Origin of the sequence: Rhodoferax sp. GW822-FHT02A01, from assembly GCF_038784515.1 — a bacterium.
Taxonomy (GTDB): Bacteria; Pseudomonadota; Gammaproteobacteria; order Burkholderiales; family Burkholderiaceae_C; genus Allorhodoferax.
This window is the reverse complement of sequence record NZ_CP152376.1, coordinates 3,535,757-3,592,918: the sequence shown is the minus strand read 5'-3', so window position 1 is coordinate 3,592,918 and position 57,162 is coordinate 3,535,757. Positions and strand designations below refer to the sequence as shown.

The window sequence follows — 57,162 nt, the reverse complement described above, 5'->3', positions numbered from 1 at the left end:
CGCCGCTGCTTTGGCTATACGAACCTGAACGCGGTCCAACAAGTTGTTTCGGGCAGCATCATACGCGCGGTTCAACGCATTCACGAAGGCCAATTGGTCTGCCGACCCGTGGCTTTTGAAAACCAGTCCGCGCAATCCCAGCAGCGCAGCGCCGTTGTAACGGCGGTGATCCACACGTCTTTTCAGCGCACTCAGCACCGAATAAGCAGCAACTGCTGCCAATTTGGTAAAAATATTCTTGGAAAATTCGGCCTTCAGAAACCCCGAAATCATTGAAGCCAGACCTTCGCTGGTCTTGAGCGCCACGTTTCCAACAAAGCCGTCGCAAACCACGATGTCCACCACACCCTTGAAGATGTCGTTGCCTTCAACGTTGCCGTAAAAATTGAGATCGCCAGAATTGCCGGCAGACCGCAGCAATTCGCCTGCGCGCTTGATCACTTCATTGCCCTTGATTGCCTCTTCGCCGATGTTGAGCAAACCAACAGAGGGCGACTCTACGTCGTTCAAGACCGACACCAAGGCCGACCCCATCACGGCGAACTGCAGCAGGTGCTCGGCGCTGCAGTCCACGTTGGCCCCCAGGTCCAGCACCGTGGTCGCACCACCGGTGGCATTGGGAATCTGGCCCGCAATCGCGGGGCGCTCGATGCCGTCCAGCGTTTTCAGCACGTAGCGCGATATGGCCATCAATGCGCCCGTGTTGCCTGCCGAAACGGCAGCCTGGGCGGCGCCATCCTTGACTTGCTGGACCGCAATGCGCATGGAAGAGTCCTTCTTGCGGCGCAAGGCAATTTCCAGCGGGTCATCCATGGTGACCACTTCACTGGCAGCGACAACAGTAGCGCGTGGATGCGAAAACCCCGAGAGTGCCTCGGGCAAACCGACCATCACCAAGCGGGCTTGCGGATGCGCATCCAGAAACTGGGTGCAGGCCGGCAGCGTCACCTTGGGGCCATGGTCGCCACCCATGCAGTCAACAGCTATGGTTATCACGGAGATGTCTCAAATAGGTCTCATTAGCCGGCGAAATTCGCCATAAAAAAAGCCCGTCGCTACAGGTGTGTAGCTTCGGGCTTCGCTGGAAGCGCTGGGATCAGGCTTCGGATTTGGTCTTCAGCACCTTGCGACCACGGTAGAAACCGGTGGGGCTGATGTGGTGACGCAGGTGAGTTTCGCCAGTGGTCGGCTCAACGGCGATTCCGGGCACAACCAGAGCGTTGTGCGAACGGTGCATGCCGCGCTTGGAAGGAGATTTCTTGTTTTGTTGAACGGCCATTTTCGGCTCCTGGGCAATGGGTGCTGCACAGGTTGCAACACTTTGAGGTTGGTAAAAACGCGGCTGGTTCCGCACGCGAAGCCTCAAATTATAGCCTATTCCTGTGCTTTCAGCCAGCATCCTTTTTCTTGAGTTGCTGCAGCACGGCAAATGGACTGGGCTTTTCCTCGGGCGGCTCCTCGAAGTCGGGGTCCGCAGCCTGCAATTTGACGGGTTCCGGACACACTTCATGCATGGGAACCAACGGCGTGGCCAACAGCAACTCGTCTTCAATCAGTTCCAGCAGGTTGAAGGACTTGCTCAGCACCAGCACATCCTCTTCGGACTCCTCATCTTCCACTTCGGCCAGATGTTCGGACGCCACAAAGCGGAAATCCCGCTCGAATTCCACCGGCATATCCACCGGCCCCAGACAGCGCTGGCACACCAAAGCCAGTGAGGCCTGTGCCGACAAATGCACCCAAGGCTCATCCAGACCTGCTGCGTCCGTACGCACTTCCCCGCGCGCTGAGTAGGTGACAAATGTTTCACCTCCCACGCCCTGACTCTGATCCATCAAACGTTCGAAATGGCTCAGTTGTTCTTCACCAGCCAAGGTACCTGCAGCCTTTGCGAAGGCGGCAATGTGCAAGTGCTGTGGTGCAAATTCATGTTTCATGGGGTCAGTGTAAGAGAATCGGGGAATGCAACCTTCCAAGAACAGAAAACTCATTCTGGGCTCCACATCGGCCTATCGACGCGAGCTCCTCGAACGCCTGCACGTTCCATTTACCGTGGAATCGCCCCATGTCGATGAGACACCATTGGCCGGTGAAAACCCGGCCTCACTGGCGCAAAGACTGGCTCTGGCCAAGGCCATGGCGGTTGCCGACCGGTTTGCGCAGGCCATTGTGATCGGCTCCGACCAGGTGGCCGATCTGGACGGATTGCCACTGGGCAAACCGGGTACCCATGAGCGCGCCGTCCTGCAATTGCAACAGATGTCCGGCAAGGTGGTGATATTCCAAACGGCGGTCGCGGTTGTCTGCAAGGAAAGCGGTTTCCAGCAACAGTCGCTTGCAGCGGTGCGGGTGAAGTTCCGGAACCTGAGTGCAGCCGAAATTGAGAACTATCTGCGCGCAGAAGAGCCCTACGACTGTGCGGGCAGCGCCAAGAGTGAGGGGCTGGGCATTGCCCTGCTCGAAAGCATAGAAAACGATGACCCGACTGCCTTGGTCGGCCTGCCCTTGATTCGCACCGCGACCATGTTGCGCTCGGCGGGTCTGGATTTGCTGGCCTGAACGGCACCAACAGCATGAACTCCCCCACTTCGACAACGGGCGCCCAGCAAAATACCGGCACGCTCTATCTGGTTCCAGCACCATTGGATTTTGGCTGCGATGAAACGGTGGCCCTCGATGCCTCCATGCCCGCTGGCACGCTGCGGTTGGCATCCGGTATCAGCCACTGGATTTGCGAGAACGCCAAATCCACGCGCGCCTACCTCAAGCGTATCCACGAAACGCACCCCCTGCGCCTGCCGCTTCAGTCCATGCAACTGCAGGAACTGCCGCGCGAAGTGCACAAGAAGGGGGACCACGGCGGCGGCTTTGATGCCCGCCATATGCTGCAACCGGCTCTGACCGGCAATGCCATGGGGCTGGTCAGCGAGGCTGGCATGCCCGCCATCGCGGACCCGGGCTCATCCGTGGTGCGGGCCGCCCACGACCTGGGGATTCCCGTCGTGCCGCTGGTGGGGCCCGTGTCGCTACTGCTGGCCCTGGCGGCCAGTGGACTCAATGGCCAAAGTTTTGCCTTTGTCGGCTATGTGCCGGCGACACCTGCGGAACGGGCGCAAAAAATCCGGGAACTGGAGTCACTGGCACTCAAGACAGGTCAGACACAGCTCTTCATTGAAACGCCCTACCGCAATACCGCGCTGCTGCAAACCTTGCTGCAAAGCCTGCAACAAAACACCCGCTTGGCTACGGCAAGCGGCCTGACGCTACCCGGCGCGCGCTGCCACAGTGATCTGGTGAAGAACTGGAAGAACAAACCGTGGGCGCTGGACAACAGCATCCCGACGGTATTTGCGATCGGGCGCTGAGCGTCAGCGCAACGACGGCGCCAGTTTCAGGGCGTGTACCGAACCTTCACCAATGGAGGCGCCAAAGCGTTTGACCAAACGCTCTGCCACGTTGTCACGGCGGGTGTAATCGACCAGTTCCTCCGCCTTGACCACCTCACGCGCTACGTAATCCAGGTTGCCCAACTGGTCCACCAGGCCCATCTCAACCGCCTGCTGCCCCGTCCAGAACAGGCCACTGAAGGTTTCCGGCGTTTCCTTCAGGCGATTGCCGCGTCCCGCCTTGACCACGCCGATGAACTGCTGGTGAATCTGGTCCAGCATGGTCTGGGCGTAGGCGCGCTGCTTTTCGGTTTGCGGGCTGAACGGGTCCAGAAAGCCCTTGTTTTCACCGGCGGTCATCAGTCGACGCTCTACGCCTAACTTGTCCATCAAACCGGTAAACCCAAAGCCGTCCATGAGCACGCCGATACTGCCCACGATGCTGGCCTTGTCCACAAAAATCTTGTCGGCTCCTGATGCAATGTAGTAAGCCGCAGAGGCACACATTTCCTCCACCACTGCATACACGGGCTTGTGGTATTTGGCCTTGAGGCGGTGGATTTCGTCGTTGATGATGCCCGCCTGCACCGGGCTTCCACCAGGCGAGTTGATCAACAGCACCACCGCCTGGGTTCCCGAATCTTCAAAGGCGCTGCGCATGGAGGACACCACCTGCTCCGCGCTGGCATCTCCACCTGCCGCAATTTCACCCTTGATCTCAATGACTGCGGTATGGGGTTTAGACACATCCGCAGGTGCTGCACCACGCTCCCAGCCAAACCACGCCACCGCAGCGACAAAGACCAGCCATGCAATGCGAATGCCGTTGCGCCATCTGCGAGCCTGGCGCTGCTCTATCAGCGTCGCCATCGCCAGCCTTTCCAGGGTGGCACGCTCCCAGGCCGCAGCCGTGCCCGGGATTGCGCTGGAGTTGGTGTCTGTATCGTTGCCGCTGGGGAGATTTGGCTCGGTCATGTCAGAAATTCACGGGGTGTAGTTGAGGTGCAGTATGCCAGTGCACCACGCCATCACGCTCGGAGACCTCAATCTTGACCAGTCCACCCCGGCAAGGCCCGCCTTGGCAGGCGCCGGTCCGGGGGCTGTAGGTGGCACCGTGGGTGGCGCAAATGAGCCAGTGGCCGGTCAGATCGAAAAAACGGTTGGGCTGGTAATCCATTTCCATGGGTACGTGGGAACAGCGGTTGAGGTAGGCGTATACCTGCGCGTCATAGCGGATGGCAAACGCCAGGCAGGTCTGCCCGCAATACACCACGTCAAAAGGCACGGCCTCGCCACTGTTGACCAGATCCTGCGAGTTGCATAGCGGGATCACCTGCGGTTCAAAAGTATCAGCCATGGCCTTAGTTACCTCAGGCGTGCGTCAGCAACCATTGCCGCAGTTCTGCCACCGAGTGCGCAACAAAACGTGGCGCAAGTGGCTCAAACGCCGAATGGTCATGGGCACCGTAACTCACGCCCACGCTGGCGCAGCCTGCATTCAAGGCGAGCTGCAGGTCGTGGGTGGTGTCGCCCACCATCAGGGTACGCTCAGGCGCTACATCCAACTCGGCCATCAACTCCTGCAACATCAGCGGATGCGGTTTGCCCGCTGTCTCGTCCGCCGTACGGGAGGCATCAAAGAGGCCTTTTAATTCGTCCCGTGCCAATGCTTCATCCAGACCACGCCGGCTTTTGCCTGTGGCCACCGCCAGAAAATGTTGGCGTTGCTTGAGCGCGTGCAGCATGGGAATCACGCCCTCGAACAGGCTGATGTCATGCTGACGGGCGGTGTAATGGAATTTGTAACGCTCACCCAGCAAAGGGTACTTCTCCGGGGCAACATCGGGGGCAGCATGTGCCAAGGCGGCCATCAGGCCCATGCCGATGACGTAGGACGCGTCCGTGTCGCTGGGCACCGTTCCGCCCACGTCCCGCACCGCGGCCTGAATGCAACGGGTGATGATGGCAGTGGAGTCGAACAAGGTGCCGTCCCAGTCGAAGGCAATCAGGTCGAATTGGCGCCGTCTGGCGGATACAGCTTGGGTCATGGGAATCTGGCGCTAGGCGGTGGGCGGAAGTACCTGCCGCACAAAGGCGGAAAGGTCAGCCGGCAATTCTGCCCGCAATTCCAAGCGCTCGCCGCTGGCGGGGTGATTGCACGCAAAGCGCCAGGCGTGCAGGAACATGCGCTTCAGACTTCCGGGGCCATTTCCACGCGCCAGTTCCTTGTTGACCTCGAAATTGCCGTATTTGTCGTCTCCCAGAATGGGCATGCCCTCGGACGCCAGGTGTACGCGGATCTGGTGCGTACGCCCGGTCTTGATGGTGACCTCCAGCAGGGAATAGGCATGCGCAGCTTGCGGTTCCGTGGTGGCACGCACCTTGACCAAGGACAGCGAAGGCATGCCGTCCGGATCATCCTTGGCCACGACCTTGACACGACGTTCCCCTTCTGCCGCGCCGTCTTTGGCCGCCAGCAGGTATTTGTGTAGCGGCTTGTCCAGCACCTTGAGGCGCTCTGACCAGATGCCCAGCACCATGGCCAGATAGGTCTTGCCGGTTTCGCGGTCACGGAACTGGTCTTGCAGGTTTTTGAGGGCGCTGCGCTTCTTGGCAATCAACAAGATGCCCGAGGTTTCCCGGTCGAGGCGGTGCACCAGCTCCAGAAACCGGGCCTGGGGTCTGGCCATGCGCAACTGCTCGATCACACCAAAGCTTACCCCCGAGCCGCCGTGCACCGCGACCCCGGCAGGCTTGTTGATCGCCAGGAAGTAGTCGTCTTCAAACAGCACCGGAAAGTCCTTGGCCGGCACAAAGCCCCCGCCTTTGCCGGAGGCGGAAGCCATGGCCTGGGCTTTTTCATCCGCACGCTCCGACAGCCGGATCGGCGGAATCCGCACCAGGTCACCGGTCTGGACGCGCGAGTCTGCGGCCACCCGCCCTTTGTTGATACGGACTTCACCACTGCGGATGATGCGGTACACATGGGTCTTGGGTACGCCCTTGAGCTGGCGCATCAGGAAGTTATCCAGGCGTTGACCCGCGGAATCTTCGTCCACGGTCAGTGTTTTAGATTGGGGGGCGGAAGAATCCGGTTTGCCCCCTATAATGTGTTTCACTAGCGACGCGCTGTAAGTGGTTGATTTAGCTGGAGTTTAGTCCAGACCCCATTTTCAGTAGCGCTGGAAGGTCGATGCCGCCGCCTTGGCCAGCCTGTAAATCATCCGCCACCTGCGTGTGATGGCAGTCTGCAAAGCGGTCAATCCGACGAATTGAAACCCTGATACGGAATACCCCAAGTTTGCAAGCCCACGGTTTGCAAACGGATAAAAACGAGATGTTTGTGTTGTGGAGACTGTTGTGCATGTGCCTGCGGTGCGTTTTCGCACCGAGGGAAACCATGCGTCGGATCCCAGCCCCCCTGAAGATGGAGTCATCTGCTTTCCGTCCGAAAGCATATGCACAGACGCACCCCCTCGTTCCCATCCACGCGCCTACGCTTCGACACCTCGTGTAAATCGAAGTTCTCCGGCAATTCCTCCTCACTTCAGTTCGTCTGCCAGGCATCGTTAGCCCATTTTGGGCATGTTGAAACTGAAGAAGGACGCACTCCATGAAACGGATGCTTATCAACGCCACGCAGGCTGAAGAACGCCGCCTGGCCATTGTCGATGGACAAAAACTCCTCGACTACGAAATCGAAATCGAAGGGCGCGAGCAGCGCAAGGGCAATATCTACAAGGCGGTGGTCACCCGCGTCGAGCCTTCCCTGGAAGCCTGCTTTGTGGACTACGGCGAAGACCGCCACGGCTTCCTGCCCTTCAAGGAAATCTCCAAACAATTTTTCCAGCAAGGCGTGTCCGCCGGCAACGCCCGCATCCAGGACGCCATCCGCGAAGGCCAGGAGCTGCTGGTCCAGGTGGAGAAGGAAGAACGTGGCAACAAGGGGGCTGCCCTCACCACCTTCATCAGCCTGGCTGGCCGCTACGTGGTGCTGATGCCCAACAACCCCCGTGGCGGTGGCGTTTCGCGCCGCATCGAGGGTGATGACCGTGCCGAACTCAAGGAAGCACTGGACCAGCTTGAATACCCCAACGGCATGAGCATCATCGCGCGCACTGCCGGCATCGGCCGCAGCGCGCCCGAACTGCAGTGGGACCTGAATTACCTGCTCAAGCTCTGGTCCGCCATCGACGGCGCTGCCAAGGGTGCCAAGGGTGCGTTCCTGATTTACCAGGAATCCAGCCTGGTGATCCGCGCCATCCGCGACTACTTCAACCACGATATAGGCGACATCCTGATCGACACCGACGACGTGTACGAACAGGCCCAGCAGTTCATGGCCCACGTCATGCCCGAACACGCAGCCCGCGTGAAGCGCTACCGTGATGATGCCCCGCTGTTCAGCCGCTTCCAGATCGAACACCAGATCGAATCCGCCTACGCCCGCACGGTGCAACTGCCCTCCGGCGGTGCCATCGTGATCGACCATACCGAGGCTTTGGTTTCGGTGGATGTGAACTCGGCCCGCGCCATCAAGGGCGGCGACATCGAGGAAACCGCAACACGTACCAACCTGGAAGCTGCTGACGAAGTAGCCCGCCAGATGCGCTTGCGTGACTTGGGTGGCCTGATCGTGATCGACTTTATCGACATGGAAGAGTCCCGCAACCGCCGCGAAGTGGAAAACCGCTTGCGCGACGCGCTGCGCCAGGACCGCGCCCGCGTGCAGTTCGGCACCATCAGCAAATTCGGCCTGATGGAAATGAGCCGCCAGCGCCTGCGCCCCGCCCTGTCGGAAGGTGCTTCGATTCCCTGCCCGCGCTGCGGCGGTTCCGGCCATATCCGCGATACCGAATCCAGCGCCCTGCAGATCCTGCGCATCATCCAGGAAGAGTCGCTCAAGGACAACACCGCATCCGTGCTGTGCCAGGTGCCTGTGGACGTGGCTTCCTTCCTGCTCAACGAGAAGCGCACCGAGATCGCCAAAATCGAGCTCAAGCAGCGCATCAACGTGCTGATGGTTCCCAACAAGACGCTGGAAACCCCCAACTACAAGCTCGAGCGCCTCAAGCACGACGACCCCCGTCTGGACAACATCGAAGCCAGCTACAAGATGGCCGACGAGATGGAAGACCCCACGGGCGTCACCCGTCGCTCGCAAGAGCCCACCAACAAGCAGACCCCGGTGATCAAGGGCGTGCTGCCCGACGCTCCGGCGCCTATTGCGCCACCCAAGCCCGAAGTGCCCAAGGCACCGGTGGAAGCCGTCAAACCGGTGGCCCCCGCGGCAGCACCGGCACCTGCCGGTTTCTTCGGCTGGATCAAGTCCCTATTCGGTGGTGACGCACCCGCACCTGCAGCTCCGGTGGCAGCTCCCGTCGCCAAACCGGAAGAAAAGCGCGAGCCACGCAATCCACGTGACGGTGCCCGTGGTGGACGCAATGGCGGACCACGCGGCGAAGGCCGTAGTGATCGCCCGGAAGGTCAACGCAACGAGGGCCGTGGAGAAGGCGGACGCGGTGAAGGCCGCAACCGTGGCGGACGCGGTGGGCGCAATGAGCGTTCCGGCGGCGCACAACGCGAGCGCTTCGATGCCGAAGGCAAACCGGTGGTCGTGGAAGGCGTGGGCCTGGAACAAGCCAGTGCGGCTGCGAACCAGGAAAACGGCAACCGCGAGCCACGCCCCGAACGTACGCCCCGCAACGAGCGTGGCGACCGTGGCAACCGCAACAACCGCCCCGAACGCGCGGAACCTGTAGAAGCCGACGCCCGTAACGGCGAACGTGAAGAGAATCGCGACGGCAACCGCAACGAGGCTGGCGAAGGAGCTGAAGGCGCACGCAACGAAGGCCGAGGCAACCGTGGTGGTCGCGGCGGACGTGGCCGTGGTGGCGACCGCGGCCCCCGTCCTGATGCGGCAAACGCGCCCGTTGAAGGCCAGGTCGAACCAACAGCCGTGGCACCGGTCGAAGGAAATGCCGCTATGGATGCGGAATCCGGTGAGCGCCGTAATAGCGCCGGAGAACCACGCGAAAAGCGCTCACGCGACCGTTATGGCCGTGACCGCGGTCCCCGTGGCGAACGCGCTCCGCGCCAGGAAAATGCCGACCAGCAGCCAGCAAATGAGGTGCAAGGCAGTTACTTTTCCACACCAGAGGCCCCGGCAGCTGTCGTTGCCGCGCCAGCCGCTGTTGCGGAAACTGCGCCCGCAGTCGTAGTCGCGCCGTCGCCGGTTGCTGCGCCTGTAGCACCAGCCGCTGCCGCAGTGCCCGAGGCCAGTAGTGTGGCAGCCGTTGCAACGGAAAGCGCCATGCCCAAGGTGACGGCCTATGCGCTGCCCAAGGACGAGTTGATCCAGGTCGCCCAAAGTTCGGGACTGCAATGGGTGAACTCCGACCCTGAGCGTGTTGCCCAGGTGCAGGCCGCCATTGCGGCAGAGCCCCAGCCTGTGCATGTGCCACGCGAGCGCCCCGCTCCCGTGGTGCTTGACGAGGGTCCATTGATCCTAGTGGAAACCAAACGCGATCTGCGCAACCTGACGTTGCCGTTCGAAGAAACCACGCAGGCATAAGAAGCCGCGCAACGAAAAAAGGGCACGCGAGTGCCCTTTTTTTATGGCCGATACGCACCCGAGCCCGGATGCCTCTGCACGCAACCGCGCTAGAAAATGTCCACTGCTCCTACGTTGACCGTGTCGCCCAGCAAGCCCCTGCGCACCAGATCCCCATAGCTGAAGACCTGATTACCGCCGGAGTGCTGACCGTAGTCAACGCCGCGTTCCGCACGCTCCAGGGCGGTGCTGGGTGAATCGTCCGCCGTGATGCGGGTAAAGCCGCCACAGGCCGTGAGGTGCCCGGCCTGGGGAAAATTGAACTTCTCAATGTTGGCACGGCAACGCTCGAAAGCGGCAAGCACCAGCGGCTCTTCCGGGCAATGCATCAGCACCGCAAACTGCTCGCCGCCCAGGCGATAGATGTGGTCATAGGTGCGGAACGTGTTGTTGAGAATGCGCGCCACCAGCAACAGCACTTCCTCGGCAATCAAGTGGCCATGCTTTTCACCCACGGCATTGAAGTGGTCCACGCTGATAGTGCCCAGCCAGTAATTGGGGGGCACACGATGGCGACGCTCTTGACCCGGCGCAACCTTGGCGTCGCGCTGCGGGCTGATGGCGCCCGCCACTTCGTCCAACTCTTCCAGCACCGCGCTGTAAAACGTGTCATCCAGCGCCTTGCGATTGAGAAGCCCGGTCAGGCCATCGCGGTCACTGAAGGCCAGCAGATGGAACATGTTGCGAAACACGTGCAGCAATATGTCAATCGTCTGCAGCTCGGATTCCGTCAGTGCCTTGGGCGAATGGATTTCGAGCACGCCGTCTTCCTCGGAGCGTGAACTCTCAAAGGTCGGGATATAGGTGATTCGGGGGCCCGCGTCACCGGCCAATGCGACTTCGATGTTTTCATGCGTTTCGATGCAACGCAGGCGCTGGATTTCATCTTCCAACAAGGGGAGTTTTTCAAAATCCACACGCAGAGGGTCTGCCACCATGCCGCCACCCCGGGCGTCCAGCGTAGCGATCTGCATCCATCGCCGGACTCCCTCCTCGCTGATGACTTTTGCCACTACGACCCGTTGCAGAGGCAGCAGGTCAATGAGCGCTTTTGACAGCGTCAATTCCAGCAAATCCCTGTCTCTGTGGTCGGTGAGTTTGATGATGTGTTGGACTAGTGTTCCCATCGGAACATGATAGCCCTGAAAGCTGCGCACGTCACCCTGGCAAATACTGCCGAAACACCCGCCTGGCTCAGTTTCTGGCCGCTTCTTTGAGGGCCTGGCGGTAGGCCTGTGTTGCCGCCTCGGCGTCTTGGCGCTGCTCGGCAATTTCCGCCAGCGCGCTCCACGCATCGCGCTTGAGCGCCGCATCCTGTTGCAGCGCCAGCGACTGTTTGAGCAACTGCTGCGCCTTGCCCCACAGACTCAGACGCATACAAACCATCCCAGCAAGGTACTGCAAGGCGGCATCGCGCGGATTGGCTATCTGGGCGGATTCAATGCGTGACAGCCACTGCGCATCCGGCGACTGCGATTGAGCCGAAAAACCCGACTCAAGCAGACGGACCAAACGGATCTTCTGGCCTTCATTCAAGCTATCGGGCCGCTCCAGCATGGCGTTCCACACGGGCAGCAACCAGTCGCGCGACATAGCCGGTTCGCCACCTTGATCCAGCAGGCGCTGCGCCGCCCGCAAGGCAACATCCGGCAGCACCCGCTCCACCTGCTCCAGGCCATCCCATGCGCGTTGCAATTGCACCGGGTCATGCGCCGTATTCAAATGCTCAATGGCGAGTCCTTGCGAAATGCTGCGTCCAGCCACCTCGGTAAAGGCGCGGTGTTTGGTCAACAACCTGGCCATTTCCAGAGCCTGCAGTGGTCTGCCAGCCATACGGGCTGCCTTGAAGCGCAGGCGCAAGGCCAAGGTACGGCGGGAGGCGCCCTGCGGCATCAGGTCCAGCCACTCCAGCGATTTGACCGCCTCGCGGTCATCCAGCGCCCAGCGCGCTGCACGCAAGTGCACGCCGTCCCGCAGTTCCTGCGCGTTGAGGGCCATGGCGTGATCCAGCGCCTGGTTCAGGTATTTTTCGCGCAAGGTACGGTCATTCAGCGCATGGGCACTCTCGGCAGCCAGCAGGCAGGCCAATGCCCGCAGGCGATCCGCGTACGACAGCGGTTCCCCGGTAAGCGTCACCGATTCCTCCAAGGACACCACCAGCTCTGCTGCCTTGCGTGCCCGGATATAGCGGCCGCTGATCAGATGCGAGAAGGAGTCCAGCAAAGCAGTCTGAATGGCACGTTCCTTTTGTTGCAGACGCCAACGCCGGGCCTGCTGAGGGATGCCGAAAAAAGCAGACAGCGTGCGCAAGGCCAGATGCAATGTCACAAACACCAGTGCCAGCCCCAGAAGGAACAGATTCAGGGAAACATCAACCCGGTAAGGCGGCCAGAACAGGGTGACCGTTCCGGGGTTGTTGCCAGCGAACAGCGCCAGCGCAGCTGCCACCGCAAAGAGTCCCATCAACCACAAGGCACTACGCATGGTCAGCGTCCTGCGGCGGCGGTGGACAGCGCGGCCAAAGTATCGTCAATACGGGGGATCTCCAGGGATCGCATCTGCCCTTGTACCTGTTGCAGCAGCGCCTGGGCTGTCTGCGTCTTGCGGGAGCCTGCGTCGAAGTAGTGCGTCATGGCGGTGGCTGCCGTCGCCAGATCGGCACGCGCAGATTCGGCTTGGCGTGACAGCAACCCCAGACGGGCATTGAGCAAACGCAGTTTAAGGTTTTCCCGCAGAAAGAATGACTGTTCGGGCGACAACAGCGCCGCATCGGGGTCTTCCACACGGCTGACGCGCACCAGATTGCGAAACTCATCCAATGCCACGCTTCCCAGCCGTACCCACCATTGGGGAGGCAGCTCGTCGGCCTTACGCTTGCCACCATCGGCAGCCTTGCTGCCGGAAGTCGGCGCTGAAGCATTGCCCACCGCATTGGCGATGGGAAGGTCGTCCGCCAGCACCACCAGTTCATCAAGCTTGACCAGTAGCGAAGGCGTGTCCGCCAGCGCTGTGGCCTTGATGCGGGCCACGTCGCGCGCGATGGCGCGCTGCAGGGGTGTCAGACGCGGTTGCGCGGCTCGGGTAACGCGCAGATCCGCGCTCTTGAGGGCAGCCAGCAAGGGCTCAATGCTGCCCGTGAGCTGGGACTGCTGCTGTGCCAGACGGATGGCGGAATCAATGTCCACCACCAGATTTTCATCGCGCGAGCGCGACAAGCTCTGCATAAGTTCTTCCAGCTGGGTGCGCTGCAAGGAAACTTCTGCCAACTTGGCCTCGGTCACAGCCATCTTGGCCGCCGTATCCAGTGCCATTTCCTGCGCCTGTTTGGCCGTGGCGCGGGCCTCCATGGCTTGCGAACCGGCATCGGCGCTTTGGCGCGCGAGCTGTTGTTGGATATTGCTCAGCTTCTGCCAAACCAGAATGCTGCCCACTACGCCGGCCACGGCCACCAGGGCAACCGCAAACAGCAGACGACGGGAAGCAGAAGAAGGCGCCTGCACGGACGAAGGTTCGGTTGCCGCTGGCACGGAGACAGGCTCCGCCCGATCAGTCGTTTCAGGGTTGGCGGATGGGGTGCTCATGCCAGCGATTCTATCGAGGCAATCAAATCAGATATTTCTGGACGTGACTCGCACACAACACCAAAACCAGCCTCCCGCGCCGCTGCCGCAATGCGCGGGTGGGTTGCCACGGCACGTGCCGCGCGCCAGTTCACACCGGCGGCCGCGGCACGCAGGTTGGCGATGGCTTCGGAACTGCTGAACAGCCAGATACTGCGGTCCGCAGCGGCCAGTTGAACCAGCGCCACCGCGCCGGGTTTGAGCACTGGTGCGCAGCGTTCATAGGCCACGACAAAATCCACCGTGGCTCCCTTCTCTACCAGTCGCTGTGCCAGCCAGTCGCGCCCCACGCCCTTGCCCATATCCTCTGTGTCGAGCGGTTCGGCTTCGGTGCTGCCGCGCACCACCAGTACCCGCCAACCGGTTTGCACGCGCTGCCGCACCACCTGCCAGAGGGCCTCGGAGTCAAACTGCGAAGCGCCAGCGTCCGGCGCATCAATGCACTGGGGCGCAATACCGGCGGCCCGCAAGGCCGCGACCGTGCCAGGTCCCGTAGCCCAGAAGCGTTGTTCCGGCAGCAGATCCGGTTGGGCCGAGCCTTGCGGCCGGACGGCGAAAAAATGCTCCACCGCATTGGCGCTGACAAACATCAGCGCATTGAAGGTGGTGACCTTCTGCCAAACGGCAACCACGCCTTGGCTGTCCGCAGCCGGACGGATTTCAATCAGGGGTAACGCCAGCGCGTCCAGACCCGCATCGCGCAAGGCCTTCACCCACTTTCCGGCTTGCGGTCCGGGACGGGTGACGATGACGCGCATCAGGTTTTGGCTTGGATGGACTGGACTGCCACCTGCAGCTTGTGCGCGACGGACTCGCCCAGGCGCAGCGCACTGCCAGCATCGGTAACCGTTGCCCGCTCCTGCACGGTCACCAGAGCGTGCTTGCCGTCAGGGTCGCCCCAGGCGGCACGGATATCGAGGACATTGCCTTGAAATACGCCGTGCGCTGCCAAGGGCATGGAACAGCTTCCGCCCATGACACGGCTGACGGCGCGCTCGGCCGTCACCGTTAACCAGGTCCGGTTGTCCATCAGATGTGACAGGGCGCGCACCACGTCGTCGCGCCCGGTACGCACTTCAATGCCCAGCGCCCCTTGGCCCGCGGCAGGCAGCATCTCCTGGGTTTCAAAAATGGTGCGAATGCGCGCACCCAGCTCCAGCCGCTTCAGACCGGCCGCCGCCAGCACAATGCCGTCGTACAGGCCGTCGTCGAGCTTGCGCAAGCGGGTATCGAGGTTGCCGCGCAGCGGCTCTATCTTCAAATCGGGCCTGAGGGCACGCACCAGTGCCATGCGGCGCAGGCTGGAAGTGCCCACCACGGCACCTTGGGGCAAGTCCTGCAGCGTGGCGTAGCGGGAAGATACCCAGGCGTCCCGCGGATCTTCGCGCTCCATCACACAGGCGAGCTCAAATCCGGGGGGAAGCTCCATCGGCACGTCCTTGAGCGAGTGCACAGCCAGATCCGCCTTGCCTTGCTCGAGCGCGGTTTCCAGCTCCTTGACAAACAGGCCTTTGCCGCCGACTTTGCTCAGCGATCGATCCAGAATTTGGTCGCCCTGGGTGGTCATGCCCAACAGCGTGACCTGGTGGCCTTGCTGTTCCAACAGCGCCTTAACGTGGTTTGCTTGCCACAGAGCCAGACGGCTTTCTCGGGTGGCGATGGTGAAATGTTGCACTGCGGTAACCTGTTTGTAACGGGAAGTTCCTAGCCAATGCTAGCATGTTCATCCATGAAGAATCCCTCCCCCCCACCCCCTGCCGCCGCCTCGTCTGTCACTGCAAACAAGCGCAACAAAGACAACGAACGTCCCCTGGTCGAAGACATCCGGTTACTGGGCCGGATTCTGGGGGATGTGATCAGGGAACAGGAGGGCGTGGAGGCCTACGAGCTGATCGAGCAGATCCGCAAACTGTCGGTCGCCTTCCGCCGCGACGCCGACCATGAAGCCGACAAGGCGCTCAAGAAGCTGCTCAAAAGCCTGAGTGGCGACCAGACAGTGAGCGTGATCCGCGCCTTCACCTATTTCAGTCACCTGGCCAATCTGGCCGAAGACCGCCACCACATTCGCCGCCGCGCCGTCCACGAGCGCGCCGGTGAAACGCAGGAAGGCAGCATTGAGGTCGCCATGTCCCGCCTGCGTTGGGCCGGCATCTCGCCACGGGTGATTTCCCAGACGCTGGAACAAAGCTACGTGGCCCCCGTGCTGACCGCCCACCCCACCGAAGTGCAACGCAAGAGCATTCTGGACGCCGAGCGCGATATCGCCCAGTTGCTCACCGCGCGGGACGACATCAAGCAGCGCGCCATTGCCTTTGAGGGCCGCAAGGACGCACTCTCCCCGCGCGAGCTGGATGCCAACGAAGCCCAAATGCGCGCCCGCGTGATGCAGCTCTGGCAAACCCGCTTGCTGCGCTACAGCAAGCTCACCGTAGCCGACGAAATTGAAAACGCGCTGAGCTATTACGAATCCACCTTTCTGCGCGAGATCCCCAAGCTTTATGCCGAGCTGGAGGAGCTTCTCACCACCCAGCCGGTGCACACCTTCTTGCGCATGGGCCAGTGGATTGGTGGCGACCGCGACGGCAACCCCAACGTCAGCGCCCATACCCTGGAATACGCCCTGCGTCGCCAGAGTGAAGTGGCCCTGCGCCACTACCTCACCGAAGTGCATTACCTGGGTGGCGAGCTGTCCATTTCGGCCATCCTGTGCGACACCACGCCCGAGATGCAGGCACTGGCCGAGCGGTCACCCGACACCAACGAACACCGCAAGGACGAGCCCTACCGCCGCGCGCTGACTGGAATGTATGCGCGTCTGGCCGCCACACTGCACAACCTCACCGGCACCAGCGCTGCGCGCCACGCGGTGGCACCGCAAAACGCCTACGTCACGGCGGAAGAGTTTGTAGCCGACCTGCGGGTGATTGAGGCGTCGCTGAATGCCAACCATGGCATGGCCCTGATTGCCCAGCGGTTGCGCCCCCTGATCCGCGCCGTGGAAGTGTTTGGCTTCCACCTGGCAACCGTCGACCTGCGCCAAAGTTCCGACAAGCACGAGGAAGTGGTCTCCGAACTGCTGGCCACCGCCCGCATCGAGTACGCCTATTCGGCGCTGGACGAATACACCAAGCGCACACTGCTGCTCAAGCTGCTCAACGACGCCCGCCCCCTGCGCGTGCTGGGTGCCGAGTATTCGGCCCACACGGTGGCCGAACTGGCCATCTTCTCGATGGCGCGCGAGATGCGCCAGCGCTTTGGCCACGAGGCCATCCGCCACTACATCATCAGCCACACCGAGACCGTGAGCGACCTGCTGGAAGTGTTGCTGCTGCAAAAGGAAGTGGGACTGATGCAAGGAACGCTGGACGCGCAAGGCAAGAACGATCTCATCGTCGTGCCCTTGTTCGAAACCATTGAAGACCTGCGCAATGCCGCACCCATCATGCGCGACTTCTACGCGCTGCCGGGCGTGACCGAACTGATCAAACGCAGCGGCCGCGAGCAGGACATCATGCTGGGCTACTCCGACAGCAACAAGGACGGCGGCATCTTCACCAGCAACTGGGAGCTGTACCGCGCCGAAATCGCCCTGGTGGAACTGTTTGACGAACTTGCCAAGGCCCACCAGATCAAGCTGCGCATGTTCCATGGCCGTGGCGGCACGGTGGGTCGCGGCGGCGGCCCCAGCTACCAGGCCATCCTGGCCCAGCCCCCTGGCACGGTGCGCGGCCAGATCCGCCTGACCGAACAGGGCGAAGTCATTGGCTCCAAATACGCCAACCCCGAAATCGGCCGGCGCAACTTGGAAACCCTAGTCGCCGCGACCCTGGAAGCCACGCTGCTGCAACCCACCAAGTCCGCCACCAAGGCGTTCTTGGATGCCGCCGCCGAGCTCTCGCACAACAGCATGTCGGCCTACCGTGCGCTGGTCTACGAGACACCCGGGTTCACCGAATACTTCTTCAGCTCCACGCCCTTGCGCGAAATTGCCGAACTCAACATCGGCTCGCGCCCGGCATCGCGCAAGGCGTCTCAACGCATTGAAGACCTGCGCGCCATTCCCTGGGGTTTCAGCTGGGGCCAGTGCCGCCTGACGCTGCCCGGCTGGTTCGGCTTTGGTTCTGCGGTGGCGGCTTTCGTGCAAGCCGAAACCCCGGCCAAGTCCAAGGAACGCATGGCTTTGCTGCAACGCATGTACAAGCAGTGGCCCTTCTTCAAAACACTGCTGTCCAACATGGACATGGTGATGGCCAAGAGCGACCTGGCCCTGGCCTCACGCTATGCCGAACTGGTGAACGACGCCAAGCTGCGCAAGAAGATCTTCAGCGCCATCGAATCCGAATGGCACGCCACGGCCCAGGCCCTGGTGCAGATCACCGGCGAGAAGCAACGCCTGGCCAACAACGCAGCCCTGCAGCGTTCCATCAAGCACCGCTTCCCCTACATCGACCCCCTGCACCACCTGCAGGTGGAACTGGTACGCCGTTACCGCGCCGGCATTGCCGACGAACGCGTGCAGCGCGGTATCCATATCTCGATCAACGGGATTGCGGCGGGGTTGCGCAATACGGGGTGATGGCCCCTGCTCTGCTGCGGACGAACTCCAGAAACTCGTTCGGCAACATCGGTTTGGCAAAAAGGTAACCTTGGGCAAAGTCGCAGTCGGCTTCCATCAGAAGGTCTCGCTGCAGTGTGCTTTCTATGCCCTCTGCGATGATTTGTATACCCAACTCATGGCCCATTCGGATGATGGCCTTGCACAAGGTGAGGTTCTTGGAACCCTGACGCAATTCCCGCATGAAGGATTGGTCTATTTTCAAGAAGTCGATGTCGTAGCGGTGCAGGTAGGACAGCGATGAATAACCAGTGCCAAAGTCATCCAACGACAGGCGCAGGCCCGATTGGCGCGTAGTCTGCAACTGCTGCTGCACCCATTCGGAGGCATCCAGCAGCAAGCCTTCGGTAATTTCGACAACGATGGCCTCTGGCGCCACATCGATGGAGTGCAGGTATTCCGACCAGTCAGAACCCTGAGGGCGCTTGCTTTGAAACTGAAGGGGCGATTTGTTGACCGAAATCTGCATCGATGCGTCCACCTCATTGCGCCAATGGCGAACCATGTGCGCAGCTGAGCGAAAAACCCATTCGCCAATTTCCTCAATCAGGCCGATGGATTCAGCCAGAGGGATGAATTCGCTGGGAGGGATCAGCCCTTGCTGCGGGTGATTCCATCGGATCAGCGCCTCTGCCTTCTGAATGGCACCCGATCGAAGGTTTACGATCGGCTGGTACACCAAGTGAAATTGCTGCTCGCGAACCGCAATATGGAGGTCATGGGCCATGCGCAGGCGGTTGCTTGAACGCTCCTGCAGTGCAGGTGTAAAAAAGCAAAAACGGTTTCTGCCTTTCTTTTTTGCCTCGTACATCGCCTGATCCGACAACTTCAGCAATTCGTCAAAAGACTCTCCGTTCTGCGGATACAAGGTCACTCCGACGCTGACCGAGACAAAAACGCACTGATCAAGCAGATCAAAGGCGTCGTCCATGCAACAGACGATCTTATGGACGATGTCACCTACGTAGGTGACTGACATCTGGTCGGTCAGGATGATGGCGAATTCATCGCCTCCCATGCGGGCCAGGGTGTCCGATGTGCGCAGGCAACCGGCAATGCGCTTGGATGCGGCGACCAACAACTGGTCTCCCACGGAGTGTCCCAGGGTGTCATTGACTTCCTTGAAGTGATCTAGGTCCAGTATCAGCAATGCAAGCCCATGGCCACTGCGCTTATGGCTGTTGACCGCTTGCTCCCAGCGGTCACGCAGCATGCGGCGGTTGGGGAGCCCGGTGAGCGCGTCGAAGTTGGCTTGCTGCCAGATGAGAGCTTCCGTTTTCTTATGCTCGGTGATGTCATGGGCAACGCCGTAGGTACCAATAGTCCTCCCCGTGGCATCACGAAGCGGCATTTTCATAGAGACGTTCCAAGCCTCGGTGCCATCACTCCAGACTTCGTGATGGAGCTGATTGAATACCGGCGTGCCAGTGCGCATGATTTCCAACTCTTCGCGACGCGTTTGCGCGGCGTGCTCCGCTGAGTAGAAATCAGCATCCGACTTACCAACAGCTTGCTCAGGGCTATCCAGCCCATATCGCTTAGCCAAGCTGGCATTGATACGAATGAAGCGACTCTCGCGGTCCTTGAAAAATATCTGATCGGGCACGCTGTCCATCATGGAATGCATCAAATCGCGTTCGTATTGGATAGCCATTTCCTGCAGATATTTTCCCGTCACATCCCGCCACTGCGACACGATTCCAGCGCTTGTTCCGAACGGCATGTAGCGATAGGCAATGCGCTCCAGCCAGCGTCCGTCCTTGAGTTTGAAGTAGCGCGGCTTGGGCTCGTCCAGGCCGAGCTTGAGAAGACGCAACGCAAAGGCATCATCCTCCGGGTTGGCAAGCAAACTGGCCTGGTATGCAAACCGCTCACTGGAGGTCATCCCGTAGACACTCTGCTCGGTAAATCCCCACATCTGCAAGTAGTGCTGGTTCACGAATTGCAAAACGTAGGCGTCGTTCATCAGCATGATCCCATCCGGATGGGATCGCAGCAGCTCCTCAGCCCAATGATGTTCTTGCATCCGAATCTCCTCGGGGGCACTGTTTCGGTGCCTGCCACATCCTACCCCAATGGATGCAACTTGAAGAAATACTGCATGCAACGCACTACACCAGCACAACATCAAACAACTGGTGCTGCAATAGCCACATGGCCTGCACCGCATTGGCGATCTGACCCTGGCCTCGCAATGCGCCGAACTACTGAACGACACCAAGCAAGCTGCGCAAGAATATCTACAGCGCCATCAAACCCTTGGCTTGTTCAGCTTAAGAATAAAAGGTCGCCACAATTTCTGGGTCTAGGCGAATCACCCTTTCCTATTTCATCTTACTGATATCGTAGGTATCCGAAACGCGCTTTGCATCGGTGATCCGATACACCTCGCACTTAGGTGTATCGGGCCTATTTACCAAGCGGAAGTTTTCACACTTTGCTATAGCAGCAATATCTGCAGCATCCTGTGATGGCTGGTCCGTCACAAAACCCCACGCCCCTTTGTAATCCCCATATGGCGCATACGCTATGGATTTCATGGAATCAACATGACGCAAATGCTCCACCGCACTCACAAAGCTGATGGATCGCTTTTGTCCAACGAGGTCATCGGGTACCGGCAAGAGGCTCATGAAGGTTGGAATCTTTTCATAAACATCCACGGGCTTACTGAAATCAAATGCCCTTATTGAACTGTCTTGAATTTGTTCCGCCCAAGCTGCCAACTTATCGATTGCGACTTTTTTGTATGGCTTAGCCTTGAGTTCTTCTGGCGTCCAATCACCGGTGCCAGTTCCTCTGATACCGAGTACATCCGCGTTGATGCCCAGAACAATTCGGTAGTATCGCCCCCCACTTCCAGAGTTGGTCAATACAACGTTCAGAAATGTAATTGGAGTAGTTCCCGCATTGACTGTCTGCGCATCAATCGTCATGCAGTTGTCTTGTCGGCCACGCCCCTTGTCACGCATCACTAAATGCCCCGGGGCGCAAGGAGTGCCGGTCCAGGAGGAATTGCTTCCAGGCCCCGTGTTTACCCCAACATACTGTCTGGCAAGAAGATATCCGCCGGAGTAGTAATCCAGTTGCACATATCCCATCTTTATGGGATCGGTGCCACCATTTGATGTATAGGCCTTTCCACTTGTAAATTTCCAGTTTCCATCATTTTGGATTATTGGATATCCACCAACCAAATCGCCGGGTTGGATGTAGTCACCAGCCTTGATCTCCCGAAGATTGCCTTCTGGATACAGCTCTGTTGCATGGGTTCCCGCAACAACAAAAGCCAATAGCAAGAATGAAACAGCTTTATTTAACATTCACGAACTCCCTAAAAATTGATAATGCTACTTAAACCGGTGCCGCCACCCCTTCCACCAGCACCATATTGAAATACACCGTCGCCCCCTGCCGCTTGGCGCGAGCCAGGCGGTAGTTTTCGCCGTTGTACCAGGCCTTGGCTGCCTCGTAGCTTGGGAATTTCAGCATTGCCAGCCGTGCGGGCTGCCAATCGCCCTCCAGTGTCTCAAAGCGGCCTCCGCGAGCCAAGTACTCGCCGCCCGCGGCCTTCACAGTGGTTGGGGCATCGGCCATGTACTGCTTGTATTGCTCCGGGTCGGAAATCTGCATATCCACGATTACGTAGGCGTCAGCCATGGGGTCTCCAGTTGGGGTTAAATCAGGTGTTTTCGATGGGCATGCCTAGGCCAGGTCTGCCTTAGCCCCGCGCCAGCATTTCTTTCACCGCCGCCAGCTGCCGCCGTGACACGAACAGCAGTTCGCTCACTCCATCCATACGCACGGCCCAGCCTTCGCCCTCTTCTGGGTCGTGGTGCTTTTCCAGCGCGCGCGCTGCGTGCTTGGCAATGAGTGCGTTGCGGTGGATGCGCAGGAACTGGTCGCGGTATTTTTCTTCCAGCTCGTTGAGCGAGCCGTCCAGGATGAAGTTGCGCGACCGGGTGCGCACGGTGACGTACTTGAGCTCGGCCTTGAAGTAGACGACCTCACCCAAGGGGACGCGCTCGGTGCGGTTGCGATCCTGGATGATCAGCACGTCCTGGACATTTTGCGCAGGCGGTGATGCTCCGCGGGCCTGGTTGAAGCGCACGGCCTTTTGCAGTGCGGCCTCCAGGCGCTCCAGCCGCACCGGCTTGGTCAGGTAGTCGGTGGCGTCCAGCTCGAAGGCCTGCACGGCGTGCTCGGCATGCGCCGTCACAAAGATCAGTGCGGGTGGTTGCGGCAGCGCCATGATGACCTGCGCCAGTGACAACCCATCGGCACCGGGCATATGGATATCCAGCAGCACCACGTCAAAGGGCTGATGCTGCAGACACTCCATCGCCTGGACCGCATTGGCAGCTTGCGCCTGCATCACTGCGGGCGGATGGCGACAGTCTTCCAGTAAGGTCCTGAGCCGCGCACGCGCCAAGCTCTCATCATCCACCACCAAAACGCGCAACACAGGTTCTGCTGCCTGTGAACCACTCATACCGGAACCTCCATACGAACCTGAAACACGCCGTCGCGCATGCCGCTGCTGAAACGGCCCTGCACATCATGCAGCAGGGCCAGCCGTTCACGCACATTGCGCAAGGCCTCTCCCGCACCCGCACGGCCAGGGCCGGCAGGCACCGTGTTGCTAACCTTGATGACCACCACGGAACCACGGCGCTGCGTGGAGATACGCACCATGGCGCCCGTGTCGCTGGGCTCCACACCGTGGCGTACCGCGTTTTCCACCAGGGGCTGCAGCAAGAGTGGCGGCAGACGCGCGCCATCGGCCTGGGGGTCAAGATTCCACTCCAGTTGCAGCCGGTCACCAAAGCGCACCTGCTCAATGTCCAGGTACCGGCGCGCCAGTGCAATCTCGTCCGCCAATGTCACCGACTCCGTCCGGTCCATCAGGGCATGGCGGAACAGGTCGCTCAGGTCTTCCAGTAGCGCTTCGGCCTTGGCGGGCTCGGCCCGTACCAGCGCGATGGCGCTGTTGAGCGTGTTGAACAGAAAGTGTGGCTGAATTCGCGACTGCAATTCGGCCAGCCGCGCGGCCGTGTGTGCTGGCGTGCGCCCCTTGGCACGCAACACCAGCCCCCCCACCACCACGCCAGACAGGAACACGCCACTGGCAAAGGACGCCAGCCACGGCGGACTGGCGACCAGCCCGGTAAAGGCCAGCAGGCCGCAGCCATACAACGCCACCACACCTCCCAGCAAGGTGGCCAGCGTGTATTGCAAAAACACGGGAATGCGGGCCAGCAAGCGCTTGGACATGCAGGTCAGCAGCAGCCAGGCCAGTACCGCCGGCAAGGCGCCCCCTGTCACCAGCGACAGCTGCGATAGCCAGGCCAGCGCATCCGGGCTGCCGTACAGCGTTACCACGCCGATGGCCGCCTCCACAAACAGCAAGGCGCGCAGCACGACACCAATTTGGCAGGCATCAAAAACCAGCACAGGCGCAGGCGAAGAACGCTCGTTGGCGGGGTCCTGCTCCGGGAGCGTCGATAATATTTGGGTATCTTCCATGTTTCACTGGATTCTGACGCCTTTTAGGCGCCCCACCAAACTGCCTTGCCCATGTCTTCCAAGCCCTCCTCCGCTCCGTCTGATAACCAACTCGACAACAAATCCCAAGCCTGGTCGGCGCTGTTCTCCGAACCCATGAGCGACCTGGTCAAGCGCTACACCTCCAGCGTGTTTTTTGACAAGCGCCTGTGGCTGGCCGACATCACCGGCAGCCTGGCCCATGCGGACATGCTGGCCGCCCAAGGCATCATCAGCGCGGCGGACCATGCATCCATCCAGGACGGCATGGCCACCATACGCGGCGAGATCGAAGCCGGTGAATTTGAATGGAAGCTGGACCTGGAAGACGTGCACCTCAACATCGAGGCCCGCCTGACCCAGCTGGTGGGCGATGCTGGCAAGCGCCTGCACACCGGACGCAGCCGCAACGACCAGGTCGCCACCGACGTGCGCCTGTGGCTGCGCAGCGAGATCGACCTGATTGGTGATTTGCTTGTCGCCTTGCAGAAGTCGCTGCTGGCACTGGCCGAAAAGAACGTGGACGTGATCCTGCCCGGCTTTACCCATCTGCAAGTGGCCCAGCCGGTGAGCTTTGGCCACCACATGCTGGCGTACGTGGAAATGTTCAGCCGCGATGCCGAACGCATGCAGGACGTGCGCCGCCGCGTCAACCGCCTGCCACTGGGCGCCGCCGCCCTGGCCGGCACCAGCTACCCGCTGGACCGCGAGCGCGTGGCCGCCACGCTGGGCATGGAAGGCGTGTGCCAGAACAGCCTGGACGCCGTGAGCGACCGTGACTTCGCCATCGAGTTCACCGCCGCCGCCTCATTGGCCATGGTGCACATCAGCCGCCTGTCGGAAGAGTTGGTGCTGTGGATGAGCCAGAGCTTTGGCTTCATCGACATCGCCGACCGCTTCTGCACCGGCAGCTCCATCATGCCGCAGAAGAAGAACCCCGACGTGCCCGAACTGGCCCGCGGCAAGACCGGCCGCGTGGTCGGCCACCTCATGGGCCTGATCACCCTGATGAAGGGCCAGCCCCTGGCCTACAACAAGGACAACCAGGAAGACAAGGAGCCGCTGTTCGACACGGTGGACACCCTGAAGGACACGCTGCGCATCTTCGCCGAGATGGTGGGCGGCATCACCGTCAAGCCCGAAGCCATGGAGCGCGCCGCACTGCGCGGCTACGCCACGGCTACCGATCTGGCCGACTACATGGTCAAGAAGGGCCTGCCCTTCCGCGACGCACACGAAGTGGTGGCCCACGCGGTCAAGACCGCCATTGGCAAGGGCGTGGATTTGTCGGAACTGTCGCTGGCCGAACTGCAGGCGTTCAATCCCAAGATCGAGGCAGATGTGTTTGAAGTGTTGAGCCTGCGGGGCTCGCTCAATGCGCGCAATATTCTGGGTGGTACAGCACCGGCCCAGGTGCGGGCGCAGATTGCGCGGCACCTGGCGCGGCTGGCTTGAGCAAAAGCCGCCAGCCCTAGCGGGCCACGGGATTACACCTCACCAAGATGTCCACGCTGGATGGCGGCGTCTCGGTCCTGAAAGATGGCCATCGCAGTCAGCAGGCGCAGAAACCCCAGCTTGCGATAGAAACCTTCCTTGCCCGGGACCGAGTAAAGGATGATTTTCTTGTGCTGCCTGGAGTCTTCAACCAGACGGGAGACGACCTCCTTGCCAAGCCCGGTTCCCTGGTACGCAGGAAGCACGGCCACATCGCAGATGTAGGAACAGTCGGCGCCATCAGCCAAAGCCCGGCCAGCTGCAACAAGTCTTCCCTGATCGCGCACCAGCCACTTGAATCGGCTGTTCTCGAACACCGTCTTCAGCATCTCCGCGTTCTTGTTGCCAAGCGGCGTCAGCCGGTACAGCGTCTCAAGCTCGGACCAATCGAGGTCGGATGTATGGTTGGACCAACTACCGAAAATACTCATGGCGTATACCCTGAAGTTGGCGGGCCTTCTGGATACTGAGGCAGGTCGTCTGTGATTTCTAGCCAAGGTTGTTTTGAAGATACCCAAAAATGCATGTCAGGTTTGAACTGTGACGGATCGTCCAGGCTACCGGCTGTCAGGCCCATGACTCCAGCAGAAACACGCCGCGAGAAAACGCTGGTGCCGCAACGCGAACAAGAGCCGCGCTCTAGCGTTTCTGAAGAGTGGAATGTGCTGATGGGGCCAGAGATTTCCACATGTTCGATGCGCATAAGTACGCGAGCATTGAAAGCAGCGCCAATAGCTTTTTGACAAACCCTGCAGTGACATACCCTCTGATTCAAAGGTTCAGAGGTCGTTTCATATCGCACTGCCCCACATAGACAACCACCACGGAATAAAGTCATTCAAAAAAGTCCTTTCTATAACAGCCTAACGAGGCTGTGGAAAACCTGATTCTCACTAGCGCGCACCACGCCTTGCGCGTTGCGTTGTTTGAGAATCAGGTTTTGGTTGTTCATCCCTGCAGTTTGCAGCAAATCGGCCCGATTGCGCAGTTCTTTCCCCTTGTAACCCCCTTCACAGCGCGTACTTGTCCACGTTGTTCAACGAACAGCATGAACACCAACCACGCATAAGCAAGCGCTACGCGAAGCGAGCGTCTTGCAGCGCACATCCAGCAAATAGGCCAGACAGTCCACCCTCAAACAATTAAAACCGTCTCATCAACGATTCACCGGCACAGTCATGCCTCTTTCACTTTTCAGGAGAGTCTTGTGTTTGATATAGACAAAAAGTCGGCGAGCTTGCGGTACGCGCACACCTCGTTCAACTCCCGTTGGAGCGCTTGATATGGCAAGGCGCAACTTGGTCGTCGTTGGCGACCCACTTAGCACCGGAGGCGCTGTACTACCCCACAACCACAATCTGGACGCGCGCAAAGGCGTGTCCTTTGCCTACATCAATGGCAAGGTGCACTGCGACACCTGCAACAGCACGGGCGCTATCGCCAAGGCGGGTGGCCCCAGTCGCCTGAATTACCGTGGCCAAGAAGTTGCACTGGAAGGCGACATCGTGCTGTGCAACTGCCCCGTTCCGCCCACGCTTGTTGCCAAGGCGGTTACGACAAGCAAGCCAAGTGCCTGGGCTGACGATGATGTGGAAACCCACGGAGAAGTTCCTCCTGCGAGGCCTCAAGTCGACGTTGAAGGCATTTCCGCTTCCAGTGAACATGGACAGGTGACAATTACTTATGCTGACGGTCACAAGGAAGTACGCAAGGGTGGCAGCATGGCTTGGCGCAACAACAATCCTGGCAATATGCGTGCTGGAATTGACGGCTATCCCGCCATAGGTAGCAGCGGAGGATTCGCAGTGTTCAAGAGCGAAAAATTCGGCTTTGAAGCGCTACTTGCAAATTTAAAAACAGAGAGATACCAAGCGCTTTCAGTTGCAAAAGCAATTGATGCCTGGGCACCGGCGTCCGACAGCAATGATCCAGTGACCTATTCAAAACGCATCACCGAGTGGACTGGCATTGATTCCAAGACAAACCTGAAGGACCTTACCGCGTCGCAGTTGACCGCTGTAGGCTCGGCCATCAGGCGCCAGGAAGGCTGGATCGTCGGGACGGTAGTTCAGATACCCAAGAAGTAGGAACAACGCGAATGTCACGAATCAATGCGGCAATAGCCTCCATTTTGGTAGCTACAGCCTTAGGCACCAGCGCTGAAGCCACACCGATCGTTGCAGATGGTGTGGCGTCGATCAGCCTGTGTGGCACGCTTCTCAAGGAACGCCATTGGGGCCCACCCAATTTCGGTGAAGACCCTCGCCATGACAGCAAATTTGACGCATGGTTTGTGGTCCTGAAAAAAATTGTGAAGGTCCAATACGGTTCGGAGCAAAGTTCCCTCCGAAAAATCCAGATCATGCCCAGACCCGAGGTCCCCATTGGTACAAACACAAAGCGCCGACTATATGAAGTGACTGGAACGCTGGATACAGCGGTGGCCCCCGCTGAAGTCATGCAAGTGACCTTGTGGTGGAAAACCCTTCGAGAAGTCAAGCACTGCCCATAGATTGACGAACCGATGGCCCAAGTCATAGGCACGCCACGGTCGCTGGTTTATAAATTGGCTTTTACACCGCCCAGCCATGACAACAAAAACCACCCTCCTCAGCTGCGGCCTGGCACTGGCCGCCCTCACCGCCCACGCCTTCCAGATCACCAGCCTCTCGCCGCAAGGCGAAATTGCGCGGGTACGTCAGGTGGTGGCCCAGTTTGACGAAAGCGCCGCAGCCTTTGGAGACCCCAAGGCAGAGGCGCCGCTGACGCTGCGGTGCAGCGACGCGCAGGCCAGCAAGGGCACGGGGCGTTGGGTGACCGACCGGTCCTGGGCTTTTGAATTCGAGAATGACTTGCCGCCCGGCGTGTCCTGCACGGTGCAGGTCAAGTCAGACCTCAAGTCGGCCAAGGGCACAACGCTAACTGGGCCTGCCAGCTACCGCTTCAATACCGGCGGTCCGTTTGTGCAGGCCATGCGCCCGTACGAGGGCGCGCGCATCGATGAGGAACAGTTCTTCGCCTTGCGCCTCTCAGGCGAAGCCACCACTGCCAGCGTGCAGGCGCATGTCAGCTGCAGGGTGGATGGCCTGGGGGAGCGCGTGGCCGTACGGCTGCTGGACGGCAAGGACCGCGACGCCCTGCTCAAGGCGCAGGGTTGGGAGCAGGCGGCCAAGAAGAGCCCGCTGTCCTTTGTGGCCCTGGCCTGCAACCGCCGTTTCAGTTCGGGCGCCTCTGTGCAACTGGTGTATGAGAAAGGCGTGGCCACACCCAGCGGCATTGCCAATAGCGTGGAGAAGCGCTTCACCTTCCAGGTGCGCGAGCCGTTTGACGCCAGCTTCAGTTGCGAGCGCGAAAGCGCCCAGAGTGCCTGCCTGCCGATCCGCCCCATGACGCTGAGCTTCAATGCGCCCGTGCCCAAGAAGCTGCTGGAGGGCATTCGCCTGGTCTCAGCCAAGGAAACGCTCAAGCCGCAGTTCGACAACGACAACGGAGACGAAGGCGACGAGCATGTGGTGAGCAGCATCCGCTTTGGTGGCGTGTTGCCCGAGCTCACGCAGTTCAGCCTGGAGCTGCCCAAAGAGTTCAAGGACGCCAGCGGGCGCAGCCTGCGCAATGCAGCGAACTTTCCGCTGAAGGTGGCCACGGGTGCCATGCCGCCGCTGGCCAAGTTTGCGGCAGCGCCCTTTGGCATCGTGGAGCGCTTTGCCGAACCCGATGGTGTGGCGATGCTGCCGGTGACCCTGCGCAATGTGGAGGCGGCGCTGAAAGTGCAAGGGCTGGATGCGGCGCAGCTGGCACCTTCGCCCAAGGCCGTGCAAGAAAAGAGCAAGGGCAAGGTCAGTGACTACAAGCCTGGCACCGACGCAGAAATCATCGCCTGGTACCAGAAGATCCAACGCTATGACAACGCCATGGTGCCGCGCTCCATGGCCGCTGCCGACTCCAAACTTCCCTTGGCGCCCTCCATCAGTGACACCGACCGCGGCTGGGTGCAGACGCGCATGGTCTCGCTGCTGCAAGGCCACAGCCAGGTGAAGACGCTGGACCTGCCCAAGAGCGCCAGCAACGACCCGCGCCCGTTCGAGGTGGTGGGCATTCCGCTGGACGCGGGCTTCCATGTGGTGGAGATTGCTTCGCAGAAGCTGGGCACGTCGCTGCTGGACGAGCGCTATGGCAATGGCCGCACCATGTATGTCCGCACCTCGGCATTGGTGACCAATCTGGGTGTGCACTTCAAGCTGGGGCGCGAGAACGCGCTGGCCTGGGTCACCACCCTGGACAAGGGCAAGCCCGTGGTCAACGCCACCGTGCGCGTGTCCGACTGCAGAGGGCGCGAAGTCGCCAGCGGCACTACCGACGCACAAGGCGTGGCCCAGCTTGCAGGTGTTCCTTCGGTAGCGCCCGGCTGCCATAGCGATGACAGCTACAGCCAGGCCTATTTCATCAGCGCCCGCGCAGTGCAGCCGTCGGGCGATGGCAAGGGCACGGTGCAAGACCTCGCCTTCACCTGGAGCGACTGGAACCGTGGCATAGAGCCCTGGCGCTTCAACCTGCCCACCAACCGCGATCCGCGCCCGGATGAGCGCGCCCACAGCATCCTGGACCGCAGCCTGCTGCGCGCGGGCGAGACCGTGTCCATGAAGCACATCCTGCGCACCGAAACCGGCAAGGGCTTTGGCCTGCCCGAGCGCCAGCCCAGCACCCTGGTCATCACCCACGAAGGCAGTGGCCAGCAATACACCCAGCCCCTGACCTGGCGCAAGACCGCTACCGGCGGGCTGAGTGCCGAGAGCAGCTTTGCCATTCCGCAGGCGGCCAAGCTGGGCGTGTACAGCGTCGAGCTGCGCGCCACCGGCAACGACCGTAGCTTCTACACCGGCCAGTTCCGCGTGGAGGAGTTCCGCCTGCCGGTGCTGGAGGGGCGCATTAGCCCCAGCAGCAAGGAGCAGCTGGTGCACACCCAGAGCGTGCCAGTGGACGTGCAGGTCAATTACGTGTCCGGTGGCCCGGCTGCCCGCTTGCCGGTGCGCGTGTCGGCCCTGGTGCGCAGCAAGTGGCTGAACTTTCCGGACTTTGACGCCTTCAGCTTCCAGCCGCCGCGCGGCAAGACCGAAGCCGTGTCCGCAGGGGACGAAGAGACCGAGAGCAGCAACACCGACTCGCGCGTGATCGCCGACAAGCTGCCGCTCACCCTGGACACGAACGGCACGGGCAAGACCACCGTGCCCGATGTGCCCTTGAGCAAACAGCCGCAAGACCTGCTGCTGGAAGCCACCTACTCCGACCCCAACGGCGAAGTGCAGACCCTACGCAGCACCCGCACGCTCTGGCCCGCGGCGGAGGTGGCTGGCATCAAGACCGAGGGCTGGGTGTCGAGTGGCAAGACCATCAAGTTCCAGGCCCTGGCGCTGGATCTGGCCGGCAAACCCAAGGAAGGCGTGCCGCTCGATGTGAAGGCCACGGCCCGCATCGTCACCACCACGCGCAAGCGCATGGTGGGCGGCTTCTACACCTACGACAACAAGACCAGCGTGAAGGAACTGGGCACCGTGTGCTCAGGCAAGAGCGACAGCCGTGGCCTGCTGCTGTGCGACACCACACTGAACGAGCCCGGCGAGGTGGAGCTGGTGGTCACCGCCAAGGACAGCAGCGGCAACGGCATCCAGGCCGCCAGCTCGGTGTATGTCACCAAGCAGGGCGAGCTCTGGTTTGGCGGCGAAAACAACGACCGCATCGACCTGTTGCCCGAAAAGAAAAGCTACCAGCCCGGCGAAACCGCCACGTTCCAGGTGCGCATGCCCTTCCGCTTTGCCACCGCGCTGCTGACGGTGGAGCGCGAAGGCGTGCTTGATACGCAGGTGGTGCAGCTCAACGGCCAGGACCCGACGGTACAGCTCAAGGTGCAGGAGGGCTGGGGCCCCAATGTGTACGTGAGCGTGCTGGCCCTACGCGGACGCCTGCGTGAAGTGCCCTGGTACAGCTTCTTCACCTGGGGCTACAAGGCACCGCGCGAGTGGTGGACCTCCTTCTGGTACGAGGGCCGCGAATACGTAGCCCCCACCGCCCTGGTGGACCTGAGCAAACCCGCCTTCCGCCTGGGCGTGTCCGAGATCCGCGTGGGCACCAAAGGGCACCAGCTGGATGTGAGCGTCAAGACCGACAAGGAGAGCTACCCGGTGCGCGGCAAGGCGCAGGTGCAGATCCAAGTCAAGCTGCCCAACGGCCAACCGGCAGCGAATGCCGAAGTGGCGCTGGCCGCCGTGGACCAGGCCCTGCTGGAGCTGTTGCCCAACGACAGCTGGAATCTGCTGGACGCCATGCTGCAGCGCCGCGCCTGGGGCGTGGAGACGTCCACCGCCCAGATGGAAATCATTGGCCGCAGACACTACGGGCGTAAGGCCGTTCCAGCAGGTGGTGGTGGTGGCCACAGCGGTGCGCGTGAACTGCTGGACACACTGCTGCTGTGGAACCCACGCGTGCAGTTGGACGCCAACGGCAGCGCAACGGTCACCGTGCCGCTGAATGACGCGCTCACCAGCTTCAAGATCGTGGCCGTGGCCGATGCATCCACCGGGCTGTTTGGCACCGGCTCCACGTCTATCCGCGCCACGCAGGACCTGCAGATCATCAGCGGCCTGCCGCCCCTGGTGCGCGAGGACGACCAGTACCGCGCCCAGCTCACCCTGCGCAACACCACCAAGCAAGCCATGAAGGTGGTGGTGACGCCGCGTGCCACCCTGCTCACACTCGCACCGCAAACCGTGGACATCCCCGCGGGCGACGCGCGCGAAGTGGCTTGGAACGTAACGGCCCCCGCGCAGCTCGCACTCAGCCGCTTCGAGTCCATCCTGTGGGAGATCGAAGCCAAGGACACGATCAGCGGCGCACGTGACGCACTCAAGGCCAGCCAGCGCATCATCCCCGCCGTGCCGCTGACGGTGCAGCAGGCCACACTGGTGCAGCTCGACGGCCCGCTCAGCCTGGAGGTGAACCCGCCTGCTGACGCCCTGCCCGGTCGCGGTGGCTTGAAGATGGCACTGCAACCCAAGCTGGCCGAAGGCCTGCCCGGCGTGCGCGACTGGTTTGCCAACTACCCCTTCCTGTGCCTGGAGCAGAAGACCAGCAAGGCTATAGGCCTGCGCGACGCCAAGCTGTGGCAGATCGTGGCTGCGCAGATCCCCAGCTACCTCGACAGCGACGGCCTGGCCAGCTACTTCCCACCCCGCGAAGGCGAAAGCAACCACGGTAGTGACACCCTCACCGCCTATGTGCTGGCGGCCACGCACGAAGCCTCCGCCATCAACCCCGCCTTCGGCCTGAGTGACGAACAACGCGCCCCCATGGAGCGCGGCCTGATTGCGTTTGTGGAAGGGCGTATCCAGCGTGACTTCTGGAGCCCGCGCAAGGACCTGGACATCCGCAAGCTCGCCGCCATCGAGGCCCTGTCGCGCTACGGCCGTGCCCAGGGCAAACTGCTGAGCAGCATCACCATCGCGCCCAACCAATGGCCCACCCATGCGGTGATCGACTGGCTCAATATCCTCTCCCGCGTGCAGGACGTGCCCGAGCGCGACAAGCGCATCGCAGAAGCCACGCAGATTCTGCGCAGCCGCATCAGCTACCAGGGCACCAAGATGGTCTTCAGCTCCGAGCGCGACGACTACTGGTGGTGGCTGATGCAAAACGGCGACGTCAACAGCGCCCGCCTGATCCTGGCCGTGATGGACAACCCGGCCTGGAAGGACGACATGGGCCGCCTGGCCAACGGCTTCATCAGCCGCCAGCAAAACGGCGCCTGGCATACCACCACCGCCAACCTGTGGGGTGGCTTGGCTCTGGAAAAGTTCTCGGCCAAGTTTGAAGCCACGCCGGTAGCCGGCACCACCCGCGCCAGCATGGGCGGCAACAGCGCGGCAGTGGACTGGAGCAAGGTGGAGCGCATCAAGACCACTGATGCGACAGGTGCCGCACACCAGAACACGTTCTTTGGTGCGCCAGCAGCCCCTGGCAACCTACGCAACAACAGCATGTTCCTGCCCTGGAGCAAGGCCGGCAAGGACACGTTCTCCGTAACCCACCAAGGTGCCGGCAAACCCTGGCTCACGCTGCAGTCGCTGGCGGCAGTGCAACTCAAGGAACCGTTCAACGCGGGCTACCAGATCAAGAAGACCATCACTCCCATCGAGCAGGCCGATAAGAGCCTGCCACCGGGCAGCTACACGCGCGGCGACGTGCTGCGCATCACACTGGAAGTGAACGCTTCGGCCGACATGACCTGGGTTGCCATCACCGACCCGGTACCGGGCGGCGCCACCATCCTGGGCAGCGGCCTGGGCCGTGATTCCGAGATTGCCACGCAAGGTGAGAAGCGTCAGGGCTACGGCTGGGCCGCCTTCGAGGAGCGCAGCTTCGAGTCCTTCCGCAGTTACTACCAGTACCTGCCCAAGGGCGTGGTGAAGATGGAATACACGGTGCGTCTGAACAATGCAGGCAACTTTGCCCTGCCGCCGTCGCGGGTGGAGGCGATGTATGCGCCGGAGATGTTTGGCGAGTTGCCGAATGCACGGGTTGTGGTGGGGAGCGGCAAGTGACCATCGCCTGCTTGGTTGGTGGGGCGTTACGCCAGATTGCCAGCTTGGTTGGTGGTGGGACGTGGGGTGGGTGGGGGCTGCGGCCTCATCTGTCCTGCGGCCAGAAAATCGGCTGCAACCCCCACCCACCCCGCGTCCTGCCAGCACTGTTGGATTGCCTTATGTCGCGTGCCAGCACTGTTGGCAGGGGCGTGATGGGCAAGGCATTGGGCCGATTTTCTGGCCGCAGGACAGATGAGGCCCGGTGCCTTGCCCATCACGCCCCCACCACGGTTTGGCCCATAGCGTTCGTAGCATGGGTACTACTCACAACAGCAACCCGAGCCCACGCCCTCCCCACCTTCGACGAGGTGAAACAGTCCTACCGCCCCTCCGACACCCTGATCCTGGACCGCCACGGCGAAGTGCTGCAACGCCTGCGCACCGACAACACCGTGCGCAAAGGCCAGTGGACTGCGCTGCAGGACGTCTCCCCTGCCCTGCGCACCGCCCTGGTCCTGAGCGAAGACAAACGCTTCTACGAACACAGCGGCGTGGACTGGAAGGCCGTGTCGGCGGCCGCTTGGGCCAATTTGTGGAACAACAAAACGCGCGGCGCATCCACCATCACCATGCAACTGGCCGGCCTGCTCGACGACGACCTCAAGCGCGGTACGGGTGGGCGCAGCCTGGTGCAGAAGATCGGGCAGACCGTATCCGCCCAGATGCTGGAAACCCGCTGGCGCAAGGACCAGGTGCTGGAGGCCTACCTCAACCTCGTGCCGTTCCGCGGCGAACTCGTAGGCTTGGATGCGCTGAGCCAGACCCTGTTCGGCAAGGCGCCGCACGGCCTGGACTACCGCGAAGCAGCCGTGGCTGCGGCCCTGGTGCGTGCGCCCAATGCCAAGCCGGCCCAGGTGGCGCAGCGTGCCTGCAATGTGCTGCAGCTGATCGATACGTCCGCCAAGAGCGGCGACTGTGAAGGCATGGATATCTATGCCCAAGCTGCACTGCAACGGCGCGACTTTGCCGCCAGCGCGGGCGTGGCACCGCACGCGGCGCAAGTGGCCCTGCGCCAGCTCTCGGGCAATTCAACAGGCACGCCCACACGCATCACCACCACGCTGAGCGCCCCACTGCAGCGCTTTGCCGTGCAGACCTTGCAGCGCCAGTTGCGCGAGCTGCAGGCGCGCCATGTGGAAGACGGCGCCATCGTGGTGCTGGACAACGCCAGTGGCCAGGTGCTGGCCTGGGTCGGCTCCTCGGGCGAACTCAGCAATGCGGCAGAGGTAGACGGCGTGACCGCCCTGCGCCAGCCCGGATCTACCCTCAAACCCTTCCTGTACGCGCAGGCCCTGGCCGAGCAGCGCATCACCGCCGCCTCGCTGCTGGAGGATTCGGGGGCGCAGATCCAGACCTCGGGCGGGCTCTACATTCCGCAGAACTACGACCACCACTTCAAGGGCTGGGTCTCAGTGCGCACTGCGCTGGGTGCGTCGCTCAACGTGCCCGCCGTGCGCACGCTGGTGATGGTGTCGCCCGATGCGTTTCACCAGCAGCTCAAGGCATTGGGCTTTGCGCTCAAGGAAACCGGGGACTACTACGGCTACAGCCTGGCGCTGGGCAGTGCCGAAGTCTCGCTGCTGCAACTGACCAACGCCTACCGCACACTGGCCAATGGCGGGCGCTTCGGCACCACCACGCTCACTGCATCCACCACGCCACCGCCCTCGCGCAATGTGCTGGACGCGCGCGCCGCCTTCATCGTGGGCGACATCCTGTCCGACACTAATGCGCGTGCCCGCACCTTTGGCACCGACAGCGTGCTGGCCACACGCTTCTGGACGGCAGTCAAGACCGGCACCAGCAAGGACATGCGTGACAACTGGGCGGTGGGCTACTCAGAGCGCTACACCGTGGGCGTATGGGTGGGCAATGCCAGTGGCGCGCCGATGTGGGACGTAAGCGGTACCACGGGCGCTGCGCCGGTCTGGGCTGCGGTGATGGCCTATCTGCACCAGACGCAGCCCAGCCACGCGCCGCGCGCGCCTGCGGGTGTGGTGCAGCAGGCGGTGCGCTTTGCACCAGCCACGGCGGCAACGTCCGCCACAGAAGCGCCGCGCAGCGAGTGGTTCCTGCAAGGCACCCAGCAGAGCCTGTTTGCCATGCGCACGTCGCCCGAGCAAGGCAAGGCAACCACGGGCGGGCGCATCACCGCCCCCACCAACGGCACCATCATCGCGCTGGACCCCGACATTCCATCCAACCGGCAGCGGCTCACCTTCAATGCGGAGGGCCAGGCCCTGCGCTGGCGCATGGATGGCAAGGAATTTGCCCAAGGGTCATCGGTGCAGTGGCTGCCCTGGCCGGGGCGCCATGTGGTGCAACTGGTGAACGCCCGCGGAGACCTGTTGGACTCCATTCGGCTCGAAGTGCGGGGCGCCGGAGTGCGTGGCGCCGCTGGCAAGCAAATTAATTTCAGCACCCCAAAGGCGGATTTCAAGGCAATCGCCTCCGCCGCCCCGTAACATCACGCCCAGTTTGAACTTTCAGAGAACCTGACATGACCGTTATCACCACCATTGAAGACCTGCGCGTACTGGCAGAAAAGCGCGTGCCGCGCATGTTCTACGACTACGCAGACTCGGGCTCGTGGACCGAATCGACCTACCGCGCCAACGAGTCCGACTTCCAGCAAATCAAGCTGCGCCAGCGCGTGGCCGTGAACATGGAAAACCGCACTACCGCCACCAAGATGGTGGGCGTGGATGCCAAGATGCCCGTCTGCATCGCGCCCGTGGGCCTGTGCGGCATGCAGAGCGCCGACGGCGAAATCAAGGCGGCCAAGGCCTCCGAGAAGTTCGGCATTCCCTTCACCCTGTCCACCATGAGCATCTGCTCCATCGAAGACATTGCCCAGAACACGTCCAGCCCTTTCTGGTTCCAGCTCTACATGATGCGCGACCGCGAAGCCATGAAGAAGATGATTGGCCGCGCCAAGGCTGCGCGCTGCAGCGCACTGGTGCTCACGCTGGACCTGCAGGTGATTGGCCAGCGCCACAAGGACCTGAAGAACGGCCTGACCGCCCCACCCCGCCCCACCATTGCCAACATCATCAACCTGATGACCAAGCCGCGCTGGTGCTTAGGCATGGCCGGCACGCGCCGCCACACCTTTGGCAACCTGGTGGGGCATGTGAAGGAAGTGACCAACATGAACTCGCTGGCCTCCTGGACCAACGAGCAGTTCGACCCCACCCTGTCCTGGGACGATGTGAAGTGGGTCAAGGAGCAATGGGGCGGCAAGCTCATCCTCAAGGGCATCCAGGATCTGGAAGATGCGCATCTGGCAGTGGCCAGCGGCGCCGACGCCATTGTGGTGAGCAACCACGGTGGCCGCCAGCTCGACGGCGCGCCCAGCAGCATCTCGGCCCTGCCGGAAATTGCGCAGGCGGTGGGCGACAAGACCGAGGTCTGGATGGACGGTGGCATCCGCAGCGGGCAGGACGTGCTCAAGGCCTGGGCCTTGGGTGCGCGCGGCACCATGATTGGCCGTGCCATGGTTTACGGTCTGGGTGCCATGGGTGAAGCAGGCGTGCTCAAGGCACTGCAGATCATCCACAAGGAGCTGGACATCACCATGGCGTTCTGCGGCCACACCAACATCCAGAACGTGAATACCAACATCCTGTTGCCTGGGACTTACGACTTCAAGTAGCCGCCTGTCTGGTGGGCACCGGAGCCTGAGCGGGATTGCGCTTTGCTCCGTGTCCCCCGCCCGCTGAAGCGGGCTCCTCCTTTACCTGCGCAAAACGCAATCCCGCTCAAGCTCCTACAGTACGTCTGCGCCTCTCTCTTGTAGCAACACGCGCAGGAAAGATCTGTGGCAGTGTTGCTCGTCTTCGCAATAGCAGCCTACCGAGAAGTTGCTGGTCTTTGACAGCGCCGCCAGCAGTTCCAGGGCGTGGCTTGCGTCGGGGGTTGCCATTTCGGCGCGGTACTTCTTTCCGAAAGCAGCCCATTTGGCTGGCGTGTCGGCTTCCTGGCCCAGCTTCATGGTTTCGGGCGTGGGTGCCAAGTTGGGGAACCACACGTCGTACCAGTTCTGGCTTGCAAATTCACTCTTGGGAACGCCGCGTGGGGGACGGCGCACGGTTCCGATACGGGTGCCCTCGTCGGGGTGGCGTGCGCTTCCCAGGCGGACGATACGGACTGTCATGGTGAACTCCTCGGATTGGTTGTGCCAGCCAGCGCCTCGCGGGCCAGCTGCAACAGTTGTTGAACCTGTGTTTCTTCCAGCGTGCCGGCAAGCGTCAGGCGGCGCTCGCGCTGCCAGCGCATAGTGTTGCCCCGCAGCGTCAGGGAGGCAATGACCCGGTCCTGGACACGCATGGTGAGCTGCAGATCGGACGCGGAGCTCGGCGTGGCTGGTGGTGATGAAGTCTCGGGCTGCAAGCGTCCTTCCAGACTTTGCACCTGACGCACCAATGCCTGGGCCTGCTGCGCATCCAGCGTCACGCTGCGGCCATCCACCAACACGTCTACCGCCGTCCACGGCCCCAGGCCCGACTCGGGTGCAGCGAACCTGGAGGCTGGCGCTTGCGACAGTGCCGCTGCGGGTGCGGAGGGACGCGCTGCCACAGCCCCCTGGGGAGATTCGTTTGCGGCCGTGCGACCGGCACTATCGGCCATGGCCTCCTTGCGGGCAACATCTACGGGCGCGGTGGCGGGGGCAGGTGCCGCAGCGGGTTCGGGCGCGCGGGACGCCGCCTGCTGTGCCGGGGCATCGTTGGACGTGGGCGCTTGCGACTCGGCGTTGGGTTTCGCCGGGGGCGCCGCCTTGGCAGCACGTGCTGCAGGCTCCACTGCAGCGGGCAGCGCTGGTGTAGTCGCTGCCACCGATGCAGAGTCCGGCGTAGGCGCCGCCATGGGTTCTGCTGCGGGTGCCACTACAGGTGCCGGCGCGGGCGCGGGGGCGACCGGGGGCCGGGCATCAGGCACCGGCTCGTGCACCCACATGGCAGTGATCAGCACGCCCAGCACCACGGTGGCCAGTGCAGCGCTCCAGGGTGAACGCGGGCTGCCCAGTGCAGTCCACAGCTGTCGCCACCAGGCCTCCTGCGCGGGCACAGCGGCTGTGGGTTGCGCCACGGCACTTCGGGCCGCGGCGCGTATGGATTCGGCAATCTGCTCTCCCGGGCGCTCCAGCGCATCCGGGGCAGATTCCAGCGCCTTTTGAAAGCGCGCATCGCGCAGTTCGGTCATGGCGCCTCCCAGGCCTGCAGATAGCCTTGCATGCAGCCGCGCAGCTTGGCCAGCGCATAGCGCAGGCGGCTCTTGACCGTCTCGAAGCCGGCATTGAGGGCGCGGGCCAGTTCCTCCACCGTGGCGCCGTCCTCATGGTGTTGCAGGAATACGGCGCGCTGCGCGGGCGGCAGCGCCTCCAGGCACTGCAGCAGCTGCCGCCCGGCGGCACGCCAGAAAGCCGTGTCTTCAGCGCTGCTGTGGTGCATGTCCAGCTTGTGCTGCAGCCACTCCAGGCGGTCGTTGCCCAGGTCCTCATCGGCATCCACACTGAGCTCGCGCCCCGAAGTGCGCAGCCGGTCCAGTGCCAGGTTGTGGGCGATAGTGTAGGCCCAGGTCTTCCACTTGCCGGCGTCAGCTGAGAAGCTGCTGCGGGAATGGACCAGCCGCAGCCAGCAGTCCTGGAACACCTCGTCGGCCTGCGCCGCCAGCGCCTGGCCCAGCACGCGCCGCACAAAGCGGTACAGCGCCGCCTCGTGGCGGGCGTAGAGCGCGTCAAAAGCCTGCGCGTCGCCTCGGCAGTAGGCCTGCATCAGTTCTTCATCGCTCAGGGTCTGGTGGCGCGCTTGCATGGTCGGTTTGTAACAGCTTGTACGCGCGGCCCGGTCTGCCGGGGTCAAGAATGTAAAAAATATTTTGCATTTGTTTAACCCCGCTTTGCCGGGTGGCCCGTATCAGCCTGGTCTCAACCACCACACCACGAGGTACACCATGCACACACTTTGGAAGAAAACCGTCTGCGGCCTGCTGATACAAGTCCTGGTCGGCACGCAGCTGGCCCTGGCTGCCAGCGTCGTCTGGCCCACTCCCGCACCGCCGCGACCGGTGCTGCAGCAAGTGCCGCCCATCACGCCACGCCCCAACTTCGAAGCGCCATCGGCGACCCACTGCCAGCGCGGCATTGAAACGCGGGAGGTGTCAGACGGCCTGCCCCGCCCCGTGCCCTTTGCCATGGGCCCCATGCTGCGCAAGGAAATGGCCCCCGAGCGGGCGACTGAGAGTGATGCCTTGCGCGCCCCGCACCCCGCACCGCTGGCCGCTACACCCGCAGCAGCAGCGGCGCGCAGCGAAAGCAAGGCTATGGACGCCCCTGCCTCACCTTTCTTTGGCGCTGAGCCGCGCATGGCACCGGCCCAGCCTGCGCAGCAGAACACGGCCCCGGTGACCGCCGGCATGGTGGACGACAACGCCGCGTTCTCGGAATATCTGGCATTTCGCAAGCGCACCCAGGTAGCGCATCGGGAGCGGGATGTGCGGGATCGCTACCTGCTGGAAGTGACCGACACGCAAGGCCGTGGTTTGCCGGATGCCGAAGTGGCGGTGCAATCGGCCAACGGCGCCACCACCTGGCTGCGCACCGATGCCGGGGGCAAGGGCTGGATTCACCCGGATGCCTTCGACCCCGGCCACAGCCGCTTCTACGACGTCACCGTGCGCCAGGGCGGCATGCTGACCACGGCCACCCTGCAGCGCGGCCAGAAAAGCGCCGTCGAGGTGCACCTGACCCAGGCTCGCCAACCCGCGCCGGCGCGGCTGGACCTGGTGTTCCTGGTGGATGCCACCGGCTCCATGGGGGACGAGATCGACAAGCTCAAGAGCAGCCTGCGCAGCATCACCGACGAGGTAAGCCGCCTGCCCAGCCACCCCGACCTGTGCCTGGGCCTGGTGGCCTACCGCGACCGGGGCGATGACTTCTTCGTGCGCAGCCACGACCTGACCAACGACATCAACGCCTTTCAAGGCGTGCTCAACGCGCTGCAGGCAGGCGGTGGCGGAGATGAGCCCGAAGCCATGAACGAGGCACTGAACGAGGCGGTGCACCACATCAGTTGGCGCGGCGAGCAGACCACCCGGTTGCTGGTGCTAGTGGCCGATGCGCCACCACACCTGGACTACGGCGGGCCACAGTACGACGACGACATGATGGCGGCCCTGGGCAAGGGCATCAAGATCATGAGCGTGGGCGCCAGCGGGCTGAACAAGCAGGGCGAATACATCCAGCGCCAGATGGCGCAATACACCGGCGGGCGCTTCATCTTCCTGACCTATGCCGATGCCAGCAACCCGGCCAGCGGGCCCGGTCGCGAGACGGTGCACGACGTGCGCAACTACTCGGTGCAGACCCTGGACAAGCTGGTGGTGCGCCTGGTGCGTGAAGAGCTGGACAAGTTGCCCCGCTCCTGACGCAGCTGCCGTGGCCTAGTAGCGCCGCTCGCGGTCTATGGTGTGCAACGGACTTTTGCCGCTGCGGATGCGCAGCAGGTTGTCCACGATCTGGCGGGCAATCTCGGACTCTGACGCGGCCGATGCCATGTGCGGCGTGACCAGAATGGCCGGGTGGTTCCACAGCAGGTCTTCGGGCGACAGGGGCTCCTGCGCAAAAGTATCGAGCACCGCGCCGCGCAGGCGGCCGCTGTCGAGTGCGGCCAGCAGGTCTTCTGTGACCACGTGCTCGCCCCGCCCCGCATTGATCAGCGCGGCGCCCGGCTTGACCTGGGAGAAGAACGCAGCGTTGCAGATGCCGTAAGTGGAGGCAGTGAGCGGTAGCAGGCACACCACCACATCCAGCGGTGCCAGAAAGGGTTTCAGTTCGGCGTCGCCGGCGTAGGTGTCCACCCCGGCGATGCCATGCTTGCTGCGCGACCAGCCGCTCACCGTGAATCCGTTGTCACGCAGGCAGCGCGCAGCCTGCTCGCCCATGGCGCCCAGCCCCATGATGCCCACGCGGCATTCGACTGCTGCGCGTTGTGGCGGCATGCGCCAGATGCGCTGCGCGTGCTGCTGCAGCACCAGGTCCATCTGGCGGTGAAAGTGCAGCGTGGCCCACAGGATGAACTCCGCCATGCCGCGTGCCTGCTGGCTATCCACGATGCGGCTGATGGGCACCTCCGGCGGCAGATCGCTCAGGCGCAGGATGTGCTCCACCCCGGCACCTATGGAGGCAATGAGCTGCAACTGCGGCAAGGTGTTGAGCAAGCCGGCGGGCGGATGCCAGGCGGCCACCGCCAGCACGTCAGCGGCATCTGCCGCTTCGGGCCAGAGGCGCACCTGCAGGTCCGGCATGACCGGTGCTGCGGCCTGTGCCAGGGCGGTTTGCAGCGTGTGCAGATCGTCTGTCGCGCTGCAGACAAGCAAGGTAGCCATGGGTGCCTTAGTTCTTGTAGTCGGGTTCGGTGCGTTCGAGCTGGCGCAGCCAGGCGGCCCAGACGACGTGGCGCTCATGTTGCACGCCCTTGAACTGCTGGCTGGCATGCGCGCTCAGGTGCGCGGGCAGTTCGGTCACACCGCCGCCCAGGCAGGCCATTTGCGCTGCGGCGAGCTGGATTTCGCAAGCACGGTTGAGGTAGTACATCACGCAGAAGGCGTCGGCCACCGTGGGCCCCACGCTGAGCAGGCCGTGGTGGCGCAGGATCAGCCCCATGTTGTTGCCCAGTGCCTGCTGGATGCGGCTGCGCTCTTCCAGGTTGAAGGCCACGCCCTCATACGGGTGGTAGCCAATGCCCTGGTAGAACTCGGTGGAAATCTGGTTGAGCTGCAGCAGCCCGCGCTCGCTGGCGGCCACCGCCATGCCGGCCAGTGTGTGGGTGTGGATGACACAGTGTGCATCGTCGCGCGCAGTGTGCACCGCGCTGTGGATGGTGAAGCCCGCCGGGTTGTACTTGGCGTCACCATCAACAATCTTGCCTTTGACGTCCACCACGATGAGGTCGCTGGCGCGCACTTCGCCAAACATCAGGCCGAAAGGGTTGAGCAAAAAGCGCTCCTCGCCCCCCGCTGAGGGCAGACGCACCGAGAAGTGGGTGTAGATGGTGTCTTCCCAACCAAAGCGCGCGGCTAGCCGGTAGGCGGCGGCCAGGTCGCGACGCAGGGCGGTTTCTTGTGTTGCGGTGAGGGTGGTTGTCATTGTGGTGTGATGGCTGTGTTGTCCAGCCCCATGAACTTGCGCACGCGCAGCAGGGTTTCATCGGGCTCAGTTTGGTTGCGCAGTTGGTCGGGCGAAATATCCAGTTGCAAACGGCCGCCTTCCATGAAGACGATGCGGTCCGAGATCTGCAGGGCAAAGTCCATTTCGTGCGTCACGATCAGCATGGTCATGCCTTCCTTGGCCAGGCTCTGGATGACCTTGAGCACATCGCCCACCAGCTCAGGGTCCAGCGCCGAGGTGGGTTCGTCGAACAGCATGATGTCGGGCTGCAGGGCCAGAGCCCGCGCGATGGCCACGCGTTGTTGCTGACCGCCGGAGAGCTGGTGCGGGTATTTTTCAGCGTGGGCCAGCAACCCCACCTTGTCGAGCAGGCGCAGGGCTACCGCGCGGTCCATTTGCGTGTCTGTGCTGCCGTGGTAGTGCGGGGCCATCAGGATGTTGCCCAGCACGGTGAGGTGGGGAAACAGGTTGAAGCTCTGGAACACCATGCCGATACGGCGTATGCCTTTGCGCACGCGCGCACTGTCGGGCTTGTCGCCAGCCTGGATGTAGCTTTCGCCAAACAGGATGATCTCGCCCGCGTCGATTTTTTCCAGGGCATTGATGGTGCGGATCAGCGAGGTCTTGCCGGAGCCCGAAGGACCGATCACGCTGAGCACATCGCCTGCGGCCACGCACAGGTCCACTCCACCCAGCACCTTGTGCGTGCCATAGCTTTTGTGGATGCCACGCATCTCCAGCGTCAGCGGCTGGCCGGGCACATGCACCGACACGTTGGCCGCGGGCACGGGGCCCAGCGCCTGCAGCCACTGGGCACAGGTAGCATCATCCAGCGTGGGTGGCTGGCGGCGCTGCAGGTCCAGCTTGCGTTCCACCCAGTGAAAGGCCGAGCCGAACAGCGACACGATCAGCACGTAATACACCGCCACGGCCAGCAGGGTTTCCATGACCAGGAAGTTCTGGCTGTACAGGCGCTGCCCCGTCATCAGCAACTCCTGCAAAGAGATGACGGAAACCAGCGAGGTCAGCTTGATGACGGTGACGTATTCGTTCACCAGGGTGGGCAGCGCAATGCGCAGCGCCTGCGGTACCACGATGCGGGTCTGCACACCCAAAAAGCCCAGGCCCAGCGCATGCCCGGCCTCACGCTGGCCGCGCGACACCGACAGCAGGCCGCCGCGGTGGATTTCGGCCATGTAGGCGGTCTCGGTCAGGACCAGCGAAACCAGCCCCGACACGAACGGAATCGAGAGCACGGGTCCGCTGGCAGGAAAGATCTGGGGCATGTTGAAAACAAACACCAGCAGCACCAGCAAGGGCACGCTGCGAAAGAACCAGACGTAGACCTTGGCCAAGGCACGCAGCCCGGCCATGGTGGAGAGCTCGGCGCTCGCCACCACAAAGCCCAGCACCATGCCGATGATCCAGGACAGCGAGCCCAGCTCGATGACCGTGACACAGGCACGCCAGAACATCCCCATGGAAAAGAGTGAGAAAAAATAGGTCCAGTCCAACTCCATGGGAATCCTCTGCGTGCCGTGATGAAAGAGCGGTCGGTTTACTTGGAGGCGACGGGTGTCAGCTCATACTTCTTGAGCAACGCGCCGAATTCACCGCTCTTGCGCACTGCGGCCAGTGCACTCTCCAGCCCTTGGAACACAGCCGTGTTGCCCTTCTTCACATAGATGCCCAGGGTCTGGGGATAGACGATGGCGGGCGAGCTGATGGCCAGGCGGCCCTTGCTGCGTTCCACAAAGGTCTTGGCCGCACCGGCAATTTCCAGCTGGGCCTGCACGTTCTTGGACAGCAAGGCCTGGGAGACTTCAGGCGCCGTGGGGAACTCGCTCACTTCCACGGTAGGTTTGCCGTTGGGTGCGCAGTATTCGGTGGACAAGGTCTTGAGCGCCTTGACCCAGCTGGTGCCGGCTTCCAGACCCACCTTCAGGCCGCACAGGTCCTTTTCGGTCTTGGGCTGGGCGGGGCTGTCCTTGGGCACCATGATGAGGGCACCTGTGGTGGCGTAGGGAATGGCGTCGGCAATGGCGGTGCGCTCGGCCGTGACGTACAGGCCGGAGATCACCACGTCGTGCTGACCGCCGTTCAGGCCCAACACCAGGTTGGCGAACTTGGTGTCGGCAAACTGGGGCTTGAGCTTCATTTCACGTGCCAGCAGGGCCGAGACTTCCGGGTCAAAGCCCACCACCTTGTCACCGTCATACGACTCAAAGGGTGGGTAGGAAATTTCCATCGCCACTTTCAATACGCCGGGGGCGAGGGTTTGCGCCTGTACGGCGGACGCGCCAACCAGAACAAGTGCGGCGGCGAAGCCCAGCTTCATTTTGCGGGACAGGGAAGATGCTTTGGTCATGGTGAAAAACTCCTAGGTTGGGAACAGAAAAACAGGGGAAGGAAAAAAGTGAAACGGGGAATCAAGCAGGCGTGGTTTCGGTCTTCTTGAAGTTGCCGAAGCTCGACGGTTTGCGCGCACCGTGGGGCAGTTGCAGTTCGCCTGCTGCCACCTTTGCACGCAGGTAGCTGTAGGTCTGCAGCGCCATGCTCCACATGTGTTCGCCGATGGTGATTTCCTCGTAGGAGGTCTCTGCGCCCTCTTCTAGGAACTGGGGCAAGGGCCGCACCTTGGTGTTGTAGTCACAGGCGAAGAACAGCGGGAAGGAATAGCGCTCGTGCTTGACCTTGCGCACGCGGTGGCTGGTGGCCACAAAGGCGCCTGCGGTCCAGACTTCCAGCATGTCGCCCACGTTGATGACGTAAGCCTCCTCGCCATCCACCGTGACCGGGGGCGCATCGATCCATTGGCCCTTGTCGTTGAGCACTTCCAGCCCGGGCTGGTCGGCCAGCAGCAGCGTGAAGCACTCGTAGTCGGTATGTGCGCCAATGCCGGGCACATCTTCCGCGCTGGGGTCCACCGGGTAGTGGATCAGGCGCAACTTGGACGGCGGGCAGGTGACGTAGGCATCGAAGGCGTCCTCGGGCTGGCCCAGGGCCAGTGCAAAGGCATGCATCAGGCGCTGCCCCAGATTGAACACGGCGGCGTAGTAGGCCTGCACGGCCTCCTTGAAGCCGGGCAGGTCCGGCCATTTGTTGCCACCGATCAGTGGCAGGTTGGCCTTCACCATGGGGTGGTCGTCGGCAGCTTCAAAGCCGATGTCGTAAGCCTCCTTGTGGTCAGGGCGGCCCTGGGCATAGATTTCTTCGCCTTCGGGCACAAAGCCCTTGTGGCCACGGCCCAGGCCGATGTGATAGCCCATCTTCCATTCCAGCTCCTTGGCATAGAGCTGGGCCGCAGCGGCACGCAGTGCAGCGATCTGACTGGCAGCAATGCCATGGCCGCTGATGTAGAAGAAGCCGACGTTGCGGGCAGCGTCGCCAATCTCGTCAGCCACCGCCTTGCGGTCTTCCAGCCGGTCGCTGAACAGGCCTTTGATATTGATGATGGGTAGCGCAGAGAAGTCGCCCCGTGCGCTGTATTTGGATGTACTCATATGGTGGTCTGGCAGGATGAAGGTAGGGTCAAGGGAAAGCGTTCAGTTCGATGCACCGGACCTGGCAGAAGACCAACGCAAGAAGTGTGCTTGCTCGGTATGTGCCATCCAGCGGTTGAGCTCGGCGGTGTCGGCAATGGGGGCGCGGGTAAAAGGCAGCAGGTGCGTATAACCATCGGGGCCGCACTCCGGGGTGAGCGTGGTGGTGGTATAGCCACGCTGCACCTGTGAGGCCCAGACGGCTTCCCACACACCCTGGTGGAATGCCAGCTCGCGGGCGTACTCGGGCGCTGCCGGATGGGGGACCTGTGGACCCTGGTCGTAGCCCACGCGTGCCTGCACATGGTGCACACGCTCCACAAAAGGCGTCAGCTCATCGACAGGGTCACACAGCAGCCGCTCACTCACCACCACCCAGTGGCTGATGTCGGCGGTGAAGCGCAGCTGCGGCAGTTGCGCGATCAGCTCCAGCGTGAGCCAGGGGCTGTAGAGCGAGGTGGCGCGGTGTGTCTCAAAGCTGCACAGGACGCCCGCCGCATCAGCCAGCGCCTGGGCCCGCCCGAAGAACTCCACCTGCTGGGCCAGCGGCCAGCGGTCGTTGCCTGCCAGCAGGTTCAGAAAGCGGGGTTGCAGCTGGGCTGCGTTGTCCAGCGCAAGCTGCAGGCGATCGAGATGCTGCTGTGCGGTCCAGGACTGGTTGGGTATCACGTCACCACCGGTAAAGACGATGGCGATGTAAGCCAGCCCTTCCTGCTGCAACGCACTGGCCAGGGTACGCACCGCAAAAGGGTCGGTCGGCATGCGGGCCTCCACGCCCACGCCGCCCATCTGGCGCACCTGGGCTGCGCACTGGCTCCAGTCGCCCTGCCAGCCCCACAGCGTCTTGAATACGTCCAGCTTCGCGGCGCGTCCTTCAGCGAGACTGCACGCCGGGCAACACGCACAGCATTTCGTACAACAGGTTGGCGCCCAGCTGCGCGGTATTGCCGCTGAGGTCATACGGTGGGGAAACCTCCACCAGGTCACCACCGATCAGATTGAGACCCTTGCAGCCACGCACGATTTCCAGGCCCTGGATGGAAGTCAGGCCGCCCACCTCAGGCGTGCCGGTGCCGGGCGCCCAGGCCGGGTCAATGCCGTCGATGTCAAAGCTGAGATACACCGGGCCGTCGCCCACGATGGCGCGCACGTCGGCCATCAGCGGGGTGAGCGACTTGTACCAGCACTGCTCGGCGGTAAAGAGCCTGAAGCCCTGGTCCACACCCCATTGGAAGTCGCCGCTGGTATAGCCCTGGGCGCGCTGGCCGATCTGCACCACGCGCTTGCAGTCAAGCAGACCTTCCTCCACGGCGCGGCGGAAGGTGCTGCCATGGGTTATCTTTTCTCCAAACATATCGTCGTTGGTGTCGGTATGGGCATCCACATGGATCAGCCCCACCGGCCCGTGCTTCTTGGTCAATGCCCGCAGAATGGGCAATGTGATGGTGTGGTCACCTCCCAAGGTGAGCGGAATCACGGGGAAGGCATTGAGCCGGGTGTAGGCCTCCTCGATGATGCGCACCGAGTCCAGCAGGTTGAAGGTGTTGATGGCCACGTCCCCCAGATCCGCCACCTGCAGGGTGTCGAACGGCGCGGCTCCGGTGGCCATGTTGTAGGGGCGGATCATCACGGATTCCGCACGGATGCTGCGGGGGCCGAAACGGGTGCCCGCCCGCAGGGAGGCACCTATGTCCAGCGGCACGCCCATGAAGGCAACATCCAGGCCTTCTGGCGAGGTGGCAGAGGGCAATCGCATCATGGTGGCCAGTCCGGCAAAGCGTGGCATTTCGTTGCCGCCCTGGGGTTGGTTGAGCTGTTTGGACACGTGAATTTCCTTGGGGTCTATGTCGTTGATGGCCCATTATTCCGGCGACTTGCATCCATAAAAAATGCGGGAATTGAAATAATCAGTTCAGAAAAACCTAAACTAAGTACCCACACCGAAATCGCCCATGCCCGACCTCAAACTGCTTCGCATCTACGTGTCTGTTGCACGCCACCAGGGCTTCTCCCGGGCCCAGCAGGAGCTCAATCTCACCACCTCGGCCATCAGCACCTATATGAGCCAACTGGAGACACAGGTGGGATTCACCCTGTGTCAGCGCGGGCGCGGCGGCTTCAAGCTCACAGAGAAAGGCGAAATGCTGCTGGGCGAGGCACAGCGCCTGCTGGCCGACATCGAAGGTTTCAAGGCCTATACCGCGTTGCTCAAGGGCGACATGGCCGGCACACTCAAGATGGGTGTGCTGGACTCCACCGTCACCGACAAGGGCCTGGCCCTGCCCACGGTGATTGGGGAATTCTGCAAGCGCTACCCGTCCGTGCACCTGAGCCTGTTCGTCAAGAGCCCCTATGAGCTGCAGGATGCGGTTCTGTCCAACGAACTGGACCTTGCCGTGGGCTTCTTCCCGGCTCGCGCCAACGGCCTGATGTATTACCCGCTGTACCGCGAGCAGCTGTGGCTGTACTGCAGCGACCAGCACCCCCTGTTTGCGCAGAAACGCGTGTCGGAATCAGCTGTGACGGAATACAGCACGGTGCGCCACCGCTACTGGAGCCAGACCGAGCTCGGGCGCCTGGGCTTCAACCGCAGCGTGGCCACGGTGGAGAGCATGGAAGCGCAGCTCATCCTGATCCTCTCCGGTGCCTACACTGGCTATCTGCCGGAGCACTATGCGCAGCCCTGGGTAGACCAGGGTCGCCTCAAGGTGCTGCTGCCTTCGGCGTTTGGCTACCAGTCGCAGTTCTCGCTGGCGGTGCGCCGGGGCCGCAGCCGAGAACCCCATCTGCAGACCATTCGCGAACTGCTGCAGAGCAAGTCGTCGCGGCGCAAATAGCACTCTCTATACTGCATCGCAAACCCACTGCGAACCCATTGCCCGTGTCGACTTCCACGCAACCACCCTCCCCGCTGCGCCGCATTGCGCACCTGGACATGGATGCGTTCTATGCCTCCGTGGAGCTGCTGCGCTACCCGCAGCTCAAGGGCCTGCCGGTGGTGATTGGCGGCGGGCGCCGGCGCGAGGACGACCTGCTGGGCCGGCTGCGCGCCGCCCACCCGGACCAGGAGTGGAGCAGCGAACACCTGCACCGCATTCCGGTGGACTTCTTTCCCCTGCTGTCGGGCTACACCGGGCGCGGGGTCATCACCACCGCCACCTACGCGGCACGGCAGTTTGGCGTGGGTTCGGCCATGGGCCTGATGAAGGCGGCCAAGCTCTGCCCGCAAGCCATATTGTTACCGGTGGACTTTGACCAATACCGGCATTACTCGCGCCGCTTCAAGGCCATCATCACCGAGATCGCGCCGCTGATGGAAGACCGCGGTGTGGATGAGGTCTACATCGATTTCACCCAGGTACCCGGCGGTCAGCGCGAAGGCGGTCGGGTGCTGGCGCGGCTTATCCAGAAAGCCATTTTTGACGACACCGGCCTGACCTGCTCGGTGGGCGTGGCGCCCAACAAACTGCTGGCCAAGATGGCCAGCGAATTCAACAAGCCCAACGGCATTTCCATCGTGATGGAAGAAGACCTGGAGTCCAAGATCTGGCCGCTGGCCTGCCGCAAGATCAATGGCATAGGCCCCAAGGCCGATGCCAAACTCCAGAGCCATGGCATCACCACCATAGGCCAGTTGGCCGCGCGTGACTTGCAGTGGCTGATGGACACCTTTGGCGAACGCACGGGCGCCTGGATGCATGCAGCCTCCCACGGCCAGGACAACCGTCCGGTGGTGACCGAAAGTGAGCCGGTCAGCATGAGCCGCGAGACCACGTTCGACCGCGACCTGCATGCCGTGCGCGACAAGGCCGAGCTGGGCGCCATCTTCACCAAGCTGTGCGAACAGGTGGCCGGCGACCTACAGCGCAAGGGTTACGTGGGCAAGACGATTGGCATCAAGCTGCGCTTTGATGACTTCCAGATCGTGACCCGCGACCAGACCATAGACCACTACATCGCCGATGCCAAGGCCATACGCCAGTTTGCCGGGCAGTGCCTGAAGCGCGCACCGCTGCAGAAGCGCCTGCGCCTGCTGGGAGTGAGGGTGGGGGCGTTGCTGAAGGCGGATGATGCGGGGGCAGCGGAAACCATCACCCATCGCAGTGATGGCACTGTCGTGGACGAGTTGACAGGGCAGCTTTTCTAGGCGCCAGCTGGATCAGCCTGGCACGCTCTGGAACACCGCCATCTCCCGCAGCAACCAGTCCTTGAACACCTTGCTGGCGTGGCGCGTGCGCATGCCTTCGGGCGCAATCAGGTAGTAGGACTCTTTCAAGGGGATGGAGAACGCAAAGGGCCGCACCAGTTGGCCAGATGCCAGCAAGTCGTTGACGATGGTTTCATGCGCCAGCGCCACGCCCAGATCGCGCTGCGCCCACTCCAGGCTCAAGGCCCAGGTGCTGGCGCGATGCACTGCAGGAACCTCCAGGCTATGGCCCTGGGGATGCGCCTTGAGCCAGGCACCCCAACTCTGGGCGGTGCCGGGCAGATCAAACAGGCGCTGCGCCAGCAGGTCATCCAGCGATTTGATCTGGCGCGCCAGCTTCGGTGAACACACCGGGAACAAGGTGTCGCGCGTGAGGCGCTTGCCAGCGATGCCCTCCTTCTTGCCTAGGCCAAACACGATCTGCATGGACGCGGCGTGGTTGGGTCGCTCCTCGCTCCAGACCGAGGTGGCCAGGTTGAGCTGCACACTGGGGTTCTCTTCCATGAACTGGCCCAGACGCGGCGTGAGCCAGAACAAGGCAAACGAAAGGTTCACCTGCAGCTCCAGCACATCCGGGTCATTGCGCCCCTGCAGGACCGTGGTGCCCTCCTCCAGCATGGCGAATGCCGCCTGCACCGTGGGCAGGTAACCACGCCCCTCGTCGGTGAGTTCCAGGCCACGCGCGCGGCGCAGGAACAGGCTGCGCCCCAAGGCGCTCTCCAGGCTCTTGATCTGCTGGCTCACGGCGCTTTGGGTCATGTTCAGCTCCTCCGCTGCAGAGGTGAAACTCAGCGCGCGGGCCGAGGCCTCAAAGGCGCGCAGCCAGTTCAAGGGGGGAAGTCGGGCCATGGGGCATCCATAAGTGAGGCATTAGTCAAACTAATCTTATAACGAAAGTTTTTTCGTTTGAAGAATTGAGGGAAGTCAAGCAAACTGCATTCCATCGTCCACTGCCCTGTCGCTGCCCGCGAAGAACACCGTGAAATCTGAAATCCTTCTGCATACCGAATCCAAGCCCGTGCGCGTGATGCTGCGCCAGGGCGCCAAGGAAACCGAGCTCCCCGCCCTGTGGCTGCGCGCCCGCAGCCTGGACCCGTCGCAGCGCGACGTGGTCACTGGCCAGCGCCTGATGAACCCGCACCTGCTGCCCGACGATCTGTACCTGCTGGGCGCACGCCATGTGGAGGGCAAGCTGCATCTGTCGTTCAGCGATGGGTTCTCCGGCCAGTTTGACCAGGAGGAACTGGTGCAAGGTGCGGTGCTCAGCACCGGCTGCCCCGAACCCAAGCCCTGGCGCTCGGACCTGACGCCACGCCCGGTTTACCGCTGGGCAGATCTGCAGCAGGAGGCGGTGCTGTACCGCGCCCTGCGGGACTTCATTGAACGCGGCTTCCTGCTGGTGAATGAGACACCCACCAAGGCCGACTCGATTCTGGAAATCGCCCGTCGCTTCGGCTTTGTGCGCACCACCAACTTCGGCGCCTTCTTTGAGGTCTATTCCCGCCCCGACTCCAACGATCTGGCCTACCGCCCGGTCGCCCTGGGCCCGCACACCGACAACCCCTACCGCACACCGGTGCCCGGCATACAGATCCTGCAATGCCTGCAAAACGAAACATCCGGCGGCCTCTCCACCCTGGTGGACAGCCTGGCGGTGGCCGAGCAGGTGCGACGCGAAGACCCGGAAGGTTTTGCGCTGCTGAGCCGCATCCCGGTGCGCTACGAGTTCCGCGATGCGACCACGCATCTGGTTTCCATCAAGCCCATGATCGAGCTCGATGGCGAGGGCAACATGACCGGCGTGCACTACAGCCCGCGCCTGGACGACATCCCGGTGATGTCGCAGGAAGATACCCGCCGCTACCATGCAGCCCGCAAACGCCTGGGCGTGCTGTTTGAAGACCCGCAGTACGAGCTGCGCATCCGCCTCAATGCGGGCGAGATGATGATGTTTGACAACAACCGCGTGCTGCACGGACGCACCGCCTTCGACCCCTCCGAGGGCCACCGCCAGTTGCAAGGCTGCTATGTGGACCGCGACGGCCCACGCAGCCAGTACCTGGTCCTCAAACGTCAATTCGGCTGATAGCCCCTCACCCCCAAGGATATGTACATGGACACCGTTGCCTTTACCCAGATGAAAGATGGCACCCGCGAGGAGTACGTCTTTCTGCAGAAGCTGGAACACGACTACATCCGCGCCCTGCCCGAGCGACTGCTGCTGGCGCTGGAGCGCCTGGGCGGATCGCTGCAGGGTTACAAGATTTCCCGGCTGGAGCACTCCCTGCAAAGCGCAACCCGCGCCGAGGACGATGGTGCCGACATCGAGATGGTGGTGGCGGCCCTGCTGCACGACCTGGGCGATGAGCTGGCTCCCGAGAACCACTCGCAGTTTGCCGCCAGCATTCTGCGGCCCTTTGTGCGCCCCGAAGTGACCTGGGTGGTAGAGATGCACGGCCTGTTCCAGATGCAGTACTACGCGCACCACTACGACAAGGATGTGCAAGGCCACCTGGCGTACAAGGACCACCGCTGGTTTGAATCCTGCCAGCGCTTTTGCGAGCGCTACGACCAGGCCGCCTTCGACCCGGCCTACCCGACCAAGCCCCCGAGCCACTTTGAGCCCATGCTGCGCGAGGTGTTCAGCCGACCGGCATTTGCGCATCCAGCGCAATGACCGACGGTGCGGCTTTTGCCAGCGCCATCCAGACGGAAAACGACAAGGTTCTGGCTTCTTTCCGGGGAGCCATGCGCAGGACTTCGAGCTTGTCGTTGGCATACAGCATCACGCCGCACTCCATGGGAATCTCCTCCGGCTCGCCAATGGCCTGGCCTTTGGCATTGCAGCCGAGCACGTACCAACATTGGCCGCCGATATCGAGATAGGCATTGCGCTTGTCGACCTGTTTGAGATCGCCCAGCAGGTCGGCACGGCTGACCTTGATCTCGTGCACGATGGGCTCCAGATAGTCCGGGCGTGAGCTGTTGCGGATGGAAAACACGTCCGGGTTGCACATCTTCCAGCGCGGCTTGGACGACGCTTCGTCAGCGGCCGGCAACATGGCGCGCAGGCTCAAGCCCTTCCAGACCAGGCGCCCGTCACGCGCCATGGCCTGCGCCACCTGGTCCACCAGCGCCTCATGCGCCGAAAACGCCTTGCGGTTGCTGTGCGCCGCACCCGCCAGAAACTGGATGCCGGCATCCGTGACCCGTACGCATTCCAGACCACCCGGATTGGGGATGCGCTCCAGCAGGCCGGCCGCTAGCAGCTCCACCTCCACCACGTCCAGACAAGGCCAGCCCGCGGAGCGGTAGACCTCGCGCAGTCGCTTGGCGTGGACGCGCTTGAGAGTGGGCTGAACGGGTGTGGTCATTGGCGGTATGGTAATTTCTGTGCCATCGCCATTTTGGAGTGAAAGCACCATGTGCCGAAGCATCAAGACCCTCTTCAACTTTGATCCCCCCGCCACGGAAATCGAGATACGCGACGCCTCGCTGCAGTTTGTGCGCAAGCTCAGCGGCTTCAACGTGCCATCCAAGGCCAATGAGGCCGCTTTCGAGCGCGCCGTGCAAGAGGTAGCCGCCAGCGCACGCACCTTGATCCAGTCGCTGACGACCCATGCCAGCCCGCGCAACCGGGAAGTGGAAGCCGCAAAGGCCAAAGCGGCGCAAGGGGCCCGGTGGGGCACGCGTTGACATGACCAAGTCAGTTTCAACACAAGACGCGTTTCCTGCCGAAGGTGGCTGCGATTGCCAAGCCGTTCGTTATCGCATGGAAACCAAGCCATTAGTCGTGCACTGCTGCCACTGCCGCTGGTGCCAAAGGGAATCCGGTGCTGCCTTTGCACTGAATGCCATGATAGAAGCGGATCGTGTCACCATGCTTGGAGTGCCTCCGGAAGTGGTGGACACGCCCTCTGCCAGTGGCCTGGGCCAAAAGATTGCACGCTGCCCGACCTGCAAGGTGGCGGTATGGAGCCACTACGCCGGATCGGGCGCTGCCGTCAAATTCGTTCGCGTTGGCACGTTGGACAATCCGGACCTGCTGCCACCAGATGTCCATATCTTCACTGCCTCCAAACAGCCTTGGGTTGTACTGCCCGAAGGCGCCGTTGCGTTTGAAGACTACTATGCGCGCGAACACGTTTGGCCCGCTGAGAGTCTGGCAAGGCGAAAGACCATGCTGGCTGCCAAGTCAGGCGCTACATGACGACACTCTACTCCATCCTGTTCGTCTGCATGGGCAATATATGCCGCAGCCCCACTGCACACGGTGTGTTCCGCCATAAGGTCATGAGGCAGAGCATGGCTGATCGGGTTGCCATCGATTCCGCAGGTACCCACAACTACCATCCCGGCAGCGCGCCCGATGCGCGCTCACAAGCGCATGCCGCCAAACGTGGCTACGACCTGTCGGACTTGCGTGCCCGGCAAATACGGCAGAGCGACTTCGAGCGCTTTGACCTGATTCTGGTGATGGACTGGGACAACCTGGCCGACGTGAAAGAGATATGTCCGCCGCCGCATCTGCCCAAGATTCGCCGCCTCACCGAGTTCTGCCAAAGATCGGACAGCCCAGTGGTGCCCGACCCCTACTACGGCGGCCCACAGGGCTTCGATCAGGTGTTGGATCTGGTGGAAGACGCCTGTGACGGATTGATACTGCACGTACAGACTGTCTGACAGCATCCATGGGAAAGCGCAGCCATTACAGCGTCTACGTCATCGAACTGTCGAAAGACGTGTTGCTTGAAGCGAAGTTTCTCAAGGCCAATCCGCACTATGTCCAAGGCAAGCCCTGTGTCTACGTTGGAATGACCGGTTTGGACCCGGATGTGCGGTTTGACAAGCACAAGGCCGGCATCCAGCACAATCGCTACGTTCTGCTGTATGGCCTTCAATTGGTTCCCGACCTGTATGAAGCCTATAACCCGATGTCCTACAAGGCGGCCGTGGACATGGAGATTGAATTGGGCATCGGTTTGCGCGAGGCCGGATTCGGTGTCTGGCAGGCATGAGAAAGCCACCGGACAGTTCCCCTATTTCAACAAGGAGGTCCCATGACCATTGAAACCCAAGACGACGTCGCTGCACTTCAACGCATCGGCAAAATTGTTTCCAGCGTGCTGCAGGAGATGCTCGACGCAGCCGAACCCGGCATGACCACACGGGAGCTAGACGCTTTGGGAGCGCAACTGCTGGAGCGCCATGGTGCGCGGTCAGCGCCCATGCTCACCTACAACTTTCCCGGCGCAACCTGCATCAGCATCAACGAAGAGGCTGCACACGGCATTCCCGGTGATCGGGTGATCCGAGCGGGTGACGTCTTGAACGTGGACGTCTCCGCCGAACTGGGAGGCTATTTCGCCGATACCGGAGGTACCAAGGTAGTGCCACCGACCAACCCGCAGAAGACGCGCTTGTGCCCACGCGCACGGCCCTGCAAAACGCCATGAAGCATGCCCGTGCCGGCCAGCCCATCAATGACATCGGTGCGGCGATCCAGCGCACAGCCAAGGCATACGGCTTCAAGATCATCGAAAACCTGGGTAGCCACGGCGTGGGACGTGCATTGCATGAAGCGCCAGAGCATATTGCCGGCTACTTTGATCCGACGGATACGCGCATCCTGGAAGAAGGCATGGTGATCACCATTGAACCCTTTCTTTCCACCAAGAGCCGTGTGGTGAATGAGACGTCCGATGGATGGACTCTGGTGGGCGTGCGTGGCAACTTGTCCGCGCAGTACGAGCACACCATGATCATCACCAAGGGTGAGCCCATCGTTGTCACGCAGCACTGAGTGAACTGCGCCAGAGCCCCTTCTGCCTAGTGGAGGGCCTTGGCATCGGCCAGCCGCCACAGCGAAGTCACCTCCACCGACCGCGCAGCATGCAAAGGATCCGCGGAGTCGCTGGCCTTGCCATGCACAGGCACGGTGTCGAGGCGACCGACGACAACCAGGCCCGCAGCAGCAAACGCTGCCAGCAAATCTGCACGGCTACGCAGCCCCAGATGCTCGGCCAGATCGGACAGGATCAGCCAGCCCTCACCTTGCGGCTCTAGATGGGCCAGCAGCCCGTTCAGAAAGCCCAGCAGCATGCCGCTACCTTCGTCGTACACCGCATGCTCGATCGGCGAGCCCGGACGTGCAGGTAGCCAGGGCGGATTGCAGACGATGATGTCTGCCAGCCCCGCGGGAAACAGATTGGCCTGCTGCACGTCAACCTGGGCGCTCACGCCCAGTTGCTCCAGGTTGCTGCGGGCGCACTGCAAGGCGCGCGCATCCATGTCGGTAGCCACCACGTGGCCCACGCCACGCCGCGCCAGCACGGCTGACAG

52 protein-coding genes (2 of these 52 only partly in view) are annotated in these 57,162 nt (G+C 62.1%); 21 read left to right on the top strand and 31 right to left on the bottom strand.

What is annotated here, in order from left to right:
• From plsX to AAGF34_RS16835, 3 genes are all read right to left on the bottom strand, one after another.
• Window positions 1-996: the 5' portion of a phosphate acyltransferase PlsX gene (plsX, locus tag AAGF34_RS16845; RefSeq protein WP_342616868.1), read on the bottom strand. Its footprint begins 30 nt before the window's first position; only the first 996 of its 1,026 coding nucleotides appear in the window; it begins with the start codon at window positions 994-996; its stop codon lies beyond the left edge, outside the window.
• A gap of 100 nt (window positions 997-1,096) precedes the next feature.
• Entirely contained in the window at window positions 1,097-1,279 is a 183-nt protein-coding gene (rpmF, locus tag AAGF34_RS16840; RefSeq protein WP_301019432.1) for a 50S ribosomal protein L32, read from the bottom strand.
• A gap of 109 nt (window positions 1,280-1,388) precedes the next feature.
• A complete protein-coding gene (locus AAGF34_RS16835; protein WP_342616867.1) occupies window positions 1,389-1,937 on the bottom strand; it encodes a YceD family protein in 549 nt (182 codons plus the stop codon).
• Between the two features lie 25 nt (window positions 1,938-1,962).
• Here AAGF34_RS16835 and AAGF34_RS16830 point away from each other — a divergent pair, with 25 nt between their 5' ends.
• Both AAGF34_RS16830 and AAGF34_RS16825 read left to right on the top strand, forming a co-directional pair.
• On the top strand, window positions 1,963-2,559 hold the full coding sequence (locus AAGF34_RS16830; RefSeq protein WP_342616866.1) for a Maf family nucleotide pyrophosphatase: 597 nt from the start codon (window positions 1,963-1,965) through the stop codon (window positions 2,557-2,559).
• Window positions 2,560-2,573: 14 nt separating this feature from the next.
• Window positions 2,574-3,365, top strand: coding sequence for an SAM-dependent methyltransferase (locus AAGF34_RS16825; RefSeq protein ID WP_342616865.1), 792 nt, complete (start codon window positions 2,574-2,576; stop codon window positions 3,363-3,365).
• Between the two features lie 3 nt (window positions 3,366-3,368).
• Here the strand turns inward: AAGF34_RS16825 and AAGF34_RS16820 are convergent, their stop codons facing one another.
• Genes AAGF34_RS16820 through AAGF34_RS16805 form a run of 4 tightly spaced genes read right to left on the bottom strand, consistent with a single transcriptional unit; the run spans window position 3,369 to window position 6,445 of the window.
• Window positions 3,369-4,361, bottom strand: a complete 993-nt coding sequence (locus tag AAGF34_RS16820) for a S49 family peptidase (RefSeq protein ID WP_342616864.1) — start codon at window positions 4,359-4,361, stop codon at window positions 3,369-3,371.
• A gap of 1 nt (window position 4,362) precedes the next feature.
• Entirely contained in the window at window positions 4,363-4,743 is a 381-nt protein-coding gene (locus AAGF34_RS16815) for a Rieske 2Fe-2S domain-containing protein (protein ID WP_342616863.1), read from the bottom strand.
• A 13-nt stretch (window positions 4,744-4,756) separates the two neighbouring features.
• Complete coding sequence (locus tag AAGF34_RS16810; RefSeq protein WP_342616862.1) at window positions 4,757-5,434, bottom strand: HAD-IA family hydrolase; 678 nt, start codon at window positions 5,432-5,434, stop codon at window positions 4,757-4,759.
• Window positions 5,435-5,446: 12 nt separating this feature from the next.
• Window positions 5,447-6,445, bottom strand: coding sequence for an RluA family pseudouridine synthase (locus tag AAGF34_RS16805; RefSeq protein WP_342616861.1), 999 nt, complete (start codon window positions 6,443-6,445; stop codon window positions 5,447-5,449).
• A 554-nt stretch (window positions 6,446-6,999) separates the two neighbouring features.
• Between AAGF34_RS16805 and AAGF34_RS16800 the strand changes: the two genes are divergently transcribed.
• The gene (locus AAGF34_RS16800) at window positions 7,000-9,960 is read left to right on the top strand and encodes an Rne/Rng family ribonuclease (RefSeq protein WP_342616860.1); all 2,961 of its coding nucleotides are present in this window, start codon (window positions 7,000-7,002) and stop codon (window positions 9,958-9,960) included.
• A gap of 89 nt (window positions 9,961-10,049) precedes the next feature.
• On the opposite strand, the gene AAGF34_RS16795 is transcribed toward AAGF34_RS16800, so the two are convergent.
• From AAGF34_RS16795 to hemC, 5 genes are all read right to left on the bottom strand, one after another.
• The gene (locus tag AAGF34_RS16795; protein WP_342616859.1) at window positions 10,050-11,126 is read right to left on the bottom strand and encodes a GGDEF domain-containing protein; all 1,077 of its coding nucleotides are present in this window, start codon (window positions 11,124-11,126) and stop codon (window positions 10,050-10,052) included.
• 67 nt (window positions 11,127-11,193) lie between these two features.
• A complete protein-coding gene (locus AAGF34_RS16790) occupies window positions 11,194-12,483 on the bottom strand; it encodes a heme biosynthesis HemY N-terminal domain-containing protein (RefSeq protein WP_342616858.1) in 1,290 nt (429 codons plus the stop codon).
• A gap of 2 nt (window positions 12,484-12,485) precedes the next feature.
• Window positions 12,486-13,580 (bottom strand): uroporphyrinogen-III C-methyltransferase, encoded by a 1,095-nt coding sequence (locus tag AAGF34_RS16785; RefSeq protein ID WP_342616857.1) that lies wholly within the window; start codon window positions 13,578-13,580, stop codon window positions 12,486-12,488.
• A complete protein-coding gene (locus AAGF34_RS16780) occupies window positions 13,577-14,377 on the bottom strand; it encodes a uroporphyrinogen-III synthase (RefSeq protein WP_342616856.1) in 801 nt (266 codons plus the stop codon). Before AAGF34_RS16780 ends, AAGF34_RS16785 begins: the two co-directional genes overlap by 4 nt.
• Entirely contained in the window at window positions 14,377-15,294 is a 918-nt protein-coding gene (gene hemC / locus AAGF34_RS16775) for a hydroxymethylbilane synthase (RefSeq protein ID WP_342616855.1), read from the bottom strand. The genes AAGF34_RS16780 and hemC overlap by 1 nt, the downstream gene beginning before the upstream one ends.
• Before the next feature lie 54 nt (window positions 15,295-15,348).
• Between hemC and ppc the strand changes: the two genes are divergently transcribed.
• Window positions 15,349-18,195 (top strand): phosphoenolpyruvate carboxylase, encoded by a 2,847-nt coding sequence (ppc, locus tag AAGF34_RS16770; RefSeq protein WP_342616854.1) that lies wholly within the window; start codon window positions 15,349-15,351, stop codon window positions 18,193-18,195.
• Here the strand turns inward: ppc and AAGF34_RS16765 are convergent.
• From AAGF34_RS16765 to AAGF34_RS16745, 5 genes are all read right to left on the bottom strand, one after another.
• Window positions 18,158-20,341: an EAL domain-containing protein gene (locus AAGF34_RS16765; protein WP_342616853.1), complete on the bottom strand. Its 2,184-nt coding sequence runs from the start codon at window positions 20,339-20,341 to the stop codon at window positions 18,158-18,160. The genes ppc and AAGF34_RS16765 overlap by 38 nt on opposite strands.
• Window positions 20,342-20,558: 217 nt before the next feature.
• Window positions 20,559-21,557, bottom strand: a complete 999-nt coding sequence (locus AAGF34_RS16760; protein ID WP_342616852.1) for a hypothetical protein — start codon at window positions 21,555-21,557, stop codon at window positions 20,559-20,561.
• Between the two features lie 31 nt (window positions 21,558-21,588).
• Window positions 21,589-21,894, bottom strand: coding sequence for a DUF1330 domain-containing protein (locus AAGF34_RS16755; protein WP_342616851.1), 306 nt, complete (start codon window positions 21,892-21,894; stop codon window positions 21,589-21,591).
• 61 nt (window positions 21,895-21,955) lie between these two features.
• On the bottom strand, window positions 21,956-22,726 hold the full coding sequence (locus tag AAGF34_RS16750; protein ID WP_342616850.1) for a LytTR family DNA-binding domain-containing protein: 771 nt from the start codon (window positions 22,724-22,726) through the stop codon (window positions 21,956-21,958).
• On the bottom strand, window positions 22,723-23,760 hold the full coding sequence (locus AAGF34_RS16745; protein WP_342616849.1) for a histidine kinase: 1,038 nt from the start codon (window positions 23,758-23,760) through the stop codon (window positions 22,723-22,725). Before AAGF34_RS16745 ends, AAGF34_RS16750 begins: the two co-directional genes overlap by 4 nt.
• A gap of 51 nt (window positions 23,761-23,811) precedes the next feature.
• Here AAGF34_RS16745 and argH point away from each other — a divergent pair, with 51 nt between their 5' ends.
• A complete protein-coding gene (gene argH, locus AAGF34_RS16740; protein ID WP_342616848.1) occupies window positions 23,812-25,233 on the top strand; it encodes an argininosuccinate lyase in 1,422 nt (473 codons plus the stop codon).
• A 32-nt stretch (window positions 25,234-25,265) separates the two neighbouring features.
• Here the strand turns inward: argH and AAGF34_RS16735 are convergent, their stop codons facing one another.
• A complete protein-coding gene (locus AAGF34_RS16735) occupies window positions 25,266-25,703 on the bottom strand; it encodes a GNAT family N-acetyltransferase (protein ID WP_342616847.1) in 438 nt (145 codons plus the stop codon).
• Window positions 25,704-26,570: 867 nt separating this feature from the next.
• Here AAGF34_RS16735 and AAGF34_RS16730 point away from each other — a divergent pair.
• The 5 genes from AAGF34_RS16730 to AAGF34_RS16710 all read left to right on the top strand — a co-directional run bounded on the left by AAGF34_RS16730 (window position 26,571) and on the right by AAGF34_RS16710 (window position 37,560).
• Complete coding sequence (locus AAGF34_RS16730) at window positions 26,571-27,359, top strand: PAAR domain-containing protein (RefSeq protein WP_342616846.1); 789 nt, start codon at window positions 26,571-26,573, stop codon at window positions 27,357-27,359.
• An 11-nt stretch (window positions 27,360-27,370) separates the two neighbouring features.
• Window positions 27,371-27,784 (top strand): hypothetical protein, encoded by a 414-nt coding sequence (locus AAGF34_RS16725; protein WP_342616845.1) that lies wholly within the window; start codon window positions 27,371-27,373, stop codon window positions 27,782-27,784.
• Between the two features lie 76 nt (window positions 27,785-27,860).
• Entirely contained in the window at window positions 27,861-33,863 is a 6,003-nt protein-coding gene (locus AAGF34_RS16720; protein WP_342616844.1) for an MG2 domain-containing protein, read from the top strand.
• A 281-nt stretch (window positions 33,864-34,144) separates the two neighbouring features.
• Window positions 34,145-36,370, top strand: a complete 2,226-nt coding sequence (gene pbpC, locus AAGF34_RS16715; RefSeq protein ID WP_342621117.1) for a penicillin-binding protein 1C — start codon at window positions 34,145-34,147, stop codon at window positions 36,368-36,370.
• 35 nt (window positions 36,371-36,405) lie between these two features.
• A complete protein-coding gene (locus AAGF34_RS16710) occupies window positions 36,406-37,560 on the top strand; it encodes an alpha-hydroxy acid oxidase (RefSeq protein ID WP_342616843.1) in 1,155 nt (384 codons plus the stop codon).
• Between the two features lie 114 nt (window positions 37,561-37,674).
• Here AAGF34_RS16710 and AAGF34_RS16705 read toward each other — a convergent pair whose 3' ends face one another.
• The 3 genes from AAGF34_RS16705 to AAGF34_RS16695 are packed head-to-tail and all read right to left on the bottom strand — an operon-like array spanning window position 37,675 to window position 39,718.
• Window positions 37,675-38,061, bottom strand: coding sequence for a DUF488 family protein (locus AAGF34_RS16705; RefSeq protein WP_342616842.1), 387 nt, complete (start codon window positions 38,059-38,061; stop codon window positions 37,675-37,677).
• Window positions 38,058-39,107, bottom strand: a complete 1,050-nt coding sequence (locus AAGF34_RS16700) for a hypothetical protein (protein WP_342616841.1) — start codon at window positions 39,105-39,107, stop codon at window positions 38,058-38,060. The genes AAGF34_RS16705 and AAGF34_RS16700 overlap by 4 nt, the downstream gene beginning before the upstream one ends.
• Window positions 39,104-39,718 (bottom strand): sigma-70 family RNA polymerase sigma factor, encoded by a 615-nt coding sequence (locus AAGF34_RS16695; RefSeq protein ID WP_342616840.1) that lies wholly within the window; start codon window positions 39,716-39,718, stop codon window positions 39,104-39,106. Before AAGF34_RS16695 ends, AAGF34_RS16700 begins: the two co-directional genes overlap by 4 nt.
• 139 nt (window positions 39,719-39,857) lie before the next feature.
• Between AAGF34_RS16695 and AAGF34_RS16690 the strand changes: the two genes are divergently transcribed.
• Window positions 39,858-41,330 (top strand): VWA domain-containing protein, encoded by a 1,473-nt coding sequence (locus AAGF34_RS16690; RefSeq protein ID WP_342616839.1) that lies wholly within the window; start codon window positions 39,858-39,860, stop codon window positions 41,328-41,330.
• 15 nt (window positions 41,331-41,345) lie between these two features.
• Here the strand turns inward: AAGF34_RS16690 and AAGF34_RS16685 are convergent, their stop codons facing one another.
• From AAGF34_RS16685 to speB, 7 genes are all read right to left on the bottom strand, one after another.
• Entirely contained in the window at window positions 41,346-42,290 is a 945-nt protein-coding gene (locus AAGF34_RS16685; RefSeq protein ID WP_342616838.1) for a glyoxylate/hydroxypyruvate reductase A, read from the bottom strand.
• Window positions 42,291-42,297: 7 nt separating this feature from the next.
• Window positions 42,298-43,050 (bottom strand): class II aldolase/adducin family protein, encoded by a 753-nt coding sequence (locus tag AAGF34_RS16680; protein WP_342616837.1) that lies wholly within the window; start codon window positions 43,048-43,050, stop codon window positions 42,298-42,300.
• The gene (locus AAGF34_RS16675) at window positions 43,047-44,591 is read right to left on the bottom strand and encodes an amino acid ABC transporter permease/ATP-binding protein (RefSeq protein WP_342616836.1); all 1,545 of its coding nucleotides are present in this window, start codon (window positions 44,589-44,591) and stop codon (window positions 43,047-43,049) included. Before AAGF34_RS16675 ends, AAGF34_RS16680 begins: the two co-directional genes overlap by 4 nt.
• A gap of 38 nt (window positions 44,592-44,629) precedes the next feature.
• Window positions 44,630-45,439 carry a transporter substrate-binding domain-containing protein gene (locus tag AAGF34_RS16670; protein WP_342616835.1) on the bottom strand — a complete coding sequence of 270 codons (810 nt, stop codon included), beginning with the start codon at window positions 45,437-45,439 and terminating at the stop codon, window positions 44,630-44,632.
• Between the two features lie 61 nt (window positions 45,440-45,500).
• Window positions 45,501-46,574, bottom strand: a complete 1,074-nt coding sequence (locus AAGF34_RS16665) for a 2-oxoglutarate and iron-dependent oxygenase domain-containing protein (RefSeq protein WP_342616834.1) — start codon at window positions 46,572-46,574, stop codon at window positions 45,501-45,503.
• Window positions 46,575-46,616: 42 nt separating this feature from the next.
• A complete protein-coding gene (locus tag AAGF34_RS16660) occupies window positions 46,617-47,375 on the bottom strand; it encodes a TIM barrel protein (protein WP_342616833.1) in 759 nt (252 codons plus the stop codon).
• Window positions 47,376-47,487: 112 nt separating this feature from the next.
• Window positions 47,488-48,438: an agmatinase gene (speB, locus tag AAGF34_RS16655; RefSeq protein ID WP_342616832.1), complete on the bottom strand. Its 951-nt coding sequence runs from the start codon at window positions 48,436-48,438 to the stop codon at window positions 47,488-47,490.
• 127 nt (window positions 48,439-48,565) lie between these two features.
• Between speB and AAGF34_RS16650 the strand changes: the two genes are divergently transcribed.
• Together AAGF34_RS16650 and dinB are read left to right on the top strand one after the other, a co-directional pair.
• Complete coding sequence (locus AAGF34_RS16650) at window positions 48,566-49,450, top strand: LysR family transcriptional regulator (protein WP_342616831.1); 885 nt, start codon at window positions 48,566-48,568, stop codon at window positions 49,448-49,450.
• A 98-nt stretch (window positions 49,451-49,548) separates the two neighbouring features.
• Complete coding sequence (gene dinB, locus AAGF34_RS16645) at window positions 49,549-50,760, top strand: DNA polymerase IV (RefSeq protein WP_342621116.1); 1,212 nt, start codon at window positions 49,549-49,551, stop codon at window positions 50,758-50,760.
• A gap of 12 nt (window positions 50,761-50,772) precedes the next feature.
• On the opposite strand, the gene AAGF34_RS16640 is transcribed toward dinB, so the two are convergent.
• Window positions 50,773-51,669, bottom strand: a complete 897-nt coding sequence (locus AAGF34_RS16640) for a LysR family transcriptional regulator (protein ID WP_342616830.1) — start codon at window positions 51,667-51,669, stop codon at window positions 50,773-50,775.
• A 130-nt stretch (window positions 51,670-51,799) separates the two neighbouring features.
• Between AAGF34_RS16640 and AAGF34_RS16635 the strand changes: the two genes are divergently transcribed.
• Together AAGF34_RS16635 and AAGF34_RS16630 are read left to right on the top strand one after the other, a co-directional pair.
• A complete protein-coding gene (locus AAGF34_RS16635; RefSeq protein ID WP_342616829.1) occupies window positions 51,800-52,906 on the top strand; it encodes a TauD/TfdA family dioxygenase in 1,107 nt (368 codons plus the stop codon).
• Between the two features lie 27 nt (window positions 52,907-52,933).
• On the top strand, window positions 52,934-53,497 hold the full coding sequence (locus AAGF34_RS16630) for an HD domain-containing protein (protein WP_342616828.1): 564 nt from the start codon (window positions 52,934-52,936) through the stop codon (window positions 53,495-53,497).
• Here the strand turns inward: AAGF34_RS16630 and AAGF34_RS16625 are convergent.
• Window positions 53,463-54,194 carry a hypothetical protein gene (locus AAGF34_RS16625; protein ID WP_342616827.1) on the bottom strand — a complete coding sequence of 244 codons (732 nt, stop codon included), beginning with the start codon at window positions 54,192-54,194 and terminating at the stop codon, window positions 53,463-53,465. The two genes, AAGF34_RS16630 and AAGF34_RS16625, sit on opposite strands and share 35 nt — an antisense overlap.
• 49 nt (window positions 54,195-54,243) lie before the next feature.
• Here AAGF34_RS16625 and AAGF34_RS16620 point away from each other — a divergent pair, with 49 nt between their 5' ends.
• From AAGF34_RS16620 to AAGF34_RS16595, 6 genes are read left to right on the top strand one after another with little or no spacing between them, the layout of a single operon-like run.
• Complete coding sequence (locus AAGF34_RS16620; RefSeq protein ID WP_342616826.1) at window positions 54,244-54,516, top strand: DUF2277 domain-containing protein; 273 nt, start codon at window positions 54,244-54,246, stop codon at window positions 54,514-54,516.
• 1 nt (window position 54,517) lies between these two features.
• Complete coding sequence (locus AAGF34_RS16615; protein WP_342616825.1) at window positions 54,518-55,030, top strand: GFA family protein; 513 nt, start codon at window positions 54,518-54,520, stop codon at window positions 55,028-55,030.
• On the top strand, window positions 55,027-55,503 hold the full coding sequence (locus AAGF34_RS16610; protein WP_342616824.1) for a low molecular weight protein-tyrosine-phosphatase: 477 nt from the start codon (window positions 55,027-55,029) through the stop codon (window positions 55,501-55,503). Before AAGF34_RS16615 ends, AAGF34_RS16610 begins: the two co-directional genes overlap by 4 nt.
• 8 nt (window positions 55,504-55,511) lie before the next feature.
• Window positions 55,512-55,838: a hypothetical protein gene (locus AAGF34_RS16605; protein WP_342616823.1), complete on the top strand. Its 327-nt coding sequence runs from the start codon at window positions 55,512-55,514 to the stop codon at window positions 55,836-55,838.
• Between the two features lie 42 nt (window positions 55,839-55,880).
• Window positions 55,881-56,276, top strand: coding sequence for a M24 family metallopeptidase (locus AAGF34_RS16600; protein WP_342616822.1), 396 nt, complete (start codon window positions 55,881-55,883; stop codon window positions 56,274-56,276).
• On the top strand, window positions 56,273-56,623 hold the full coding sequence (locus AAGF34_RS16595) for a M24 family metallopeptidase (RefSeq protein ID WP_342616821.1): 351 nt from the start codon (window positions 56,273-56,275) through the stop codon (window positions 56,621-56,623). Before AAGF34_RS16600 ends, AAGF34_RS16595 begins: the two co-directional genes overlap by 4 nt.
• Before the next feature lie 26 nt (window positions 56,624-56,649).
• Here AAGF34_RS16595 and AAGF34_RS16590 read toward each other — a convergent pair whose 3' ends face one another.
• A protein-coding gene (locus AAGF34_RS16590) for a class I SAM-dependent methyltransferase (RefSeq protein ID WP_342616820.1) crosses the window boundary here: on the bottom strand, window positions 56,650-57,162 show its final stretch. It continues 717 nt past the right edge of the window; 513 of the gene's 1,230 nt are visible here — the last part of the coding sequence; its start codon lies beyond the right edge, outside the window — the gene reads right to left on this strand; the stop codon is at window positions 56,650-56,652.

Bases quoted from the DNA above. Each gene is read 5' to 3' on its own strand.
- rpmF (WP_301019432.1), bottom strand. From the start codon at position 1,279: ATGGCCGTTCAACAAAACAAGAAATCTCCTTCCAAGCGCGGCATGCAC.
- AAGF34_RS16835 (WP_342616867.1), bottom strand. From the start codon at position 1,937: ATGAAACATGAATTTGCACCACAGCACTTGCACATTGCCGCCTTCGCA.
- AAGF34_RS16830 (WP_342616866.1), top strand. From the start codon at position 1,963: ATGCAACCTTCCAAGAACAGAAAACTCATTCTGGGCTCCACATCGGCC.
- AAGF34_RS16825 (WP_342616865.1), top strand. From the start codon at position 2,574: ATGAACTCCCCCACTTCGACAACGGGCGCCCAGCAAAATACCGGCACG.
- AAGF34_RS16820 (WP_342616864.1), bottom strand. From the start codon at position 4,361: ATGACCGAGCCAAATCTCCCCAGCGGCAACGATACAGACACCAACTCC.
- AAGF34_RS16815 (WP_342616863.1), bottom strand. From the start codon at position 4,743: ATGGCTGATACTTTTGAACCGCAGGTGATCCCGCTATGCAACTCGCAG.
- AAGF34_RS16810 (WP_342616862.1), bottom strand. From the start codon at position 5,434: ATGACCCAAGCTGTATCCGCCAGACGGCGCCAATTCGACCTGATTGCC.
- AAGF34_RS16800 (WP_342616860.1), top strand. From the start codon at position 7,000: ATGAAACGGATGCTTATCAACGCCACGCAGGCTGAAGAACGCCGCCTG.
- AAGF34_RS16795 (WP_342616859.1), bottom strand. From the start codon at position 11,126: ATGGGAACACTAGTCCAACACATCATCAAACTCACCGACCACAGAGAC.
- AAGF34_RS16790 (WP_342616858.1), bottom strand. From the start codon at position 12,483: ATGCGTAGTGCCTTGTGGTTGATGGGACTCTTTGCGGTGGCAGCTGCG.
- AAGF34_RS16785 (WP_342616857.1), bottom strand. From the start codon at position 13,580: ATGAGCACCCCATCCGCCAACCCTGAAACGACTGATCGGGCGGAGCCT.
- AAGF34_RS16780 (WP_342616856.1), bottom strand. From the start codon at position 14,377: ATGCGCGTCATCGTCACCCGTCCCGGACCGCAAGCCGGAAAGTGGGTG.
- ppc (WP_342616854.1), top strand. From the start codon at position 15,349: ATGAAGAATCCCTCCCCCCCACCCCCTGCCGCCGCCTCGTCTGTCACT.
- AAGF34_RS16760 (WP_342616852.1), bottom strand. From the start codon at position 21,557: ATGTTAAATAAAGCTGTTTCATTCTTGCTATTGGCTTTTGTTGTTGCG.
- AAGF34_RS16755 (WP_342616851.1), bottom strand. From the start codon at position 21,894: ATGGCTGACGCCTACGTAATCGTGGATATGCAGATTTCCGACCCGGAG.
- AAGF34_RS16750 (WP_342616850.1), bottom strand. From the start codon at position 22,726: ATGAGTGGTTCACAGGCAGCAGAACCTGTGTTGCGCGTTTTGGTGGTG.
- AAGF34_RS16745 (WP_342616849.1), bottom strand. From the start codon at position 23,760: ATGGAAGATACCCAAATATTATCGACGCTCCCGGAGCAGGACCCCGCC.
- argH (WP_342616848.1), top strand. From the start codon at position 23,812: ATGTCTTCCAAGCCCTCCTCCGCTCCGTCTGATAACCAACTCGACAAC.
- AAGF34_RS16735 (WP_342616847.1), bottom strand. From the start codon at position 25,703: ATGAGTATTTTCGGTAGTTGGTCCAACCATACATCCGACCTCGATTGG.
- AAGF34_RS16725 (WP_342616845.1), top strand. From the start codon at position 27,371: ATGTCACGAATCAATGCGGCAATAGCCTCCATTTTGGTAGCTACAGCC.
- AAGF34_RS16720 (WP_342616844.1), top strand. From the start codon at position 27,861: ATGACAACAAAAACCACCCTCCTCAGCTGCGGCCTGGCACTGGCCGCC.
- AAGF34_RS16710 (WP_342616843.1), top strand. From the start codon at position 36,406: ATGACCGTTATCACCACCATTGAAGACCTGCGCGTACTGGCAGAAAAG.
- AAGF34_RS16705 (WP_342616842.1), bottom strand. From the start codon at position 38,061: ATGACAGTCCGTATCGTCCGCCTGGGAAGCGCACGCCACCCCGACGAG.
- AAGF34_RS16700 (WP_342616841.1), bottom strand. From the start codon at position 39,107: ATGACCGAACTGCGCGATGCGCGCTTTCAAAAGGCGCTGGAATCTGCC.
- AAGF34_RS16695 (WP_342616840.1), bottom strand. From the start codon at position 39,718: ATGCAAGCGCGCCACCAGACCCTGAGCGATGAAGAACTGATGCAGGCC.
- AAGF34_RS16690 (WP_342616839.1), top strand. From the start codon at position 39,858: ATGCACACACTTTGGAAGAAAACCGTCTGCGGCCTGCTGATACAAGTC.
- AAGF34_RS16685 (WP_342616838.1), bottom strand. From the start codon at position 42,290: ATGGCTACCTTGCTTGTCTGCAGCGCGACAGACGATCTGCACACGCTG.
- AAGF34_RS16680 (WP_342616837.1), bottom strand. From the start codon at position 43,050: ATGACAACCACCCTCACCGCAACACAAGAAACCGCCCTGCGTCGCGAC.
- AAGF34_RS16675 (WP_342616836.1), bottom strand. From the start codon at position 44,591: ATGGAGTTGGACTGGACCTATTTTTTCTCACTCTTTTCCATGGGGATG.
- AAGF34_RS16670 (WP_342616835.1), bottom strand. From the start codon at position 45,439: ATGACCAAAGCATCTTCCCTGTCCCGCAAAATGAAGCTGGGCTTCGCC.
- AAGF34_RS16665 (WP_342616834.1), bottom strand. From the start codon at position 46,574: ATGAGTACATCCAAATACAGCGCACGGGGCGACTTCTCTGCGCTACCC.
- AAGF34_RS16660 (WP_342616833.1), bottom strand. From the start codon at position 47,375: ATGCCGACCGACCCTTTTGCGGTGCGTACCCTGGCCAGTGCGTTGCAG.
- AAGF34_RS16650 (WP_342616831.1), top strand. From the start codon at position 48,566: ATGCCCGACCTCAAACTGCTTCGCATCTACGTGTCTGTTGCACGCCAC.
- dinB (WP_342621116.1), top strand. From the start codon at position 49,549: ATGGATGCGTTCTATGCCTCCGTGGAGCTGCTGCGCTACCCGCAGCTC.
- AAGF34_RS16640 (WP_342616830.1), bottom strand. From the start codon at position 51,669: ATGGCCCGACTTCCCCCCTTGAACTGGCTGCGCGCCTTTGAGGCCTCG.
- AAGF34_RS16630 (WP_342616828.1), top strand. From the start codon at position 52,934: ATGGACACCGTTGCCTTTACCCAGATGAAAGATGGCACCCGCGAGGAG.
- AAGF34_RS16625 (WP_342616827.1), bottom strand. From the start codon at position 54,194: ATGACCACACCCGTTCAGCCCACTCTCAAGCGCGTCCACGCCAAGCGA.
- AAGF34_RS16620 (WP_342616826.1), top strand. From the start codon at position 54,244: ATGTGCCGAAGCATCAAGACCCTCTTCAACTTTGATCCCCCCGCCACG.
- AAGF34_RS16615 (WP_342616825.1), top strand. From the start codon at position 54,518: ATGACCAAGTCAGTTTCAACACAAGACGCGTTTCCTGCCGAAGGTGGC.
- AAGF34_RS16610 (WP_342616824.1), top strand. From the start codon at position 55,027: ATGACGACACTCTACTCCATCCTGTTCGTCTGCATGGGCAATATATGC.
- AAGF34_RS16605 (WP_342616823.1), top strand. From the start codon at position 55,512: ATGGGAAAGCGCAGCCATTACAGCGTCTACGTCATCGAACTGTCGAAA.
- AAGF34_RS16600 (WP_342616822.1), top strand. From the start codon at position 55,881: ATGACCATTGAAACCCAAGACGACGTCGCTGCACTTCAACGCATCGGC.
- AAGF34_RS16595 (WP_342616821.1), top strand. From the start codon at position 56,273: ATGAAGCATGCCCGTGCCGGCCAGCCCATCAATGACATCGGTGCGGCG.